Genomic DNA, 57,671 nt, shown 5'->3' on the forward strand with positions numbered 1-57,671 from the left:
TGTTTCCAAAAGGAATCCTTACCCCTCCAAAAAGAAGAGGCACGGGATCAAATTGGCATTTGACATAGTGCACGCTGTTGAGTTCTCAAGAATCGGACGCTTCTCGTTTCCGGCCTATTCGACCATCTCCCGAGAGCAACCTCTCTAACTTACATCAGGCTTGGAACCTTGTCAACTTGAGCTGTGCGAGATTCGCAATTGCTACTGGACGTTCTTGGTCCTGATGTTGAGTTATGTGCGCCTCTTCCTGGCCGGTTTCCCTGCCGCTCGGAAGCAACCTGTGTAACTTACCCGCGTTTCGATCCAGAGGTCAAACCACCCTTGAACCCGGGCGTGTCGCGCCCGTGGTCGGGCACGCGGACCGGGCGGCTCCGGGTGCCTGGGGGCGGCTCCGGGCGCTATTCCACCAGGCCGTGGCGGGCGAAGGCCGTGGAGATGCCGTCTTCCAGCACGGTGGTGGTGACCTCATCAGCAAGCTTCTGCAGTTCGGGGTCGGCGTTCCCCATCGCGATCCCGACGCCACACACGTCGAACATCTCGATGTCGTTCCAGCTGTCGCCGATGCCGATGGCATCAGCACGGTCCAGCCCGAGGTGCTCGAGCACCTTCTCTATGGCGGCGCCCTTCGTGGTGCCCGGAAGACCGACCTCCCCGTCGGAACCACCTGGCAGCGGCATGCTCCCGCGCACGATGTGGAAGCGCTCGCCGAACTCGGCCTTCGCCCGGTCGACGGCGCCAGGCTGCTCCGTGAAGAACACCGCCTTCGCGATCTCGGTGAGCGGTGCATCCTCGATGGGCTCGGCAGAGAACCCCTCTTGCGGCGACGTCTGCGGTTCGACCTTGCCGACCCGCGCGGCCTGCAGGTGCTGCATGAGCGCCGCCCGGGTGGCGGCAGGTGCGTAGACGCGCTTGTCGCTCTGCAGCAAGTAGTGAAGGTCGTGCTTCTCGAAGTGCGCGATGAGGGCGTCGAGCTCGGCCCGCGGCATCGTCTCCTCGTGCACGCGAACGTCTCCCGCGTCCGCGAAGGCCCCGCCGTTGGTGACAGCCCCGTCGAACCCGATATCGAGCACCGCCTGCGGGATGTGCCCGGCCGCTCGGCCGGTGCAGAGGTAGACGAGGTGCCCCGCGGCACGTGCCTCACGCACCGCTCGCACCGTCGAAGGAGCGATCCGACGCCCGTGGTCGAGGATCGTGCCGTCGACATCGAGGAAGGCGATCTTGGGACTGCTCGAGCGTTCTGGCATGTGACCTCACGTTGGTTCGGGAGTGCAGGGGCACTGACCAACCAACCCTATGCCGTGCGCGTCTCGCCAAGACCGGCGGGTGGTCGCACCACAGGTGCCGCCGCTGGAGACACGAAACCCCGGCTCCGAGCTGGGCTCGGACCGGGGCTTCATCTTGGTGTTCTCTGCAGAGCGGAGACGAGGGGATTTGAACCCCTGGTCCCCTCAAAGGGGACTCCACCTTAGCAGGGTGGTGCACTCGGCCGGACTATGCGACGTCTCCAAGACTCACCTATCGTAGCGGGTCGCGAGCCGAGTTCCGAACCGAGCGGCAAATTGGCCTGCGACTGCTCGTGGCACGCGCCGGCCAAGCCGAGTCGAGCGACTATCCGAAGAGCGTCGTCGGGTTGGAGCACGACTCCTGGTCGGCTGCCTGGCCTGCGAAGGTCGGCGCCGGGGTCGCGACCGGCGCGTTCGGGTCGACGGGCGCATCCGTCGCCGCGTCCTCACCGGTCGTGCCGTCGCCAGTCGTGCCGTCGCCAGTCGTGCCGTCACCGGCCGCGCCATCCTCACCGGTCGGCGCCCCGGCAACCGACAGAGGCTGGTCGGCAGCGAGCAGATCCCACATGGCGGTCGCGTCAGGCTCGAGCGGCATGACCCGAGCACCGTCGTAGTCGGCCGTCGGCAGCTGCACGAACGCGATCTTCGACAGATCGACCTGGTTGAGCGCTGACGCCATGCCCATGAGCGTCGGCACGTCGGCGAGCGATTTCGTCATCTTCATGTTCTGCGTGGCCGCGACCCCGAGGCCGTACAGCTTCGTCGGGTTCGCGAGGGTGCCAGCGCTCTTCACCTCACGGATGAGCGATGAGAGGAACACCTGCTGGTTCGCGATGCGCTGCAGGTCGCTACCGCCCACGCCGTGGCGGGTGCGGAGGAACTTCAGCGCATCCTCGCCCTGCAGCGTGTAGTTGCCGGGTTGCAGGTAGAGGCCCACGTAGTCGTCGCTGATCTCGTTCGCGACGCACACGTCGACACCGCCCACCGCGTTCGACATCTCGATGACCCCGAGGAACTGCACCATCGCCGCGTACGGAATGTCGAGGCCGCTCATCGCCTCGACCGTCTCGACGACGCAGCCCATGCCACCCTCGCCGAGGATGCTGTTCATGGGCACCTCGAAGCGCTCCTCCTGAGCAACACCCTGGTCATTGGTGCACGCCGGCTGGTCGACGATCGTGTCGCGGGGGATGCTGACGACGGATGCGTGCGTGCGGTCGGCAGAGACGTGCAGCAGCATGTTCACGTCGTTGAGCACGCCGGACGCGTCCTCGTCGCCCTCCCCGTACTCGGCGCCCTGACCCGTGCGGTCATCGCTGCCGACAAGGAGGATGTTGAAGCCGCCCTCGATCTCATCGAACGCCACGGTGTCCTCGTCGTCTCCGCCGGGATTCGGCAGCACGTCGAGCCGCCCCCAGAGGCCGGCGACAGCGATGCCGCCGATGGCGAGCACGCTCACGAGCGCCACCGACAACGCGATGAGCAGCCCCTTGCCAAGCGAGCGAGCCGCTGACGTCACGGGCAGCCGGCCGTGCTGGGCGACCCCGCCGCGCGCATCCGGGTGCAGGATGCCGTCGTCGCCGGCCCGGTCGAAGCACTGAGCGCTGCTCCCCCGTCGTCGAGAAGTCGTCACAGGTGCGGGCCTCCCCCGAAGCGTACGTGGAGTTCGTCAGCATAGGCCTCGCGAACGTGGATCACCTGACCACGCCCGAGCAGCGCTCGCCGCTGTTCACCGAGCTCAGAAGAGCGACGTGCTCGCGTTGGAGCACGACTCCTCATCGGCGCGCTGACCGGCGAGCGTCGGCTGCGGCACGGCCGTCGTTGGCGCCGTCTCAACCGGAAGGCCGGTTGCCGGGTCGACCGGGATGCCCGTGGCCGGGTCGACCGGGATGCCCGTGGCCGGGTCGATCGGGAAGCCCGTCGTCGGGTCGATCACCCAGCCCGTCTCCGGATCGATGTTGACCGTCGCGTTCGGGTCAGGTGTCTCCGTCGCCTCTGGAGCACCGGCGACCTCGAGCGACTGGTCGGTGCGCAGCAGCTCCCACATGGCCGTCGCGTCCGGTTCGAGCGGCTGCACTCGCGCCGAGTCGTACTCGCCCGTCGGCAGCTGCACGAACGTGATCTTGTCGAGCGGCACCTGCGAGAGCGCCATCGCCATGCTGACGAGCGTGTTCGGGTCGGTGAGCGAGCTCGACATGGTCATGTTCTGCGTCGCCGCGACACCCAGGCCGTAGAGCTTGACGGGGTTCGTGAGCGTGCCCGCGCTCTTCACCTCGCGGATGAGGGAGGACAGGAACACCTGCTGGTTCGCGATGCGGGTGAGGTCGCTGCCGTCACCGACGCCGTGGCGGGTGCGGAGGAACTTCAGCGCATCCTCGCCCTGCAGCGTGTAGTCACCCGGCTGGAGGTACAGGCCGACGTAGTCATCGTTGATCTCGTTCGCCACGCAGACGTCGACGCCGCCGACGGCGTTGGACATCTCGATGACGCCGCGGAACTTCACCATCGCCGCGTAGGGGATCTCGATGCCGCTCATCGCCTCGACCGTGGAGACGACGCAGTTCATGCCGCCCTCGCCGAGGATGCTGTTCATGGGGACCTCGTAGGCCTCTTCCATGGCGACGCCCTGGTCGTTGGTGCAAGCGGGCTTGTTGACGATCGTGTCTCGCGGGATGCTGACGACGGATGCGCTCGAGCGGTCCTCCGCGATGTGGAGGAGCATGTTGACGTCGTTGAGCACGCCGTCCGCGTCCGCTTCGCCCTCGCCGAACTCGGCACCCTGCCCCGTGCGGTCATCGCTGCCGACGAGCAGCACGTTGATGCCGCCCTCGATCTCGGCGAAGTTCGCGGGCTCCTCAGAACCTGACGGGTCGGCGATGTCGAAGGTCGTGACCTTCGACTGCAGGTTGATCCAGGCGAGCGCCCCGACGAACATGACGCTGACGAGCGCGACGCACAGGGCGATCGTCCCCGTCTTCACCACCGAGTTCGTCGGCGTCGTCACGTGCAGCTTGCCGTGGCGCGCCGAGGTGACCTTCGGCGCTTCGTCCTTGACGCCCTGGCCCGGGACGAAGCCGCGCCGTGCGCGGGAAGGTCCGGAGTGCGTCACAGGCGGGGTTCCTCACGTCAGGGGCTAGGTGGCGGAGGGCGTGGGATTCGAACCCACGAGACATTGCTGCCCACTGGTTTTCAAGACCAGCTCCATCGGCCGCTCGGACAGCCCTCCAGGATTGCTCACAACGATTCAGTATCGTTTTCGAGCTTGTCGCGTGTCCATGGTAACCGAAAGTGAAATGTCTGGTTACCCGGGGAGGACCCGCGACCTCACGGACGCTGCCGCGAGTACTGACGCGCCGGCTTCCCTGACAGAGCCAGCAGGGACAGGATATCCAGAGCCGTGAACGCGAGGGTAGTGCTGAACCTGATTTCCTCGTCGCCGGCCCACCAGCTGCCGAACTGCAGGGCGATCGACGCCGCCGCGTAGAGCAGCAGCGTGATGCGGGCCCAGTTGACGCCGCGCAGCACGAGCACACCAAGCAGCAGCGAGGTGAGGACGATGATGGCGCCCGCGATCATCGCCACGATCCAGGCGGGCTCCGCGAGCGTCGCCGCATCGGTGCCGGAGAGGTCGGCATCCGTGAGCACCTCACGCATGCCGTCGGGCCCGAGAAGGGCCAGCGCCCCGAAGAAGAGCAGGGCGAGCACCCCTCGCCCGAAGACGACGATGGCACCAAAGGTCGTCGTGATCGGCCGGCCGTGCCGTCGCACGGCCTCGCCGACGGAGGCCTCGACCGGATTCGACGAGCTGAGGGGCTCGAACGCCGCCCGCTTCTTCGCCGAGCGCTCCGGACGAGCGGGAGCGGATGCGGGGCCGGGGGTCACGGGGGCAAGGGCAGGGGCAGGGGCAGGGGCAGGGGCAGGGGCGACCGTGGGCTGGCGCTCGAACGCGGCGTTCGCCAGCGGCTCGAGCACCGGGGACGAGACGCCCGTCGCAGCATCCACGGCGCTCGGCAGCTGCAGCACCGGGAGGTTGCCGTCGGTGCGGATCGAGTCACCACCCCCGTTGCGCGAGTGGTACCCGGTGGAGAAGTCCTTCAGGATCGCGACCGACGCCCGCGGCGTGCCCTGGAGCACGGTCGCGACGATGTGGTCCCGCTCGACATCGGTGTCCGCATCGATCTTGTGCGTGACCTGCAGCGTGAAGAGCGAGAAGCCGACGGCACGATCGAAGGTGCCGGCCGCGAGCCAGTCGACGCGCGTGCCGCCTGGGAGGAGCCAGCCTTCCGGACACTTCCAGAACCGCACGTGGTGCCGCTTCGCGGGATTCCCGGCGACTTCCTGCTGGTAGGCAAAGTCCTGCTGCCGACCGAAGAGGAAGAGCGGGCTCACCGGCGCCTCGTCGTAGCTGCGCCGAGTGACGGTCGAGGAGATGATCCCGAGGCTCGTGCGCAGCGAGATGTCATCGGCCCGAGTCCAGCCCGCGGCCCGCATGGCCTCATGCAGCTCCGCCTCGTGACCGAGCAGCCCAAGGTTGATGGGGTCGCCAAGCAGGCCGTCGCTCGTGCGGGCCCTGCCGATGAAGTAGTCGGGCACGTACACGGTCGTCAGGATGCGGTGCATTCGCGGCAGCACCAGGTACGCGAGGAGCGCCCAGAAGATGACCAGGAGCAGGATCCCCCACCAGCCGACCTGCAGGGAGTCGTCGGCGACGAGGAACGCGAGCCAGATCGCGGCGAGCCCGGCGAACACGAAGAAGAAGCCGTCGAGCCCCTGCCCGATGGCGGCGAGCGGCCGCTTCCGCCTCCGTGGCACGTCGACGGTCACGCTCGTGCCTAGCTGAGCGTGCTCAGCGCCACGCCGAGGCCGTCGTGGGCGAAGTCCGGCGCCAGCACGTTGCCGGCGTCGATGACCTCCTGAGGCGCGTCGCCCATCGCGATGGCCGTTCCCCCGTTGGCCGCCCACTGCAGCATCTCGATGTCGTTGCGGCCGTCGCCGGCGACGACGACCCGCTCCATCGGGATGCCCAGCTCGCGACGCACACGCTCGAGCGCGGTGCCCTTGTTGACGCCGTCCGGCGCGATGTCGAGCCACGCCGTCCACCCAACCGAGTAGCTGACCTCGTGCAACCCGAGCCGTTCGATGACCGCCGTGAACTCCTCGATCGAATGGTCGGGCGAGATGACGACCAGACGCGTCGCCTCGGCGTTGAGCAGCTGCTCGAAGGGGACTTCCTGGCCCCGAGCCTCGAAGCTGCCGTCGGGGAAGTGCCCGCTGTACTTGAACACGCCGTGCGGGTCCTCGACCGCGAACATGGCGTTCTCGAGTGCGCCGCGCAGGCTCACGAGCACCTCGGTGGGGTCGAAGGTCTCGATCCACCGGGTCGCGTATCCGCCCTGGGCGACGGCATCCCGCTCGAGCGTCATGGCCCCGTTGGCGGAGACGTGGAACCGCGAGTCGAGGCCGAGCCGCTCCGCGATGGGGCGCGTGTCCGCCCAGCTGCGGCCCGTCGCGAGCATGACCTCGTGGCCTGCCGCCTGCAGGCGGCGAACCTGCTCGAACGTGGCGTCTGGGATCGCGCCGTCGATGCCGAGGATCGTTCCGTCGATGTCGAGCGCCACGAGCATCCGCTCGCCTGCGGCATCCGCCTCGTTCGAGGTGCCCAGGCCCGTCAGGCTCTCCGCGCTCACGCGACGGGCTCCATGACCTCGAGGCCACCGAGGTACGGGCGCAGGGGCTCGGGGATGAGCACCGAGCCGTCCGCGCGCTGATGCGTCTCGAACAGGGCGACGAGCCAGCGAGTCGTCGCGAGCGTTCCGTTGAGCGTCGCGACCGGCGTCGTCTTCCCCGACTCGGTGCGATGCCGCGTCGACAGGCGCCGCGCCTGGTAGGTCGTGCAGTTCGACGTCGAGGTGAGCTCGCGGTACGCGTCCTGCGTCGGCACCCACGCCTCCACGTCGAACTTGCGAGCAGCCGAAGAGCCGAGGTCTCCCGCGGCGGTGTCGATGACGCGGTAGCTCAAGCCGAGCGACTGCAGCACCTCCTCCTGCCAGCCGAGGAGCCGCTCATGCTCCGCCTCCGCCTCCTCCGGCTTCGCGTAGACGAACATCTCGAGCTTGTTGAACTGGTGCACGCGGATGATGCCGCGAGTGTCCTTGCCGTGCGAGCCGGCCTCGCGGCGGTAGCAGGTCGACCAGCCGGCGTAGCGAAGCGGGCCGGCCTCGAGGTCGAGGATCTCATCCGAGTGGTAGCCCGCGAGCGCGACCTCGCTGGTGCCCGTCAGGTACAGGTCGTCGTCCTGCAGGTGATAGACCTCGTCGGCGTGCTCGCCGAGGAACCCGGTGCCGCGCATGATCTCCGGCTTCACGAGCGTCGGCGTCGTGAGCATCACGAAGCCATTGCGGATCGCGACGTCGAGGGCGTACGACATGAGGGCCAGCTCCAGTCGCGCGCCGATGCCGCGGAGGAAGTAGAAGCGTGCACCGGAGACCTTCGCGCCGCGCTGCATGTCGATCGCGCCGAGCAGCTCGCCCAGCTCGAGGTGGTCGCGCGCCTCGAAGTCGAAGCTCGGCCGCTCCCCGACGGTCTTGAGCACCTCGAAGTTCTCCTCGCCACCCGCGGGGACCCCCTCGATGACGAGGTTCTGGATGCGCCCGATCGCAACGTCCGCGGCGGCGCTCGCCTCGTTGGCGGCCTGGCTCGCGGCCTTGACGCTCGCAGCGAGCTCCTTGACTGAGGCGAGGATCGCCGGCTTCTCCTCCTTGCTGGCCTTCGCGACCAGCTTGGACGCCGCGTTCTGCTCAGCACGCAGACGCTCGAACTCGGAGATCGCCGACCGGCGAGCCGCATCCGCCTCGAGGGCCGCGTCGACCGTCGCCGGGTCGTTGCCGCGCGAGAGCTGCGAGCGCTTGAGAAGGTCGGGCTGGTCACGGAGAAGCTGGGCGTCGATCACGGGCCAAGCCTAGCTGGCGCAGGTGACACGGGCACGAGCGGAGCTCGGCGCTGACGCACACCATGGCTGACTTAAGCTCACTGCATGCCGCATACCGCCCGACAGGGTTCAGACAAGCTCGCCGCCATCGTCGTCAACCCAGTGAAAGTCGACACGAAAGCGCTGCGCGCAGCTGCCGCCGAGAGCGCCGAGCGGTACGACTGGCCGGAGCCGCTCTGGTTCGAGACGACCGTCGAGGATCCTGGCGCCGGGCAGACGAAGGAGGCCATCGCCGCCGGCGCGACCATGGTCATCGCCGCCGGAGGCGACGGCACCGTCCGGCTCGTCGCCGAGACGCTCGCGGGCACCGATGTCGCCCTCGGCGTCGTGCCAGGCGGAACCGGCAACCTGCTCGCCCGCAACATCGGCATCGAGGTGGCCGGGGGTGTGACCGACACGGTCTCGGAGATGGTGCAGAGCGCCTCCACCATCCTGCCGGGCGCAAAGCCTTCCTCGCTGCCCATGACCACCGTCGCGCGCGCCGTGGAAGTAGCCTTCGGCGGAGTGGACGCTCGCATCGACCTCGGCTGGGCCGCCGTCGAACGCGAGGACAAGACCCGCGAGCGCATGGCCTTCACCGTCATGGGCGGCGTCGGGATCGACGCAGGCATGATCGCGAACACCTCAGAGGACCTCAAGAAGAAGGTCGGGTGGGTGGCGTACCTCGGGGGCATCATCCGCTCCGTGGCCAACGGGCCCAACTTCCACCTGCGGCTGCGGGTCGACGGCAAGTCGCACGCCAGCACGCTGCGGGCCGCCACCGTGATGGTCGGCAACTGCGGCCTGATGCCCGGCGGGCTCCACCTGCTCCCGGACGCCGAGATCGACGACGGGCGACTCGACCTCGCCATCATGCGCCCGAACGGGCTCCTCGGGTGGCTGCAGATCTACGGGCGCATCGTCGTGCAGTCCGGCATCATGCGTCGCACCGACGTCGGCCGGCGCATCCTGCTGGAAGGCCGCAAGCACGTGCGCGCGCTCACGTACGCCCAGGTCGAAGAAGTCACCTTCCGCCTCGACTCGGGCCCGGAGGAGTTCGAGGTCGACGGGGATGCGGCCGGCCGGATCACGGCTGCGCGCATCTGGATCGAGCCCGCGAGCCTCACCGTGCGCACCCCGAAGCCCATCCCCGAGAACGAGGGCCTGCGCACGCTCGCGCGACGGCTCGGCCTGGCTGCAGAAGAGAACTCGCCGAAGAAGCCTGCGCTCAGCTGAGGCGGCGCGCCCGGGAAGCACGCTCGATCCGGGCGTGCGCCGCGGTCGCGCGCCTCACTTCTCCGCCGACGCCGCCCGGAATGCTTGCATCCTCTCGGAATCAAGCGCGAGAATGCTACTTATAACTCTGTAGACTCATGAGTAGCATTCCTCCATCATTTGGGACATGGTCGGTGAACTCCAGCGAAGCGTGGGCAAGAACATCCGTCGAATCCGGCTCTCGCGCGGCATCAGCCAAGAGGCCCTCGGCGCGGTCGTGGGACTGCACCGCACCTACATCGGCTCCGTCGAACGAGGCGAGCGGAACATCACCCTCCAGACGCTCGAAGGCATGGCGGAGCTCCTCGGCGTGGCCCCCATGGAACTCCTCGACGACGACACCTCAGCGCGAACGGATGCGACCCCCAGCGCCTGACCTCGCAGCCTCACCTCACCAATGTCGGTGGCAAGCCGTAGCTTGTCGGTGCAGGGCAGCGAGAACAGACTGTGCCGGGTCCCCTCGCTTCCCTCCCGCTGATCCGCCGACACCTGGAGCGATCGATGACGCACACCACCGGCACGAACACCTGCCCGACCTGGTGCATCGCGTTGCACCTCGACGGCGACACCCTGCACCACGGAGCGAGCATCGAGCTCGCGGTCATGCGGCGCCCCAGCCCCGGCGAGCGCCTGTTCCGCCCAGAGCTGTCCGCGACGCCGATGACGCTCGAGCTCGTCGCCCACCAGGAGACGGGTGAGCCTGCGCCGTGGATCGCGGTTCTCCACGAGGGCGCAGCCGTCCTCGACCTCACGACGCTGAGCGCCGATCACCTCGCCGCCGCACTCCTCGACCTCGCAACCGACGCGCGTCGCTGAACGTCGCGAAGACACCCGAGGGTGTCAGTCGGAACGGGCCGCTCCCCTACCCGACTCATCGATCTCATCCCGCTCCGAGCGCGCACGCCGCCGCATCCACACGACGAAGGCCACGAGCAGCACGACGATCACCCCGGAGAGCACGGCGATCGTGACCACCGCAGCGCGGGGAACGGATTGCTCCGCAGCAGCCGAGGCGACCTCGACGGCCTGCGCCTGCATGGCCCCCCAGAGGAGCAGCGCTGCACCGAGGAGGACGGCGATGACGGCGAGTCCGACGCGACGAACGCGTTGACGTGGGGTCTGGCGAGGGCTGTGGCGAATAGCTGACGACACGTGTGTCTCTTCTCCGGGTACGACTGCGGACGCAAGGACACGCGCATCCGGAGACACAACTGCGTCCTTCCGCGCGCGAAAAAGGGCGACCCACCCCGTGTCGGGGTAGGCCGCCCAGTCTCTCAGACCGGCGTGCGCCGGACCTGGATCTGCTGGCGCTTAGGCGTCCTGCTTGCGCTTCTTCTGCGCGAGGAGGAGGACGGTACCGGCGAGCAGCACCGAACCGGCGATGCCGAACGCGAGCGCGGCGTCGAACTCTCCACCCGTGGTTGCGAGCGTGTCGTCGCTGCCAGCGGCCACCGCAGTCTCAGTCGGGGTGGCCGACGTCGACGCGGATGCCGAAGGCGTGACCGTGATGGTCGTGCCGGGCGTCGCGGTCGGCTCGGTCGTTGCCGTAGCCGTGGGCTCGGTCGTCGCGGTTGCCGTCGGCTCCGTCGTCGCCGTAGCCGTAGCCGTGGGCTCCGTCGTCGCGGTTGCCGTCGGCTCCGTGGTTGCCGTAGCCGTGGGCTCCGTCGTCGCGGTTGCCGTCGGCTCGGTCGTTGCCGTAGCCGTGGGCGTCGGAGTTGCCGTTGCGGTCGGCGTCGCCGTCGCCGTCGGGGTTGCCGTTGCGGTGGGCGTCGCCGTGACCGTCGGGGTAGCCGTCGGGGTCGGGGCCACGTCGAAGCCGAGGGCGATGCGGATGTTCTTGCGCAGCTCGAGCTGCTCTGCGTCGCTCCACAGGAATTCGAACTTGTCGGCGAGCACCGTGTCACCCGTGGGCTGGACGTCGGTGACGACGAACGCCGCCCAGGTCTCGGCGTAGTCCTCGACGATGTTCATCGCCGCATAGTTGCTGACGTAGTCCGACTCGTGGGTCGCGTACCAGGCGTTGGCAACGTTCCAGTCGTAGTTGTCCTGCGGCGGAGCCGCGTCGCCGTAGGGCTCCCAGAAGTTCTCGTAGAAACCGAGGATCTGCGAGTCGGGCTGCGGGCAGCCTTCCCAGAGCTCGAGCTTCTCGCAAGAGGCGTACGTGAGGTCGACCTCTTCCGTGTTGAGCGAGAGCACGTGAGCGAACTCGTGGATGAGGGTCTCGGTGAGGATGGCCTGGTCGTCCGCGTAGGCGAGGTTGACCTTCAGCTGCCACTTGGAGGGGTCGGCGCTGTCCTGGTTGACCGAAGCCGCGGTGTTGCTGCTCGGGTTGTTGTAGGTCTCGTACGTGGACATGTGCTCGTTGATGAACGACGGCGTCGCGATCTTGACGTAGATCTCCCAGATCGCGGCCTCGTCGGGCGTGACACCCGCTGGGAGCTCCGCTCCCGGCTGGATGACGTAGTTGCGCACGGGCTCCGTCGAGCGCGAGAGGTGCGAGCGGGTGTCGTCGCCGTGGCGCGACGGTGCCGCGACCGGCTCCGTCCGAGATCCGGTGAGGTCTTCGCTCGGGGTGTCTGCGAGCGCAGGGGCCGAGCCGAGACCGGCAGAGATGGCGACGATTCCGCCGATGAGTCCGATGGATGCGAGCGTCTTGCGGACGCCGCCGCGAGCCGACATCGAGCGCGAGCCCGTCTCCGACTCAAGCTGTTCGAGCTGCTTCTTCAAGCGTGGGCCCCTTCGTTGGTTGCGGGTCGTGTCGGTGCTGCGAGGCGCTGCTTCGCAAGAGGCGACCACCCGCGTGGTGATCGCACTCCGGCTCTGCGGCTCTGCGGCGCTGAGGCGGTGTCCCGCCAACCCACCGTCGCCGTCCCGAAACCGGGGTTGGGTAGCACGCGAAGATGGGAGTCAGCAAAGTGCTTGTCCAACGTAACAGGAACGTGACCTTTTTCAAGGGGCGAATTTCGGGTACTTCTCCCCCTGGCGCTGGGGTGTGCGGTGCGCTACGTGGTGCACGGTGGCGGCGTGTGAGACCGGCCGAGTGGCAGACGACACAGAATGTCGGCGGTCACTTCTACGTTGTCCGAACAGCCCAGCATCCGCTTCGCGCGGCAGCCGCCCCGGCTGTGCCGGACCGGGGTAGCCCCTCCGCGTGCACACCAGAGGAGAACGCGCATGATCACGCGATCCGGCACCCCGCTCTGCCCCGCATGGTGCATCGCCCTGCATCTCGATGCCGATGAGACCCTGCACTACGGCGCAAGCAGAGAGGTCTCCGTGGTGACGCGAGCGCCGGCGTCCCACCGCGAACGTCAGCATGCGTTCGCCATCGACACGCTGGTGCTCGTCCAGCATCAAGAACGCCACGAACGTGTTCCCTGGCTCGCGGTCCTCCTGCGAGGCGGCCCGGTGCTCGATCTCACGGTCGACAGCGCACGCCGTCTCGGCGCGAACCTCACCGAGGCCAGCGCGCGATGAACCTCAGCCGCGCAGCGAGCTCAGCCAGTCGACCGCTTCGCCGAAGTGCTCGTCGCCCCACTTGGGGTCGACGACGACCGGCTTGCGATCCGCCCGCGGGTACGAGCCGAGGAAGATGACGTGCGGGCTGAAGCGGCGAAGGCCGAGCAGCGCATCCGCAACCCTCGCGTCGTCGATGTGGCCATCGAGGTCGAGCACGAAGCGATACGAGCCGATGCGGTCAGGTAGAGGGCGAGACGTGATCATCGAGAGGTTCACGCCGCGAGTCGCGAACTGCTCGAGCATCACCATGAGGGACCCCGGGAACTCCTCAGGAAGCTCGACGATGAGGCTCGTCTTGTCGGCTCCCGTCCGAGCCGGAAGCTCACGACTGAGGCTCACGAGCGCGAACCGTGTGCGCGCCGTCTTGTTGTCCTGGATGCCCTCACCCAGCACCGACACGTCGAAGCGATCCTCGACCCCGCGCGGCGCTATCGCGGCGTCGATGTCGCCGCGCTCGTCGAACAGCGCGTTGACGCTCGAGATGTTCGAGTTCGCGACGACGTGCTCGTGCCCCGGGATGTTGCCGTGCAGCCACCTGCGGCACTGGCCGTACGCAACCGGATGCGCCGACACCGTGCGCACATCCTCGAGACGCGTTCCGGGCCGGACGACGAGGCTGAACGAGATCGCCACCTCATACTCGCCCGCGATACGAAGTCCCGGGATCGTCGCGAGCGCATCCTGAGACGCCGTGACGCCGCCCTCGATGCTGTTCTCGATCGCGATCATGGCTGCCACGCTGCGCCCGGAGGTGACATCGGCGAGCGCCTCGCCGACGTTGCTCACGGGACGCCAGATCTGACCCTCGGCGGCGGCGACCTGGCCGAGCGCCGCCTCCGTGAACGTGCCAGCCGGCCCGAGGTAGGAGTACGTCTCTCGCTCATCTGGCACGGTGCTGGCATCGGTCATGGGGTTCAGCCTATGCCGATGCATGAGTTCCTCCCCACGAGACACCGCGCGGTGCCAGACTGAGGGCATGCACGATCGCGCTGGCAGCCTCGCCCTTGAAACTGACCTCATCGATCTCGACGCACTCATCGCTGCGTACGCCGAGAAGATCCCCGACCCCGCCGTCTCGACGCAGCGCGTCGCGTTCGGCACGAGCGGCCACCGCGGCTCGAGCCTGAACTCCTCGTTCAACGAGACGCACATCCTCGCCATCACGCAGGCCATCGTCGAGTACCGAGCGGCTCAGGGCATCACCGGCCCGCTCTTCATCGGACGTGACACGCACGGACTCAGCGAGCCGGCCGAGCGCAGCGCCCTCGAGGTGCTCGTCGGCAACGGCGTCACCGTGCTCGCCGACCTCGACGACGAATGGGTACCGACCCCCGCGCTCTCGCACGCGATCATCCGCTACAACGCCGACCCGGGCAACACCGAGCAGGCAGACGGCATCGTCGTCACCCCGAGCCACAACCCGCCGCAGGACGGCGGCTTCAAGTACAACCCCCCTCACGGTGGCCCGGCTGACAGCGACGCGACCGGGTGGATCGCGAACCGCGCCAACGAGCTCATCGAGGCCGGCCTCGAGGGCGTGAAGCGCGGCACCCCAGATGCGAGCAACGTGGGCCGCCACGACTTCAAGGGCGACTACGTGCGCGACCTGAAGAACATCATCGACGTCGACGCCATCAAGCGCGAGGGCGTGCGCATCGGCGCCGACCCGCTCGGCGGCGCCAGCGTGCGGTACTGGCAGGCCATCGCCGACGAGTACGACCTCGACCTGACGGTCGTGAACCCGGACGTGGATGCGCGCTGGCCGTTCATGACGCTCGACTGGGACGGCAAGATCCGCATGGATCCGTCCTCGCAGTCCGCCATGGCCTCCGTGCTCGCGCGACGCCACGCCTACGACATCCTGACGGGCAACGACGCCGACGCCGACCGCCACGGCATCGTCACCCCTGACGCGGGGCTCATGAACCCCAACCACTACCTGGCCGTCGCCATCGACTACCTGTGCGCGAACCGCCCCGAGTGGTCCGCGTCGGCCGGCATCGGCAAGACGCTCGTGTCGAGCACCATGATCGACTTCGTCGCCGCCTCGCTCGGCCGCACGCTCGTCGAGGTGCCCGTCGGCTTCAAGTGGTTCGTCCCCGGCCTCATCGACGGCTCCATCGTGTTCGGCGGCGAAGAATCCGCCGGGGCGTCGTTCCTCCGCAAGGACGGCACCGTCTGGACCACCGACAAGGACGGCATCCTCCTCGCCCTCCTCGCGGCCGAGATCATCGCCGTCACCGGCAAGACGCCGTCGCAGCGGTACGAGGAGCTCGTCGCGGAGTTCGGTCGCCCGGCCTACGAGCGCGTCGACGCACCAGCCACCCCCGCCCAGAAGGCGGTGCTCGGCAAGCTCGACGGCGACGCGATCTCAGCGGTCGAGGTCGCCGGCGACCCCATCACCGCACGTCTCAGCCACGCCCCCGGCAACGGTGCGGCCATCGGCGGGGTGAAGGTCACCACCGACAACGCGTGGTTCGCCGCCCGCCCATCCGGCACCGAGGACGTCTACAAGATCTACGCCGAGTCGTTCAAGGGGCCTGAGCACCTGAAGCTCGTGCAGGCGGAGGCCAAGGCCATCGTCGACGCGGCGCTCAGTTCCTGACCGAGCGCACCGCACCACCCGCCGCTAGAACGCCGCCTGCGTTTCCCACCTCTGGACGTGCTCGAGAGGGTGGAAACGCAGGCGGCGTTCTGTGTCGGCGGGCGCCGGCGGGTTGCTACTGGCCTTCGGCGGGAGTCGGGTTGGTCGCGCTGAGGCGGCCAGCCTGTCCGACGCCAGCGGAGAACTCGACGCTCACGATGTCACCCGACGCGTTGAAGCAGGTCACGCCGGTCTCGAAGGTGATCTCGCACACGAACTCGCCGAGCACCACGGGCGAGTTGTAGGGCTGCACGACGGCACCCTCAAGCGGAATGTCGGCCGTGAGGCACGGGAACGTGTAGCCGTTGGAATCGAGCCCCACGACGACGCCCGTCGCGCCGGCCTGGCACGCCTGTTCCGGAACCGGGAAGTCGACGGTGTACTGCTGGCAGGTGACGCCCGTCTCCGGGGTGATCTGGCAGCGGATGTTGCCGGTCTCGCTCGTGAAGGTGACCGGAGCGAAGTTGGGGTCGGCGACGGCGGCCGGCCCGGCGGGCGGTGCCGGCTCCTCCGTGGCGGGCTGCTCCGCGGCGGTCTCGCTCGCGGAGGGGTCGCCGCCGGCGATGGGGTCGTCTCGGTTCGCTCCGACGACGTTGCCGATCATGATCGCCGAGATGATCAGCAGGATCGAGCCGACCACCGAGAGGGCGATGATGCCGAGGCGTCGACGGTTGCGGTTGTCGAGGCCACGCACGGCCGCACCGACGCGTCCACCGCCTCCGCCGCTCCCGCCGCCGAGCGCGGCACCCACTCGGTCGAACGGATTCCGATCGGACGGCTGGACGTCGGGCTCGTCACTGACCGGTCCCGAGGAAACGGGCCCCGTGGACCGCGGCGGGGCGGCAGCAGGCGCACCGGCCCCACGCGGCGCGGGCCCGGGACGGCGAGGCGCACGAGGCGCTCGCACGCCAGCGGACGCCGGGGCGGACGACGACTCGTCCGCGTCGTCCTCGTCGAACCAGCTGGAGAGCAGCTCCTTGGCAGGGTCCTGCTCGCGCTGGCCTCCCTGAGGCGTTTCAGGCGGAGCGAAGCGCGCATCCCGGTCGCTGTCACGATCCTGCGCGAAGTCACGACCCTGCGCGGAATCCTGATCCTGCGCGAAGCCCCGGCCGTGGCTGACACCCTGGCCCTGGTCGACGTCCTCGCCGAAGGCGGGCCCGGTGTGCTGCTTCGGCAGCGCGCGCGTCGGCGGCTCAGCCTCCGGCGCACTCGGTGCCTGCGCTGCACTCGGGACCTGGGCTGCGGGCTCTGGCATCTGCGGGGTCTGCGCTGCCGCGGCGCCGGAGGCACCGAACAGCTCGGCCGCATCCTGTCGCTCGGAGTCGCGCGCTTCACCGAAGCTCTCGCGCTTGCGAGACGGCAGCGGCACGATGCCGGTCTGCTCGAAGTCGCGAGACACGATCGGGCGATCGGAGTCATCGAGGACGCTGCCGTCGCTGCGCTCACCGGCAAGGAGCTCATCGAAGGCGCTCTTCCCGGCAGGTGCCGCGCGGGGCGGCTCGCCGGGAACGACCGCCGGCCCGCTCGGGAAGACGGGGGCAGCGGATGCGCCGCGGAACGGGTCTCCCGTGGCGGGCATCGGCGGCGGTGAGGGGACGACGCGCGGCGTCGGGAGCGCCGGCGGCTCGGCGCGGAACGAGGGGATACGCGGGGCCTCGTTGGTGGCGCCCGACTGCGCACCGACACCCTCGAGCCCCGTATCGGTCGAGGCCGGCGTCGCAGCGTCAGCTGATGAGCTGGGAGCGGCTGCCCGCTGGTCGGAGTCGGCGGTCGGCGCCGCTGCTGCCCGCTCGGGCGGCCTCCCGAACTGCGGTGCGGCGCTGGCTGGTGCAGCGCTCTCCGGAGCAGCGGTCTCCGATGGCGCCTCACGGCGCGGTGCGGGCGCGGACGGGGCGGGCGCGGCGGATGCCGCCTGCTCCACGGGTGCGGGGTCGCCCGTGCCCTCGAGGTCGGAGAACCAGCTCGGCACCTGTCCGCGCGGCTCGCTGTCGTCTCCACCGGGCACGCCGGGCTGGGAGGACGACCGCGCCGGCGGGGTGTTCATGGGGAGCACGTCGAACTCGGTTGTCGGCGGCTCGAACGCGAACGCATCCCGGACTGGACCCGTCGTGTTCGGCGTCGACGCTGCAGAAGCCTGCGGAGCCTCAGCGCTCGCAGCTTCTTCAGCGGTCGGCGCCTCGACGGGCGGCTCAGCTGGCGCGGGGGTGCGTGGGCGCGCCGGAGTGGGAGGGATGACCGTCTCGGGCGTGACGATGCCTCGCTCACCCGTCGCGCGCAGGTCGGGGTTGAAGCGGCGACGCGAGCGGAGGAACGACGGGGGCTCCGGAGCCGCGGGTTCCGGTTCGCTGCCGGCGTCGTCCGTCTCGGGCGCGCTCGGCGACGAGGCCTTCGGGCGGTACCGTGCGAAGAAGTCGTCACCGTCAGTGGGCGCCGTCTTCTGCTCTGCCTCTTCGCGAGCGCGGCCGACGACCTCCGAGGGCGGAGTGGGGGCCGAGGCGTTCCAGCGGAAGCCGCCCGCACCGATATCAGCCGGTCGGCGCGGAGCAGCGTTGCTGCCGTCGCTTTCGGCGGCGCGAGGGCGCACGGCCGTCAGCTTGGTACCGCACTCGGCGCAGAATCTCTGTCCGACCTGCGCTTCGGCACCACACGTGGGGCACGTTGCCATCTCGACCTCCTGGTCTTGGAGTGCTTCTGCTTCCAAAGCTCTGGCAGAACTCTACCGAGCCTGGCCTCTTCAGTAGCCTGGCGCCGCGGGAGCGCCCAGGAATTCCTCGTACGTGCTGGTGCCAGCCGCCTGCATCGCGGCGGACGTCTCCGTGCCGACGTAGCGGTAGTGCCAGGGTTCGAACTCGTACCCGGTGGTGGCGGTCGCCCCGTCCGGGAAGCGCAGGATGAAGCCGAAGCGGTGGGCGTTCGCGGCGAGCCACTGACCACCCGCCGTCGTCGAGAAGCACTGCTCCAGCACGCATCCCTCGCCCTGCGACGAGATGTCGGCGGCGAGCCCGGTCTGATGCTCGCTGTACCCGGGACGAGCCGACGTGAGGTCGGCTGCTTCCTGGCCGAGGTCGGCGACGTACCCGGTGTAGAGCTCGGTCTGCAGCCCGTAGTCGCGGTACCCGCTGGTCATGTCCAGGGTGAGCCCCGCCTCGGCGCTGGCCGCCGCGAACATCGTCTGCACCGCGGTCGCCGCCTCCGAGCGGAGCGAGTGGCCGTTGGCGGAGGGGACGCCGATCTCCGACATGGCGACGAGGTCGGCGGGCGCGTAGTCGGCGGGAACCAGCGGTGTCTGCTTGTTCACGAGCACCGTGATGCTGTTGGGGTCCGTGATGTCGAGCGCGGAGGCCGGTGGCTGCGTCTCGGTCGGAGTCGGTTCGGCCGTCGCGGTCGGCTCCGGGGTCGGTGTGGCGGTGGGAGTCGGGGTGGCCGTTGGCGTCGCGGGGGCCGAGGTGGATGCGATGGTCGGCACGCTCGCGTCACCGTTCGATGCGGCGGTCACGGCCCAGTAGATGAAGCCGCCTCCCAGGAGCACGACAACCGCGAGACCCGCCGCGGCGATCTTTCGGTTCCGGCGCACACGCGCTGAGGCCTTGCGCTTGGTCCGCCCGGCACGTTCGGCGCGCCGCCCCTGATCATCCGGCGCCTGAGCCTCCGACGCTCGGCCGTCCGGCGTATGGTCCTGCTGCTCCTCAGTCACCGGTCAACCCTCGCACAGGCGCTGGCGGGGTCGTCCGGGACTGGCCGAGGGTGCGGACACCGATGCTCGCATTCGGCATCGTCGGCGGAATCACTGAGTCTTCTGCCGGTGGGACGGCGTAGCCTCTGCGCATGTCAAATTCCGTCCAGCACCAGCAGGATCGTTCGCGCTTCGCCCTCAACGACGGCGACGGCACCGAGATCGGATTCCTGAGCTACGTCACGACGGCCGACGCGATCGTCATCGATCACACGGTCGTCGACCCCGCCTATCAGGGTCAGGGACTCGCCGCGGTCCTGACGGATGCGGCGCTGACGACGCTCGGCGAGCAGTCGGCGCTCACCATCGTCCCGCAGTGCCCGTACGTGGCGGCGTTCATCCGCAAGCATCCCGAGTACCAGCCGCTGACCACCCGCTGAGCGACGCAGCAGGCCAGACACCCACCGAGCAGCCGCCGACCCGTCAGGCGCGCTCGGGGAGGTTCGCGAGCTGCACGACCGCGGGAGCCTCTCCGCGTCGCACGTACTTGCCGCGGCCCGGGGGCATCCGCTCGGCGTAGAGGCGCGGCGCGATCTGCCCCTCGCTGCGATCGCCGGAGAGCAGCAGCAGCGCCCCGCCCGTGTCCCGCGTGCTCTGCAGGAACGGCGCGTACATGCCCCTCGTCGACCCGGCGACGGGCCTCGTGACGACGATGTGGATGCCGAGGTCGCGAGCCGCAGGCAGGTGAGGGACCAGCGCCCCGAGCGGGTCGGTGCCGCCGGCCGCGACGATGTCGTAGTCGTCGACGAGGAGCACGACTCTCGGCGTCTTCCTGAGCTCCTCGGCGGTGCGGCCTGGCCGCTCGGCGAGTTCGCTTGCGATGGACGCGGCGAGCCCGCTCGCCTGCGCCGCCGACTTGGCGTGGGCTGCGAGGTACTCCTCGGGGATCACGCCGGGCACCTTGCCGCGCGGGTCGACGACGGCGATCGCGAGCTCGTCTGGAGTGAACCGCTCGACGAGGCCCTTCGCGATGACGCGCAGCGCCGTCGACTTGCCGCTCTTCGCATCCCCGAGCACGACCAGGTGCTGGTCGGAGTCGAGGAAGTCCCACAGCGCGGTGTCCATGGTGTCCTGGCGGAGGCCGAGGGGCACGGCGGCGGGTTCGTCGGCCGCGTCGGGCAGGCTCGACGGGTCGACGACGTTCGGCAGGAGGCGGATGGGCGCTGCGGCGGGCCCGCTCCAGGATTCCGCCGCTCTGGCCGCGAGTTCCTCGAGGGCGTCGCCGACCTGGTCGGGGTCGACGGCTTCGAGCGTCGGGAGCGCGAACTGCGCCAGGGTCTTCGCGTCGGTGAGCGCGCGCCCCCTGGAGTCGGCTGGCACCGATTTGGCGAGCTTGCGGTCTATGGCCGAGTCGGACGGGTCGTTGAGGCGCAGCTCGATGCGCGTCCCGAACAGCGACTGGTGCGCCATGCGCAGCTCGCTCCAGCGGCCGAGCGTCACGATGAGGTGGATGCCGTAGCTCGATGCCTGCAGCATGAGCTTCGTGAACGGCCCGTCGAGGTGCTCGAAGTCCTGGCGGAGGGCGCCGTAGCCGTCGACGAGGAGGACGATGTCGGCGTTCGGCAGTCCGGGCAGCTTCCCCGCGGCGTGCATGGCGCGAAGCTGCGCCGTGCTGTCGATGCTGTGCCGTTTGAAGAGCTCCTCGCGCATCCGCAGCATCGCGGTGAGCTCCTCGACGAGGCGCACGAGTCTGGAGTCGTCTCCTCGCGTGGCGACGCCGCCGACGTGCGGGAACGCCTCCAGCCTGCGGAGGCCGCCCCCTGTCAGGTCCATGCCGTAGATGCCGACGGCGCCCGGTGCGCCGCTGAGGGCCAGCGATGCCGCGATCGTGCGCAGGGCCGTGCTCCGCCCAGACTGCGGGCCACCGATGATGGCGACGTGGCCACCCGATTTGGTGAGGTCGAGCACCCACGGCTCCTGCCGCTGGTTCCCGGGTTCGTCCTCGACCCCGATGACGAAGCGAAGCGGATGCGCTCCCCCGGGGTTGGCGGGGCCGTGGGGGTGTTCGCCGGAATCGCTGGGGTCTGCTGAACTGTCCGCGCCGGCCGCGAACGCCTCGCCGAGCGAGATGCGCTCGGCGAGCGGGGGCAGCCAGACCGGTCTGACCTTCTCCGGCCGGTCGAGCTGGGCGACGAGGTCGTCGATGAGGGTCCGGCGCGTCTCCGGGGCGCGCAGCACGAGCGGTGCGTCAGGGTCTCCCCCGCTGTCGATGCCGTTGAAAAGGGGCACCTCGACGATGCGCGGTTGCTCGTCGTCCGTGACTGGGCGCGCCTCAGCCACCTCGTCGATGGGACCGGAGACGTAGCCGGCGTGGAAGCGCTGGTAGACGCTCGTGTCGACCTTCAGGTAGCCGTAGCCGGGGATCGGCGGCAGGTGGAAGGCGTCGCCGGAGCCGAGCACAACCTGCGACTCCGCCTCGCTGAACGTGCGCAGACCGAGACGGTAGGACAGGTAGGTGTCGAGCCCGCGCAGCTTGCCGCCCTCGATGCGCTGGCTCGAGAGCAGCAGGTGCACGCCGATGGAGCGGCCGATGCGGCCGATCTGCAGGAACAGGTCGATGAAGTCGGGTTCCGCCGTGAGCAGCTCGCCGAACTCGTCGATGACGACGAAGAGGTGCGGCATGGGCGCGAGCTCGGGGCGAGTGCGGCGCAGCTCGCGGTAGTGCGAGATGGACGGTGACGAGTCCGCGGCCTTCAGGAGCTGCTGTCGGCGCACGACCTCGCCCTGGAGCGAGGCCTTCGCTCGCACCGTCAGCTGCGGGTCGTCGGCGAGGTTGTCGATGAGGCCCGCGAGATGCGGGAGTCCCTCGAACGGCGCGAAGGCCGCCCCGCCCTTGTAGTCGACGAGGATCATCGCGAGGTCTTCCGGCGGGTGGGAGACGGCGAGCGACAGGATGAGCGTGCGCAGCATCTCCGACTTCCCGGAGCCGGTCGCGCCGATGCAGATGCCGTGCGGGCCCATGCCCTGCTGCGCGCTCTCCTTGAGGTCGAGGTGCACCGGGCGGCCCTGATCGTTGACGCCGAACGCGACACGGAGGAACTCCGAGGGCTGTCGCGGCGCCCAGACGCGCTCGAGTGCGACTGGCTTGTCGAGGGGAACGCCGAGGATCTCGGCGATGTCGGCCGCGGGTCCCTCGTCGTCGCGGGCCCCCACGGTGGCGAAGGTGCGCCGCGCGGCCAGGGTGCGGGCGAGGCCCTCGAACGCGGTCGACGTCACCTCGTCGGCTTCGAATGAGAGCGTGCGCTGCTCGCTGCCGCCCGCGTTGTGCGTGAGCGCCGCACCGCCGTCGGCATCGAGCTCGATGCGCACGTCGACGTCGTCCGGCTCGTGGAGGCGATCGTCGACGAGGTGGACGATGGTCACGCCGATCTCGCTCGGCGTGTAGCTGCGGTCGGGGAGCTGCAGCGGGCGGGCGGGCTCGCCGTGGCGGTCGTCGACCACGACGAGACTGGTCAGCGTCGTCGCCGTGCCACCGCGGCGCCTCGCGGCGGCGGCCGTCTGGGTGCGGTCGAGGAGCTCGCTCCCGATCACGGCGGCGAGCTGGCGGAGGTCCGGCGCGACGCGACGCGCCGGCATCGGACCGTCGAAGAGGCGCGGGTTCTGCGCGTGCGGCAGCAGGTCGAAGCCACGCCAGTCGTCTCCGCGGTCCGGAGCGAAGGCGGCGGCGAGCTGCACGTCGTCCGGGAGCTGGTGGCTCGCCAGCTGGGCGACGAGCCCCCTCACGAGGGGCACGGTGCGCTCCCGCGGTCCGATGACCGCGACGACGGATGCGCCCCGAAGCTCCGCGACGGCGGGCATCCCCGGCACCTCGCTGTGCGTCTCGGCGAGCAGCTGCGCCTCGCGAAGCAGGATGGGGTCGGCGGGCTCGGTCGGCGAGTCCTCAGCGGAGACCCCGAGTTGGAACCACGGCACGGTCGCCGTGCCCACGCGGGCCTGCAGGTGGTCGGGGTCGCCGCGGCGCCTGTCCCAGAGGCGAGCGGGATCCTGCACCAGGGAGGCAAGGCCGCTGCGGTCGGGATGCACGAGCCTCGCGGCCCGCGCCGCCCCGGCCGCCTCGTCGCGCAGCTCGGTGCGCTGCCGCTCGAGGTAATCGAGGTAGCGCTTGCGGCGGATGCGCAGCGCCCGGCCGGCGCGACCCCTGGCCGAGATCGCGAAGCCGACACCAGAGACGATGGCGACGACGAACACGATGCCGGCGATGAAGAGGAACAGCGGCTGCCCGTTGCGCATGACGACCATCATCGTGACGGACGTGAGCGCGCCGACGACCGGCAGCAGGAACTGGAATGGCGTCGCGCTGGCCTCGTCGCTCAGCGTGGGCGGCGAGGCGAGCTGGCGGGGCTCGGGCCTCTGGGCCGGGAAGACGGTCCGGGTGGGCCTGTGTGCGTCGCGGATGCTCACGGTCGCCTCCCTGATCGGTCGGAGGTGGATGCTGGTCGGTTGGGCGCTGGGGGGAACACGGGCGCCTGCGCGGGCGGCGCGACGGGTGCCCGCGGCGCGTGCGGGACCGGAGCCGAGGGCGCGACCGGGGTGGGCACCGGGGGTGCCGCCACCCCCGCGGCCGCATCGATGACCCTGGCGCCGAGGCGCAGCATCCGCACGCCGTCGAGGCCCCGTCCCGCGCCATCGCGCAGCTTCCGGTCGTGTCGCAGCAGCACAGACGGGAAGGGAAGGTTATCGACGAGCATCTCGGTCGCGAGACCAGCGACACGCTGCACGTCGACCGCGACGAGCACGACCCTGGTGTGCGCGCCGATGGCGGCGGCGACGTCGAGCGCCTGCTGGACGCTCGACCGGTCCGCCGGGGTCACGAGGCAGAGCACGTGCGAGTGCTCCGCGAGGTCGCGGATGCGCTCCAGCGGAGTCGCGCCCCAGTCCGTGACCGTGAGGTCGTAGGCGTCGCTGGACGCGCGGTGCAGCCGCCACCAGGCGTCGACGTCGGCGGGCCACTCGGCCGGCGACAGCTCGAGCGCTTCGACGGCCGTGCCATCGAGGCCGCGTTCCGGGCGAGCGCTCCCGCCCTGCGCGCTGACGAAGCGCACTCGGTCGCGCCGCACCGACGACAGGAACCGGGCGAGCTCCACGGCGACCGTCGTGCATCCGGCGCCGACCGCGAGCGAGGCGACGCCGACACGACGGCGGAGCGCCAGCGGCACGGCGGCACGCTCTCGGAGGTCCCGCAGCTCGGCCGCCCCGCGCGCCGTGAACGCGTGCGGCCAGGCCAGGTGCAAGGCGCTCGGTCGGTTCAACGGAACGCCTCGAGGAGGTCGGCGAAGATCCCGAACGAGCCGAGCGCGAGCGGGACGACCGTGAGCACCACGAGCAGCTCCACGACGTCGGCCCAGCGCCGGAGCTTGGCGGCGACGACCCCGCTCGGGCTCCACGCGGCGGTGGCGACCGCGAGCAGCGCCACGACGCCCGCGGCGAGAGCCTTCTCACCGTCGCCGAGGAGCGGCGTCGACAGCAGCCACAGGATGCCGGGCACGACAGCGGCGGCCAGCAGTGCGAGACGAGGAGGCGCGAGCGGGAACGTGCGCATGCGGAGGAGCGCGACGATGGCGAGGGCCGCGGCGAGCCCCTGCCGCCACGGGTCGCCCGAGAGCAGCAGCTCGGTGAGCGACAGCGCGGCCACGACCGACACGGCGATGACCGTCCAGGTGAGCTGCGCGAACGATTCCGCGATCGCAGCGCGCACGTCAACCGTCGAGGCGCGATCGCCGCGCATGATGCGGTCGTCGTAGGACGTGAGGCCGCTGAGGGAGAGGGCGGCGCCAGGAAGCACGCCGAGGGCCGCGACGCTCAGCACGGACACGATGACAGCGACGCCACCGCGATCGAAACCAGCCAGGCTCAGGAAGAAGAGGATGCTGCCGGCGATCAGGCCGACTGCGGCGCCGTACCTCGCCGAGCCCCGCTGGAACCCGATGCCCCACACGAGTCCGAGCACGAACCAGGCGGACATGGCGGCGACGAGCACCGTGTTCGGCAGCAGCCCCGCGGCGCCGCCGGCGCCACCGTCCCTGCCGACCTCCGCGGCGAGCCCGAACGCGGCGGGCAGCGAGAACCCGATCGCTGCGCTCGCGACGGCGACCGCCGCGAACCGCTGGTCTGAGCGAGCGAGTCCCGCTCCAGCGGCAGCGAGCAGTGCCGCGGCGGCGAGCATCCACTGCGCCGGAAGCGCGAACGCGCCCATGGCCCACATGGCGGCACCCGCGGCCGCGACCCCGGCGGCGACGGCCAGCGTCGTGCGCGCGTGCGCCTCCCCCCAAGCGTCCCGCCTCGCGGCCCCGGCCTCCGTGATGGCGTCGGTGATGTCGATGACCTCTGGCGCCTGCGGGGCGTCGTCGGCTGTCGTCACGCGCAGCATCGCGCCCGGCCGCACCCCCTGCTCCTCGAGGGTCGCGTCGAAGTCGAGGGATGCGCCGGTGAGTGTCGTCAGGATCAGCACGTCACCGCCGTGCGGGTGCTCGTCGAGCAGCTCGAGGACGTGAGGGAGGAGCACTCCGACGGGCTCGGTGCTCGGCAGCGCAAGCTCTGCCTTCCGCTCGCTGCCGATGACGGTGAGTCGCGTGTACGACACTCAGTGCTCCTCAGGGTTCGGGCGCCGGACGTCGGAGTTCGCTTGCCGGATGCCAGGGCTGCCGCTGCTCACTCGACCACCGTCAGCGTCTGCGGGTCGATCGTGATGCCGCTCGTCGGGTTGGTGTAGTACCCGGTAGCCGGGTCGATGTACCAGCCGATCCTCGTGTCGATGAGCTTGCCTGCCGGGTCCGTCGCGTAGCCGGTGGCGGGGTCGACGACGAAACCCGTGCGCGGGTCGGTGTACTGGCCCGTCGCCTGGTCGAGCAGGAAGCCGGTCGCCTCGTCCTGCACGACCGTGCCGCCTGGCTGGACGGGATTCGCCGCGGCCGCCGCCTGGAACGCGGAGATCGCCTCCTGCTGCTTGCGATCCTCGAGCAGGTTCACGACGAAGCTCGTGCCGAGGCACGCGCAGCAGATGACGGCGCCGAGGATCACCGAGCCGAGCAGACGACCCACGTTCGTGTTGACGGTGCGCCTCGTCGCCTGCGGTCCGTGCGCGAGCGCGCCGAGCATCCGCTCGCGGTGCGCGCGGGTCGTGTCGATGAGCGTGCGGTCCGTCTCACTCACGCGGCCACCCCCGTTCCTGACACGCCGGGCCGGCCGAGGCGCACGCGCCTCGAGCCGAGGGCCAGCACCGTGCCGAACGGAACGGTGACAGCCGTCTCCGCCTGCAACCGCTGCGGGTCGCCACCCGCGAACGCCCACGTGCCGGAGACGCTGCCGAGGTCGGTGACGAGCACGCCCTCGAAGTTCGGCTCGAGGCGCACGTGGGTCGGGGCAAGGCTCCGTGAGAAGTCGGGCACGGCGACCGGCCGCTGGCTCCTCGACGAGACCTGCGGGGCGCGGCCCACGACGATCACGCCGCGGACGACGTGACGCGACCCGTCATCGAAGTGCAGCTCGAGGTCTGGACTCGAGAATCGCTGGGGCACGCGAGTCGGCGGGGCGAGCTCGATCGCGGCCGGCACCAGATGCAGCGGATCACGCCCCGTGCGGACGTCCATCGTCGCGCGTGCGCCCGTGAGCGGATGCGCGGGCATGCCCGTCGACCGGGCGACGGTCCGGAGCCCCAGCAGGACGTGGCCCGCGCTCGTGCCGAGCGCAGCGCGCATCCACCACCAGAGCGCGAGCAGGACGAGCGACACGACCACTCCGACGAGCACCGCGAACGCGAGGCTGTGGCCCGCGGCAAGCAGCGAGAGACCAGCGACCACCACGAGCCCGAGCGCCACGTCGAGCGCGATCGACCAGGCGAGCTGGGCGGTCGCCGCTGGGAGATCGGCCGTTTTCCACACGAGTCGCAAGGCTAGTCGGCCAAACCTGACGCCGGGAGGGGAGAACTCCCCGGTGAAAAGTTGGACGACGGCGGGCAACCCGTGCTGGACTGACGTCTCCCGATAAGAACGCGCGCCGATCGCGGTGCTGGAGAGGATGCCATGAAGTTCGCAATGGAAGACCAGACCCTGGTCACGCTCGGCAACAAGTCGCAGACCGAATCGGACGACCTCGGCGAGCTCGTGAAGCAGCTCTTCGACGCGGCCGAGCCGCTCTCCTCGACCTTCAATGGGCCCGCGAAGGCCAGCTTCAACAACTTCAAGTCGAAGACCGACGAGATCTCGAACGCCCTCAACTCGGCGCTCGTCGGCATCGTCACCTCCATCAGCGGCCAGAACAAGGCCTTCGTCGCCGCCGCCGACGACGGAGCCGCGACGCACGAGGCCGCGGCCGGATCGACCGACTTCAGCTCCGAGTCCTTCCTGACGCGCATCCGCCCGCAGGCCTAGCGCTCAGACACCGACGCGACGAGAACGAGGAGAACACGCATGTTCACGAACCAGATGGATCGCAACGACTACAACATCGGCTCGTCCGAGGCGACGCAGGCGAACTTCGAGCAGGTCGCAGCCCGTCTCGAGTCGGCGCTCGACCGCCGCGACGCCGACGTCAAGTCGGCCATGGCCGATTACCAGGCCGACGGCGTCTCGGAAGAGTACGCGCACCTCGAGCAGCAGTGGAACTCAGCCGGACAGCAGGTGCGCGACGTCATCGCCGCCATCCGCAACTCGCTGGTCGAGAACGACGACGTCGCCCGCCGCGCCCTGTCCGCGGCACGCGCGTCGATCCCGAGCTAGGCAGCGACTCAACGCACCGACATGAGCGGCGGCGAGCATCCGGCACTGGATGCTCGCCGTTGGCGTTCTCAAAGACGCGGTGGCCGCGAACGGTGCTGTGCCTCGGATCAGATGGCCTCGCCCGGCACTCGGTCAGGGCCGATGCCCGACCGCTCCTCGCGGCGCTCGATCTCAGCGTATGCCGGCTGGAGCGCGATGAGCGCCACGCTCGTGTCGAGCGACTTCAGCCACAGGCGCCCGCCGTTGTCGAGGTCCCAAGCGATGTCGCTGCCCTGACGTGCGGATCCCCCACCGAGGATCTCCGCGAGCTCCGCGCCGAGGTGGCGCCGGGCACCTGCGACATCGACTGCACCACTGGCGTCCGCACCGCTGAGCTTCACCTGGATCTCGGTGACCGACTCGTCCTTGACGGACGCTGAGGCGTTCGAGACGCGTTCGGGCGACTCGATGTATCCGGTCCGGTAGCGAGCGCTGCGGCTTGTCGACCGAGCTTCCGACCATCCCAGCTCTGCAGCTACCCCGGTCAGCTCTTGCTTCGAGACCGGCCAGCTGAGCCCCGTCAGCACCTCACTCAGGCGGGCAACGGTGCTTCGGTCGGCGATGTTCTGCGTCGTCATGGCGTCGTCTGCTTCCCAAGCCCGAGGTCGAGGTCATTCGGGTGCGCGCCCCCGACCCGGAGCGTCACGGGTGACGCGCGGCGCGCGCTTCCTCAAGCTTGGCTTTCAGCCATGCGGGCTGGTTGACCTCGTCTCGCGGGAACTGCTCGAGGTCCGTCAGGTACGCAATGGCATCGACTGGCGCATCCCACTCTGGCTCGTCGTCGTAGTTGTACTCCGCCGAGACTGCCCCTTGGGCTGTCACTGAGACCTTCGCGCTGAACCAGGTGCCAGCCCCTTCGCGGTAGGTCGCCGACCGCAGGTCTCGGACGGCGTCACGCAGGGTTTCCGTGAACGGGAGCGCATTGAACTGCCCGTCGCTCATCTTGTACTTCCCGTTCGGGTTCGCGGCCCGCACGCGCTCCGACGTAACCGGGGCGAGCACCGTTCCGAGATACTCGGCGCGTTCGTCTCCCGGACCGAGCAGGCCGTGCAGCTCTTTCGCGACCCGCGTGAGGGCTTCCTGCTCAGCGATGAGTCCGCGTTCATCTGACATTCGAAAACTCCTTGTTGATCGGCATCTCGCCGTTGACCGAGTACGTTACCTGCACGCGATCCGGCACCGTGCTCCCGTCCGGGTAGTGCGGCTTGATCGAAACCTCGATCATCGTCGAGGGGTCTCTCTGCAGGAGCTCACGCCACGAGTTCTCCAGGTTGAAGTAGCTGTCGCCACCACCCCTGTTGATCTCTTTCAACATGGCGATGAGGTTGGCGTCCTCTGGGCCGCCACCGAAGCCGTTCCCGAACAGGTGCCCGCCATCGTACCCATCGCCGCCTTCGTCTCCGATGCGCGACTGCACGCTTGGCGACCGGTCCGCGTCTCCGAGGGCCAGCTGCTCCGTGTGCGCACCGACGGTGCGGCCGGCGTGATCCGTTTCGAAGACGTGGGCGGCGCTCGCCCCTTCAGAGACTTCGCCGACGTTCGGATGCACCACGTACGTCGCGTTCGGCTGAGGGTTGATCAAGTCGGCGTTCAGGTTGCCCGTCGTCCCGTAGTTCGCCTCGACGTAGACGACCTTGCCGTCAGCGTCCGTGTAGAAGTCGCCACGGCCCTCGACCCGGTACAGGCTGTTCGGCGCCAGGTCGCTGCTTGCCGCGAACGGCGTGCGGGGCCCGGGTGCGTCCGCCTTCGGCACCTCGACTGTCTGGGTCGGCTCGGGACGCGGGTACTCCGTGGGTGGCTCCGGGTAGGACGCAGCGGCGGCCGGTCCGGGCGGCGTGTCCTCTGCGTGAGGCGCCACCTGCCCACCGTTCGCGTCTGGAGCTGGCGTCGTGCCCGGCGCATCTTGCTGGCCATTGCCATTCTGCTGGTCAGGCGCGTTCTGCTGGCCGCCTGCATCCTGCGTGCCGTTCCCTGATGGATGCTCGGCGTCACCCTCAGGGGTCCGAGTGGGAGCCACCTCAGGGTCGCGCACCCCGTTCGGGCCATCAGGTGTGCCAGTCGTGGCATTGGTGCCGCTCGGAGAGGTGCCGGAGCTCGACGGTGCGCCGGTCGCACCAGAACCCGGCGAGTTCTGCCCGGTTGACGCAGACCCGGCGCCCGACGGCGACGCGCCGTTGGTCGACGGCCCCTCGACCGAGGATGTCGGTGTCGGCGCACCGGGCGCGGACGAAGGCGAAGCAGCACCGGGCGCGGACGAAGGCGAAGCAGCACCAGGCGCGGGCGCGCCGGCCGCTGGGTTCGGCGTGGCTACGGGGCCCGCGGGCCCAGACGGGGCCGCCGGAGCTTCAGGCGCGTCCAGTCCGAAGTGAGAGGAGACCGGAGGCACTCCACCGGACGGCGAGAGCGCATCCACGACCCCCGTCGCGCCCACGTACGGCGTGATCTTCAGGCCGTCTGGCGAGAACTTGATGCCCTTCGTCACGAGGCCGACCGCGAGCGAGCCGCCGGGAATCGCGAAGTCGGCGGCGACCCCGCCGACACGGGTCACGATCGAGCCGACCTTCCCGGCCGTCGACACGCCCTTCGCGACGTTCGCACCTGGGATGAAGAAGGTGCCGATGTTCGCGATCGTCTCGGTGCCCGTCGCGACCGCGTCCTCCTCCCACGCGTGGAAGCCGTTCTCGCCCGCGAGCGCGGCCTGGTGGTCGTAGCCGATGAGGCTGCCCCATCCGGTCGCGGCGACGTTGACGCGGTCGTCGAACCACTGGTCTGCCTCTGAACCGGGCGCCACGAGTTTCACGGCCCACGTCGTCGGGGACAGCACGACGGCCGTCGAGAGGGCGAAGTTGCCGAGCCCGCCCCACGCGGCGCCTGCCTTGTCCCAGCCCCAGTCGCCGGTGACGGGGTCGCGGCCGATGAGCGACGCCGCCCCCGTCCAGGTGCCGTGCCAGAAGTTGCCGGCGCCATGCGCGACCGACTCCGAGCAGTTGCGGTCCTCCTCAGCCGGGTACCCCCACGGCAGCTCGGTGGAGGCCATGATCGCCTCAGCGGTGATCGCCTCGTCCTCCGTGACGTAGCTTCCGGTGCTGAGCGTCTCGAGGCCAGCCGCGCACGTCGTCGCGGCGGCCGAGACCGTCTCGATGATCGCCGCGTACTCGGCGAGCAGCGCGTCGTTCTTCTCGATCGCGGGCCCGTGCTCGGTCCACGGGATGTGCTCCGACTTGTCGCCGAGCTTGGTGACGTCGGTCGTCCAGAACTCCGAGGAGAACAGACCGTGCGCATCCCAGATCGTCACGTCGTAGCCCTGCAGGGCCTCCTGCCGGAAGGCGGCGGCGCGGTCCTCGAGGTCCTTGAGCGTCGTCTTGACGCCCTCCAGCTCCTCCGCGTACGTACGCAGGTAGCCCGCCGCGCTGGAGAAGCTCGTCTCGACCTCGCTGGCCGCGTTCGTTGCGGGCGTGATCGCCGCGTAGACCGACTCCTGCTCCGGCGCCTGGTAAGAGGCGCCGATGCCGGTCCACGTGGTACTGATGGTCGACACCTTCTCGACGAGGCCGGACCCCATCCCTTCCAGCGACGTCGCAGACCCCTCGATGAGCGACGTGTCGAGGTCGGCGCTCTTGCAGACGAACGCCGACGGGTCGATGAGACCGTCTCCCGTGCAGACTTCGATGGTCATGCGTCCCCCCGGTAGCCGTGCTGCTCGAAGAAGCTGAAGTCGCCGTCGGAGCCGTCCGCGATGGCGCCCTGGAACTCCAGCGCCATCTGCTCCTGCCCGTTGTTGTAGGCGTAGACGGCGTTGGCGACGCCCGTGACGCTCGCGTTGACGGTGTTGCCGACGGCCGTGACGTTCGACTGCTGCTCGGTGAGCAGGCCGGCGAGGGCCTCGGAGACGCCGGCCGTGATGCCGCCTCCCCACGCGACGCCCGCCATGACGCCGTTCATCCCCGCTTCCGTGATGACGGTCGCGAGCTCGCCCTGCGTGGTCTGCACGCTCGTGAGCACCGTCTGCACCCCGGTGGGGTCGATCTTCCAATCCGACACGTCACACCCTCTCTGTCACGGTTCCGCCGACAGCGGCGGCGATCTGCTCGGCCAAGGCTCGGCCGCGCTGCGGCTCGCTCCTCGGCACGGTCACGTCTGTCCACAACCCGAACGCTGTGGGCGGATGCGCGATGCCCGCGACCGCACTCGTCGGGTCGACGATCGGCTGGCTCTCGAACACCGTCAGCAGGGAGGCTCCCGCCCCGTCGACCGCGTGGCGCACGGCGCCGTCCTCGAAGGAGACGAGCTGCCCCTCCGGGTGGGTTTCGGCGATGGCGCGGGCGATGGCCTCGTCGCTCGGTGCGACCTCGCTCAGCAGGACCAGTTCGATGGGCACGGTCAGCTCCTTCCGACGTTCGCGTCACCGGTGGCGAACTCCACGGCGAGGGCGGATGCGAGGCGCTCCTGGTCGAGGTCCGTCGCGAACGCGCGCAGCTGGTACCAGAGCGGGTCGGCGCCGGAGAGCCGGACGATGAGGGCCGGGGCGCGGCGGAGTCCGACGGTGGTGACGTCGTGCTGCTTGGCCAGCGCGTCCACGTCGATCGCCAGGTCGCGCACCGCGCGCGCACCGAGCAGCACGGCGAGCGGCTGTTCGGGGCGGCGCACGCCGGGCAGGCGCCCGAACGAGCCACCCCGCTCTTCGACTTCGCCGCACGAGAGCAGGGCGACGTTGACGCGGCTCGTCTCGGCGAGCTCGCGCAGCGTGTCGATGACGCGCGGGTGCGCGGCGAGGGAACCGCGGGGGTCGCGGGCCAGCGCCGTGAGCTCGGCGCCGCGGATGGGCATGGCGCCTCGCACGTGCTCGAGGATCCCCGACTTCGTGCGCGAGACCGCGAAGCTGACGGCCGAGCCGTCGCCGCCCGCCGCGTAGTGGCGTTCGGTGACGGGCATCTGCCGGCGCATGGACTCGGTGACAGCGGTGTGCGACCAGCGCTGCGCGAGCGGCTCGACGAGGCCCCAGCGCTCGAGTGCGCCCCCGCCCAGGCCCGCTACGAGGAGGTCGGCCGTGCCGCCGATGAGCGTGCGGTCGTCCGCGCGGTCGCGCACGTACACGTCGAAGACGAACGACGGCGTCGTCTGCTCGCGCAGGCGCGACAGCGTCGGGTGCGGTTCGGTCTCTGCGTCGGGCTTCGGCGCCCAGAAGTCGCCGAAGCTGCGGATGCGCGTCCCCCGGAACGCGTCGAACATCGCGCCGCCATGCGACACGGCCCAGTACCCGCCTGCCGCCTGGAAGGCATCCGCCACGAAGCTCGACACGTGCGCCTGGTCGGTCGTCACGAGGATCGGGCGGAGGCGCGAGAACTGCGCGTCGATGAGGAACCGCTGCAGCGGCCTCGAGAGCGTGACCCGCTCAGCGGATGCCCAGTAGACGGTGTAGCCGCCGCCCGCGCCATCAGGGCCGCGCTCGTCGGAGAGCGGGTCGATGAACGCGGTCACGAAGTCGCCTCCTGGGAGACGAGGGCACGACGACGAATGTGAGGCACGGGAATCCTCCGGGGAGTTCTCGGATGAATCGCCAGCGTAACCACGCATCCCGCGTCACGCGATGGGTACTTCTCCCCTGTCTCCGTGTCCCCCGAACACTCGTGCCCGCGGCCTACCTCGTGCCCGCGGCCTACGGAACCCGGTGCGTCCACTCCCTCGACGCGAACTTCGACTGCGCCAGCTCGCGGGCCCGCGCCATCTCTTCGTCCGACACCTCGCCTGGCGTGCCGCCGTAATGGTCGACGAACGTCTTCTTGAAGTGATCGATGATCGCCGAGCGCTCCATGCCCGTCTGCGACCGCAGGGGGCTCACGCGCTTGTTTGCGGACTGCGTGCCCTTGTCGCTCAGCTTCTCGCGGCCGATGCGAAGCACCTCCGTCATGCGGTCGCCGTCGATGTCGTAGCTGAGCGTCGCGTGGTGCAGCACCGCCCCCGAGCCGAGGCGCTTCTGCGCGGCCCCGCCGATCTTGCCAGACGGGCTCGCGATGTCGTTGAGCGGCTCGTACCGCGCGTTGATGCCGAGCCCGTGCAGCGCATCCAGTACCCACGAGTCGAGGAACGCGTACGACTCCGCGAACGACATGCCGTGCACGAGGTCGCTCGGCACGTACAGCGAGTACGTCACCACCGAACCGGCCTCCATGAACATCGCGCCGCCACCCGTGATGCGCCGCACGAGCTGCACCCCGTACTTGTCGAGGTTCTCCTGGTCGACCTCGTTCTTCACCGACTGGAACGAGCCGAGCACCACGGCCGTCTCGTCCCACTCCCAAAGGCGCAGCGTCGCGGGGCGGCGTCCAGCGCCGACCTCCTCGGTCAGCACCTGGTCGAGCGCGACGTGCTCGCGAGGCGTCAGGGGGCCGGGATGCAGGATCTGCCAGTCGTACGCGCGCCAGTCGCGGGCGCCGAGCACGGCCCGGCGGACCACCACGCCGACCGCCTCCGGCGTGACGCCGAGCAGCTGCGCATCCTCCCGAAGCCCATCGCGCACGGCGCCCGTGATCTCCTCAGCGCTCGCATCCGCCGGCAGCCCGGTCAGCGCGCCGTTGATGTCGTCGAGCGCCTCATCGGGCTCGAGGAAAAAATCACCGGCGAGGTGCGCGTCGACGATCCGGCCGCCCTCCACCTCGAGGTCAACTGTGACGAGCTTCCCGCCAGGAACCTTGTACTCACCGTGCATGAAAGCACTCTACGCGCGACGACTACACGGGCAGCGGGATGCGCGTATCCAGCCACGCGACGATGTCGGCGATGACCTCGTCGCGGTTCAGCTCGTTGAGCAGCTCGTGCCGCGCCTCCGGGTAGATCTTGAGGGTCACGTCGCTGAGCTTCGAGCGCTTCCGGTACAGCCGCGCGAGGGCACGGGGCCCACGCTCGCCGTAGCCGACCGAGTCCTCCGAGCCGGCGAGGATCAGCACGGGCACGTCGTCGAGCTTCCCGGAGACGGCGCGCGGTGGGACGTGGATGAGCTGAAGCGCGCCTCGAGTGGACCACACGGGCGTCTTCGCGATGTCGAAGCACAGCTCGTCGTACGCGAACGCGCGCCGCGCCTCCGGGTTGCGGCTCAGCCACATGAGGCCGGTCTCGTCGGGCTCGAACCGCCTGTTGAGGTTGCCCGGGTTCGTGAAGCCGGGCAGCGCGAGGGCGGTGCCGGTCAGGATGCACGCCGAGAAGAACGCCGAATCGCGCACCAGGAGCTGCTGCGCGAGCAACGAGCCCCACGAGTGCCCCTGCAGGATCAGCGGGAGCTGCGGGTAGCGGTCCCGAACCCAGGCGGAGATGTCCTCGAGCGCCTCGAGCGCGGCCCGATTCTCGGTCGCCGGCAGCGCTGAGAGCCCAAGAGAGCCGAGGCCCGTCTGCCCGTGCCCGAGCTGGTCGTGCGCGACGACCGCGTAACCCGCAGCTACCAGGTCGCGCGCATACGCGTCGTAGCGCTTCGCGTGCTCACCCGAGCCGTGCGACAGGTGGACCACGCCGCGCGGCGACACGCAGGCCCACTCGTAGACGTGCACGTCCACGCCATGACCCGTCGGGACCACGAACGTCGCCGGCGCACCGGTCGGGTCGGGCTTCGGTGCAGCCGGACCGCGCGCATCCGCACGCCCCTGCGAGCCGCCGTGCGAACCGCCGGCAGATCCGCCCTGGGGGCCGGTGCCCGAGCCCGGCATGACTAGGCCTCCCGCGTGATGTCGACCTTCACGAACAGCTGCGAGGAGAACGGTCCCGCGTACACGCCGCGCAGCGGAGGCACGTCGTTGTAGTCGCGGCCGCGGCCGACGAGCACGTGGCGCTCGCCGATCGGGATGTCGTTCGTCGGGTCCCAGCCGCGCCACTCGCCGTCCCAGTACTCGATCCACGCGTGCGACTCGCCGCTGACGGTCTCGCCGATCTCGGCGTTCGGCCGGGGGTGCAGGTAGCCGGAGACGTAGATCGCGGGGATGCCGGCAGCTCGAAGCGCTCCGAGCGCGATGTGCGAGATGTCCTGGCAGACGCCGCGCTTGTGCTCCCACGCCTCGGCGGCCGTCGTGCGGACGCCCGTCACTCCGCCCTCGTAGGCGACGGCCTCGTAGACGAGGTGCAGGATCTCCATCGCCGTGGATGCCGGTCCGGTGTTCGCGCCCTTGACCTCAGCCGCGAGCGCCTTGACATCCTCCGGCGGCATCGTCAGGCGCGTCTGCGCCGTCTGCTCGACGAGCTCGACGCTGCGGAGCCGCTCGCGCGCGAGCTCATCCCAGCTCAGCGACAGCTGCCCGGCCTCGGGACGCTGCCGCACCTCGACGAGGCTCGACGCCGTCAGCGACAGCTCCGAGTGCGGGTTCAGCACCTCGAACGCCGTCACCTTCGTACCCCAGTAGTCGGAGTAGTTGTGCGTCGACGAGTGCGGCGTGACATCGAGGTGCCCGAACAGCACGAACTGGCCGTTGTTGGCCATCGGCAGCATGCGGGCCTCGTTGTACGAGGTCGTGACGTCGCCCTCGTACCGGAAGCCGGTGGAGTGGCGGATGCGGATGCGGCTCATGAGTTGTCTCCCACCCAGCTCGGGGCTGTGATCGACGGGAAGTAGCGCTGGCGGATGGCCTCGGAGGCCCGAGACACCGCGTCCTGCACGCCATCCATGTAGCGGGGCAGGTCGGCCAGGGTGTCGTGGATGGGCCGGTACTCGAGGTCGGACGAGATCTGGCCGAGCAGGCGCTGTGCCTGGTCGGTGACTCCGACGCGGCCGCCGCGCTCGTGGCGGGGCTGGATGTCGTAGAGGCAGGAGAGCGCCGTCGACACCGAGTACTGGATCGACCGTGGGAAGAGACGGTCGAGGAGCAGGAACTCCGCCGCGTTCGCCGCGGAGGGCATGCCGTGATAGGTGCGCAGGTACGACTCATACGCGCCGCACGAGCGGAGGATCGTCGTCCAGGAAGCGCCGGACGCCTCCGTGAGCGAACGCGTCGCGAGCAGGCGTGCCGTCATGTCGGCGCGCTCGAGCGAGCGGCCGAGCATCATGAACTGGTACGCGTCGTCGCGGCTCGCCGCCGAGTTGACGACACCCACCGCGAGCGCCGAGCGCTCGCGAACCCACGCGAACAGGTCGTGCACCTTCTCCTGGCGCACGCTGAACGGCATGCGCGAGTAGGTGGCGTTGAGGCACTCCCACAGCTCCGTCGACACGATCTCACGGGCGCGGCGAGCGTTCTCGCGGGCCGCGTTCACCGAGTAGGCGATCGAGGCGGGCTGCGAGCGGTCGACGGCCATGAGGTTCAGCACGTCAGAGCGGGTCAGCTCGGCATCCGGCTGCACATCCGCAGCGCCCATGACGCTCAGGAGCGAGCGGCAGGCCGTAGCCTCGTCGACCCACGGGTCCTCGAGCAGCAGCTGCAGGTGCACGTCCAGGATGCGCGCGGTGCCGTCGGCCCGCTCGACATAGCGGCCGATCCAGAAGAGCGACTCGGCGATACGGCTCAGCATGCGTCCGTTCCCTTCTGGTTCGTGTCGGCAGGCCCAGCCGCGACGGGCGCTTCCGAGCGCGCCTGCTGCTGTTGCTGGATCTGCTCTGACTGAGCGTGCGAATGCGACTGAGCCTGGGAGGCCCGCCCCTGCGTCTGCTGCTGCGTCTGCTGCTGGTCGCCGCGCTTGGGGGCGTCCTGCGGCATGTGGTCCTGGCGGTGCGGGATGACGCGAAGCACACCCGTCACGGGGTGCGGCGTCTCCGACATGTCGGCCTGGTCGTCGAGCAGCTCCTCGACGCCGTGAGGCTGGGGCTTGGAGAAGCTGCGCTCGGCGCCGACCACCCACGTGTCCTTGGAGCCGCCGCCCTGGCTCGAGTTCACGACGAGCTGCCCCTCCGGCAGCGCGACGCGGGTGAGGCCGCCGGGCAGCACCCACACGTCGTGGCCGTCGTTGATGGCGAACGGGCGCAGGTCGGCGTGACGCGGCCGCATCCCGTCTTCCACGAGCGTCGGGATGGTCGAGAGCTGCACCACGGGCTGCGCGATCCAGCCGCGCGGATCGGCGAGCAAGCGCACGCGCATCTCGTCGAGCTCCTGCTTGCTGGCGCTCGGGCCGATCATGAGGCCCTTGCCGCCCGAGCCGTCGACCGGTTTCACGACGAGCTCGTCGAGGCGATCGAGCACCTCCTCGAGCGCGTCCGGCTCCTCCAGACGCCACGTGTCGACGTTCGGCAGGATCGCCTCCTCCGACAGGTAGTAGCGGATGAGGTCGGGCATGTACGTGTAGACGAGCTTGTCGTCGGCGACGCCGTTGCCGACCGCGTTCGCGATCGTCACGTTGCCGAGCCGCGCCGCCATCATGAGGCCGGGCGAGCCGAGCATCGAGTCGCGGCGGAACTGGAGCGGGTCGAGGTAGTCGTCGTCGACGCGGCGGTAGATGACGTCCACGCGCTGGGGGCCGGCCGTCGTGCGCATCCACACCCTGCCGCCGGAGCAGAACAGGTCGCGGCCCTCGACGAGCTCGACGCCCATGAGGCGGGCGAGCAGCGTGTGCTCGAAGTACGCGGAGTTGTAGACGCCGGGCGTGAGGACGACCACGGTCGGGTCCTCGATGCCGTCCGGCGCGGATGCACGCAGCGCGCCGAGCAGGCGGTTCGGGTAGTCGCCGACAGGGCGGACGCGCATGCGGGAGAAGAGCTCCGGGAGCGTCTGCGCCATGGCGCGGCGGTTCGAGATGACGTACGAGACGCCCGACGGGACACGCACGTTGTCTTCCAGCACGCGCATTTCGCCGTGCTCATCCCGGATCAGGTCGATGCCCGAGACGTGGATGCGCACCCCGTTCGCCGTGCGGATGCCCTTCGCAACGCGGTGGTAGTGCACCGAGGAGGCGATGAGGCTCGCCGGGATCACGCCGTCGGCGATGGCCCGCTGGTCGCCGTACACGTCGTCAAGGAACGCCTCGAGCGCGCGCACGCGCTGCTTGATGCCGGCTTCCGTCTTCTGCCACTCGGCGCGCTCGATGACGCGGGGGACCACGTCGAGCGGGAACGGACGCTCCTCGCCGGCGAAGTCGAACGTGACGCCCTGCGCGAGGTACGAGTCGGCGAGCGAATCGGAGCGGTGCCGGATCTGCTCCTGCGTCATCCCCGAGAGGACGTCGTAGAGATCTCGGTACGTGCGCCGCGGATCCAGCTCGCCCTCGGGCGCCTCCCCCATGAACATCTCGTCGAATGGCGGCGACAGCGCCGCTTGGGATTGCCTGGTCAGAGCCTGGCTGTAGCCGTCGAAGAGGTCACCCATGTCCCGAGACTAGTGGACGGAATGTGACGCCCTTGTTTCGCGGACGATCCTCCTGGACGGCACGCCCGAGGTCCCGCAAAATTTCCCGTCAATTGGGAGGCTGCCGGGGTGGCGCGCGGCCAACTTGCGTGATCGATCCGGCCGAAACGGCCCCCGAGAGGCGGCGCAGCGGGCAGCCATCCCGGGAGTCGGCCAGGCGGGGCCTACTCGGCGAAGACCTTGCCAGGGTTGAGCAGCCCCTGCGGGTCGAAGAGACGCTTGATGCCGCGCTGCAGCTCGTACTGGCGCTCGCCGAGCTCCTCACCCAGCCACTGGCGCTTGAGGAGACCGACCCCGTGCTCCCCCGTGAGCGTGCCTCCGATCGAGATGGCGTACGTGAAGAGCTCGTCGGCCGCATCCCACACCGCCTGCGGGACGACAGCCTCCGCCCGGTCGTAGATGAACGTCGGATGCAGGTTGCCGTCGCCGGCGTGCGCGACCGTGACGATCGTCGTGCCGGTGCGCGCCGCGACCTCGTCGATCTTCGCGAACATGTCCGGCAGCCGGTCGCGGGGCACGGACACGTCCTCGACCAGCACCTTCCCGAGCGCCTCCTTCGCCGCATACGCCTGGCGCCGCACATCCACGAGCGTCAGCGCCGACTGCGCATCCGTGGTCATCTCGACCGTGCCGCCGTTGGCTCGCAGCACCTCGACGATGCCCTCGGCCTCGGCGACCGCGTTCGCGCCGTCGGTCTGGATCAGCAGGTACGAGTCACCGTGCGAGGCGAGATCGACACCCGTGTAGGCGGACACGGCGGCCAGCACGCCCCTGTCCATGAGCTCCATGATGGCCGGCTGGATGCCGGACGCGGTGACGGCGGCGGATGCACGAGCCGCGCTCCCCACGTCGGTGAAGTACGCGCCGATCGTCGGCACGACCCCGGGCACGAGCGGACGCAGCTTGAGCGTGCACTCGACGATCACGCCGAGCGTGCCCTCCGAACCGACCATGAGCGCGCACAGATCGAGGCCCGTGACGCCCTTGACCGTTCGGTGGCCGACCTCGATGACCGAGCCGTCGATGAGCACGACCTTGAGCCCGAGCACGGCCTCCCGCGTCACCCCGTACTTCGCGCACAGCAGGCCACCCGCGTTCGTCGCGATGTTGCCGCCCACCGTCGAGATGTGCTTGGAAGCCGGGTCGGGCGCCCACCAGAAGCCGTGCCCCTCGAGCTGCTCGTTGAGCGCGCCGTTCAGGATGCCCGGCTGCACGACCGCAAGCTGGTTGGCGGGCGAGACCTCGAGGATCCGGTTCATGCGCAGGGTCGAGAGCACGATCTCCCCCTCGCCGCCAGCCCCACCTCCCGCGAGGCCCGTGCCGGCTCCGCGCGTGACGATGGGGACGCCGAGCTCGCTCGCGATGCGGCACGCCGCCTGCACATCCTCAACCGACTCCGCCTCGACCAGCGCGAGCGGGACTCCGGCCGCGACCACGCCGGAGCGGTCGACGCGCAGAAGCTCAAGCGCCGCCAGGTCAGTCACCACTCGGCCAGGCAGCTCGCGGGACAAGGCCTCCAAGGCTCGCGCAGGGTCAGGCGTTCGCGGGGAGTCGGGGGTTCCGTCGGCGTCGACAGTCATGCGTTCGATCGTAGGCGACCGGCATGGAGGACACCCGTATCCGCTCGCTCAGTCCTTTGATGAGCGAGGTCGTGGCGACCCTCCCACGCGCGGTCTGCCGCCGCGTGCGGGATTTCTCCGACTGTGATGGGTTCTACGGATGCGCGTGCGGGGTTTCTCCGACCGATGATGGGCAAAAACCCATCACGCTCGCAAAAAGTCCGCACGGTCCTCGGATGGACGCGCTCGGCACATCCCAGCTGATCGGCGTGCCCTCATCACACGAAGCGCTGCCTCGGCGCGGCTTCTGCGACATCCGCCCCACACCTGACCAACATCAGTGCGAAATCCTCGACTGAAACCTTCCAACCGCGATTTCAGCTCGAAATCGCACTGATGTTGGACAGCGCTCCCGGGACACCTGAGCGCATCACCCGCGGGACTTGATGGGGCCCTGCGTGATGGGCGCGTCCGGGTCGATGGTCTGCTCGTACGGGAACAGCTGCTGCATGCGCGGGTCGGGGTGCCCGTTCCGGTGCGCGGTGATGGAGATCGCCTGCTCGCGGAGGAACGGGAGCGCCTCGATGCGGCCGGCGGGCGTGACCGCGTCCGACCAGATGGAGATGTCCGGGTCGCCTTGGAGGGCGTCGCAGAACTCTCGCCGCCTGCCGCCGATGAGGCGCACGCGCAGCGTCTCGATGCCACCGGTGCGGGCGCGCTCGGCGAACTCGGCGTCGGTCTCGCGCTGCACGGTCAGGCCCTGCGCGTGCAGCTCTGCGAGCACCGCATCCGGCACCTCGATGCCCGACGTGATGACGGGCTTCGAGCGCACGATGCGGGCGGCGACGATGACGCGGATGAGGTCGGCGAGCGTCGCGTCCTCGGCCGCGCGGATCGTGGCGCGCGCCGGGATGTATCGCATGAGGTTGCGCTCGAACTTCAGGTTCGAGACGTCGGAGACCTCGCCGAACTCCTCGTTGAACGCGATCTGGTCGCTGAGGGAGGCGCGGCGGAGGCGGTCGAAGGTCTCGTAGTCCATGAACGGGGCCGCCGACTCGATGAGGGCCGTCGCCTGCTCATCGATGCCGCGCAGGTGGAGGGTCTGGGACTGCTCGCCGTGGTTCGGGCGCCACGCGCCGAGGGAGAGCAGCGAGTTGGGGCCCCCGAACTTGGTGGCCGTGCCGACCATGGAGCGGAGCCAGCCGCCGAACGGCTGACGCTGGGGCGTGTTGCCGAGGATGTCGCGGTTCACGTACAGGTTGCCGGCCTCGACCCGGCGCAGCCATTCGGCGATCTCGGTGCGGTCGAGCGAGTGGATGCCCGCCGTCAGCCCGTACTGGGTCGAGTTCTGCAGGCGGATGGCCTCATCCAGGGTGTGCGTGTGCATGACGCTCAGCACGGGGCCGAAGAACTCGGTGACGTGCTGATAGCTGCCCGGCTTGACGCCGACGCGGATGCCGGGCGACCAGAGTCGGCCGGTGTCGTCGAGCTGCCGCGGCTCGACGAGCCACGATTCGCCCTCGCCGAGGGACGTGAGCGCGAAGCGCAGCTGCGAGTCGGGCGGGGAGACGAGGGGCCCGACGACGGCGCCGGGGTCGCTCGGGTAGCCGATGCGCAGCGACGCGACGGCGTCGGCGAGCTGCTCATGGAAGCGCTTCGAGCGGGCCACGGAGCCGACGAGGATGACCGTGCCGGCGTGGCCGGGCCGCTGCCCCGCGCTGAGGAACGCGCTGCGCGCGACATCGAGGGCGGCCCGGTCGAGGTCGGCGCTCGGCGTGATGATCATGGAGTTCTTGCCGCTTGTCGCCGCGATGAGCGGCAGGTCGGGGCGCCAGCGCAGGAACGAGCGCGCCGTCTCCCAGTTGCCGCTGAGCAGCACCCGCTGCACGCGGTCGTCGGTGATGAGCATCTGTCCGAGCTGCTCGTCCGAGAGGAGGCTCTCGTCGCAGATCGCGAGCTGCACGAGGTCGCGTGGGATGTCCGCATCCCACAGCACCTCGGCGAAGACGGCCGCCGTGCGGCGCGTGCGAGGCGATGGCTTCAGGACAACCGCGCTGCCGGCCGCGAGCGCCTGCGCCGTGTGCCCCGCGCTGCCTGCGACGGCGGGCACCCAGGACGGCGTGACGACGGTCACGGCGACGGGTTCGAAGTCGGCGCCCTGCATGCGGTCGAGCTGGCGGGCGAGATGCGCGTAGTAGTTGGCGAGGTCGATGCAGCGGCTCACGTCGGCATCGACGTCGGGGAGTGGGGTCCCCGTCTCTGAGACGGCCACCTCGATGAGACGCGCTCGGTTCGCTTCGAGCGCCTTCGCCACCTTCTCGAGCACGGCTGCCCGCTCCCAGCCCGGCTTCTGGGCCCAGGGTTCGGCTGCGCGCTCTGCGCGCGAGAGCAGCGCATCCACGTCGCCAGGCTCGTGCAGCAGGTGCCGCTCGACCTCGTCGATGCCGAGCTCGCTGCGAGGCACTCGACGCTGGATGGAGAGGAGCCAGTCGCGGTTGCTGGCAAGCGACGGGTCGGTGCCGGGCGAGTTGCGGAACGTGTTGCGCAGCAGTCGGCCGCGCTTCAGCCCGAGCACGACTTCGGTGAGGCGAGGGCTGGGGCCCGTGTCAGCCGGGTTCTCGGTGACTTCTTCGTCGTCGTCGATGACGGGCTTCGAGGCCGGCTTCAGCTTCTTCACGCGCGCCGGCCGTTCGGCCGCGGGCTCCTCGTCCTCGAAGAGGCCATCTGGGAACAGCTCGAGCTGGATGCTCGCCGTCACGGTGGCGGCGTCGTCGGCGAGCACGCGGTCCTGTTCGCGGTTCGGGCCTGAGTCGATCTGCCGCATCCGGGCAGTCGCGCTGAGGAGTCGCTCGTCATCGGGATGCACGGCGTCGGCACCCGCACCGGCCGTGACGGCGGCGGTCGCGGATGCTGCGTCGGCCGGCTCCGCGCCGAGCTGCCTGGCCCGCACGTCGACCCGGTGCTGCAGGTAGCTGGCCGCGTGGCGCTGCGTGGTTCCGTCGACGACTGGGGTGCGCTCGACGAGTTCGACACCGGCCGAGCGGATGCGAGCGAGGGTCGCGTCGTCTGCCGAGCGAGGAACGACGACCCTCACCGGCTTCGGCAGCCCTCGTGCGTTCGCGATCGCGGCGGCGAGTGCCACGTCGCGGCGCGCATCCGCTTCGACCTCGACCCGGAACGCTGCGACGTGGTCGATCGCGAGCGCCTCGTCGAGGAGGCGCGCGAAGTTGGCGTCGACGTCGGCGTCCGACGCGTAGGTTGCGAGGCGCCAGCCGTTGATGACGGCGTCGGCGCGCTCGAGGTCGTGGTTCGCGTCTCGCGTGATGGCGACCGTGATGTCGGAGCCGAGGTCCTCGCGGCGCATGTGCGCCCATCCGCCGATGCGGCGGAGCAGGCCGGGCGTCTCGGGGAACTGGGCGGGCAGGGAGATGCCCACGTGCAGGCCGCGCAGCTCCTCCTGCTCGAAGGCGCGCATGAACGCCTGCACGGTCAGCTCGAGATCGGTCGACGACTGAGCTCGCAGCATGAGCAGCGGAGGCGTCGGCGCGGTGAGAGCCGCCCGGCCGAGCGCGGACAGCTTGAAGACGACGCGCTCGAGCGTTCCGTCGAAGTCCCAGAGGGCTGGCTGCGCTTCGATGTCGACGACACGAAGTTCGAGCTCGCGAATCTGGCCGGCTGCGAGGAGCTGCGTGTAGGTCTCGAGGCGCGCGTTCGAGGCGCGCTCGCCGAGCACCTCGTCGCCGAGCAGGCGGATGCGGGAGACGGCCCCTCGAGACGCGGCTCGTTCGACGGCGGCCGAGAGGTCGGCTGGTGCGTTCCGGACGGTGTCCTCTCCGAAGAACGCCGCTGTCGCCCGACGCATGAGCGGCACCGCGAGCCATGGGACTCCGGGGCCGGCGAAGGCACCGAGCTGGAACACGCGCTTCGTGCCGGTCGAGAGGCTCGCGGGGAGCTTCGGGGCGAGGTCGCCGAGGCCGTTGCCGGCCGCGATCGCGTCGTCCGGGCGGATGACCTCGTCGATGAGGGAGCGGAGGAACACCTCGCCGTCCGGCCCGCTGAGCACACGGTCGAGCTCGGAGGTCGTGTCGGCTCGCCGCTTCGCTCGAGTGCTCGAAGCGGCCTCGACCGCGGCGGCCCGCTTCGCGTCAGCGTCGGCCACCTGCTCGCGCCAGCCGCGGAGCAGGGCGAGCGCAGCCGGCAGCGCTTCGGAGACGGGGACGTCCCGCAGCTGCGTCACGACCGGCATGGCGGCGGTCGGCGGGGCCGCGTCGGCGGGCGGCCGAGCCGTCGCCTGACCGGGCTGGGTGCCCGTGGCCGGGCCCTGCGCTGCGACGCCGGCATGACCGGTGTCGCGGTCCCCCGTCGCCGTGCGGCCTTCCGCCCGGAGCGCCGCGACGATCGAGTCGTCGACGGCGACGGTCTGGTCTGGACGCGGTGCGGCGCCCCGTCCAGCGTCTCGATCGCCCGTCGCGGTTCGCCCCTCGGCACGGAGCGCGCTCACGATCGAGTCGTCGACGGCGACGGTCTCATTCGAGGAGGGCTGAGCGACCGCATCCGCTCCCCTGGGTTCGCGGGTCGTCTCCCCGTCTGCCGGCATCTCCCCGTCTGCCGGCGTCTCCACGTCGCCCGCGTTCGCATCCGCGTGGGCGTTGGTGACTGGCTCGCCGGGAGTCGAAGCGCCGGTGGCTGCAGCATGAGGGGCGGCAGCGCCATCGGCTGAGCCATCGCCGCCGGCTGCAGGGCCATCGGCTGCAGAGCCGTCAGCCGTCGCATCGGCGGGATCCTGAGTGGCGTCGCCATCATCCGCGCCACCGTCGCGCTTCGCGAGCACCTGCTTCACGAAATCTGCGCGCTGCACCCGCCTGGCGTCGACCTCCTCGAGTCCGCGCGCGCGTCGGTCGGTGCCACCGCGGCCGACCGCGCCGCCACCATCCTTCGAACTGGCACCGCCAGCCGATCCGCTCGGTGGAGGAGTCGCGCCGTCGTGCCGTGATCCTTCACTTGATTCCGACGGGATGCGCATGCGAACGAGCGTAACCAGCGCACCTTCAGCGCAACCCGAGCCGCGCCGCGACACGCCGCAGCGATCAGGCCAGCGCCCATACGATCAGAGGGTTGCTGATCTTCCCGAAAGGAAGCACCATGCCCGTGCAGAAGCAGTCGAAGGTCGCGATCGTGGGGGCTGGCAGCGTCGGCACCTCGCTTGCGTACGCGTGCCTCATCCGTGGCGTCGCCCGCGAGATCACCCTCTACGACATCGACACGAAGAAGGTCGAAGCGGAGGTGCTCGACCTCGCGCACGGCACCCAGTTCACGGGTTCGAGCGTCATGACCGGCTCCAGCGACATCACGACCGTCGCGGGAGCCGACGTCGTCATCATCACGGCGGGCGCCAAGCAGAAGCCCGGGCAGACGCGCCTCGACCTGGTCGGCGTGAACGTCGGCATCCTCGAGTCGCTCATGCCGCAGCTCGTGGAGCTCGCACCCAACGCCGTGTTCGTGCTCGTCACGAACCCGTGCGACGTGCTCACGGTCGTCGCCCAGCGCATCTCCGGCCTGCCGCCCGGCCGGGTCATCTCGTCGGGAACGGTGCTCGACACCTCCCGCCTGCGCTGGATCATCGCGAAGCTCGCGGGCGGTCTCGCGCCCACGAGCGTGCACGCCACCATCGTCGGCGAGCACGGTGACAGCGAGTTCGCGCTGTGGTCGCAGGCCACGATCGGCCCCATCCCCATCCTCGACTGGGAGCGCGACGGCGAACGCCCCTTCACCGAGGACACCCTCGAGAGCATCACCCACGATGTGCGGACGGCCGCGTACAAGGTCATCGAGGGCAAGGGCGCCACGAACTACGCGATCGGCCTGTCCGGCGCCCGCATCGCCGAGGCCATCGTCAACGACGAGCACGCCATCATGCCCGTCTCCACGCTGCTGCAGGGGCAGTGGGGCATCGACGACGTCGCCATCTCGACCCCCGTGATCGTGGGCGCCAACGGCGTCGAGCGCATCCTCGACACCCCCATGTCGCCGAGCGAGCTCGAGAAGTTCCTCGCGTCCGCCGAGGAGATCCGCTCCACGGTGCGCTCCGTCAGCTAAGCCCGCCAGCCCGGCGCCCGCACCCATCCACTGTTCCCGAGTGGACCGCGATGCCGCCGCGCGCGAGGGGCTTAGATAAGCGGATGCGCTCCATCGTCCGCCTGCCCCGTCGCGCCACGCAGCTCGTCATCGGCATCGTCCTCTACGGCCTCGCCATCGCGATGATCGTGCGGGGTGAGCTCGGCGTCTCCCCGTGGGATGTGCTGACGCTCGGCATCCAGGTGCAGTCGGGGCTGCCGTTCGGGCTCATCACGGTGCTCATCAGCGTCGTCGTGCTCCTCATCTGGATCCCCCTCCGGCAGCGGCCGGGGTTCGGGACGCTCTTCAATGCGCTCTTCGTCGGGCCCTGCGCCGACCTGGGGCTCTGGCTCATCCCCGAGGGCCTCGATCTCTGGTGGCGCATCCTCCTGCTGGCCGGGGGCATCCTCACCCTCGGGCTCGCGACGGGCCTCTACATCGGCGCGCTCTTCGGGCCGGGGCCGCGCGACGGGCTCATGACGGGCCTGCACCGCGTCACCGGCTGGCGCATCTGGATCGTGCGCACGAGCCTCGAGGTCATCGTGCTCGCCATCGGGTGGATGCTCGGCGGCGACGTCGGCATCGGCACCGTCGCGTTCGCCCTGCTGATCGGCCCCATCTGCGGCGTAACGATCCGCTGGTTCACGGTCGACATCGGCGGCGCCACCGAAGCGCAGACGACCGCGGAGCGGGACGCACGCGGCAGCGTCGAACCCAGCGACCCCGAGACCCTGCCAGGCGATTCCCCGGCGAGCTGACGGGATCACCCACGTCACTTATGAACACAAGGTGAACGGGACGTGTGACGCCCCCTACCCTTGCTCAGTACCGACCTCGAGGCGCCCAGCGCGCTCCTCCCTCATGTGCTGACTCTTCAGCGAACGCGCGACGCCCGGGGTTCCCTTCACCAGGAGAAACGTGATCCATGACGTCCCCAAGCGCTGACGGCCAGATTCCAGAGGGTGCCGCAGCACCCCACACCGAGGCCGTCTTCACGGAGAAGGGCCGCGACCTGAGCGAGCGTGGCCACCAGTCGCGCCGCGGCCCGGCCGTCGAGCAGGGCGAGGCCCTCGCCAACACGCTCAAGCCGCGCCACCTGTCGATGATCGCCCTCGGCGGCGTCATCGGCGCGGGCCTCCTCGTCGCCTCCAGCACCGCGATCCTCGCGGCCGGCCCCGCCGTCATCCTCGCCTACGCCCTCGCGGGCGTCGTCGTCGTGCTCGTCATGCGGATGCTCGGCGAGATGGCCTCCATCTCCCCTGAGACCGGATCGTTCTCGGCCTACGCGACGCGATTCATCGGGCCGTGGGCCGGCCTCTCCATCGGCTGGCTCTACTGGTGGTTCTGGGTGGTCGTCGTGGGCATCGAGGCCACGGCCGCCGCCGTCATCATCAGCGGCTGGCTGCCTGAGGTTCCCCAGTGGATCCCGGCGCTCATCATCACCCTCGTGTTCCTCATCGCGAACCTCATCAGCGTGAAGTCGTTCGGCGAGTTCGAGTTCTGGTTCGCGTCGATCAAGATCGTCTCCATCATCATCTTCATCATCGTCGGCGCGCTCCTCATCGCGCACGTCATCCCGAACAACACGGCCACGTTCGGGAACCTCGCGCCGGCCGACGGCGGCTTCGCCCCGTTCGGCGTCGCTGGCATCCTCGCCGCGCTCCTCCCCGTCATCTTCTCCATGTTCGGCGCCGAGGTCGCCACCATCGCGGCCGGCGAGTCCGAGCAGCCAGCCCAGGCGGTACGCAAGGCCGTGAACTCGGTCGTGTGGCGCATCCTGCTCTTCTACATCGGCTCGATCCTCGTGGTCCTCATCGTGCTGCCCTGGGACCAGATCACGGCAGGCGTGAGCCCGTTCGTCACGATGCTGAACGCCGCCGGAATCGGTTGGGCAGCCCTCGCGATGGACATCATCGTGCTCTCCGCGCTGCTCTCGACCCTCAACGCGTCGCTCTACACCGCGTCCCGCATGGCGTTCTCGCTGTCGCGTCGCGGCGAGGCGCCGAAGGCGTTCCGCAAGGTCTCGAAGCGCGGCACCCCGTACGTCGCGATCCTCGCATCCGCCGTCGTCGGCCTGCTCTCGGTCGTGCTCAACTACACGACCCCCGAGTACGTGTTCTCGTTCCTCGTGAACTCGACGGGCGCCGTCGCGATCTTCGTGTGGATCGTCATCGCCGTCTCCCAGCTGCGCTCGCGCCGCATCCTCGCGGAAGACGCCGTCGCCGCCGGCGAGGACCCGAACGCGATCACCAAGGGCGCCATCCGCATGTGGGGCTTCCCGTGGCTCACCTGGGTGGTCATCGTCGCGCTCTCCGCGCTGCTCATCTACATGTTCTTCGCGGGCGAGACGCGCCTCATCGAGGTCACGACGAGCTTCATCATCGCTGGCATCTCGATCGTCGCGGGCGTCTCCGTGCAGCGCAAGCAGAAGCGCGAGCGCGCGGCGGCGGCAGTGGCGCCTGCGTCGAGCTCGGCTTCGGGCCCGGCGTCAGCGGCCGCGTCGGAGTAGTTGCCCCACCGGCCCACGGTTTCGGGATGGGGAAATCACCTCGTTGCGGGAAGTTCCCCAGCACGAAGCGACTTCTCCATCCCGAGACCGCCGGGAGGTCGCGGCCTACGCGTCGGCGGCGGGCGGCAGGTCGTCGTCCGCGGCGAGGAAGCTGCCCGTGACCCGCACCGTGGCGGCCGCGACGGTCATCGCTCGCTGCAGCACTCGGCGCGCATCCGCCGCCTCGTGCGGCACCCCGCCTTGCGCGATGGAGGCGACCGCGGTCGCGAAGACCGCGTCGCCGGCCCCCATCGTGTCGACGATCTCACCTGGCAGCTCGACGATCGGCTCGGCCACATCGATGCCGGCCCGGTTGACCCAGCGCCCGCCGCGCGTGCCCTCCGTGGCGAGCACGTGGGTGGCGCCGAGGTCGAGCATGTCGCTGGTCGCCTCGTCGAGGGGGGCTTCGAAGAGCAGGTCGGCGTCGTTGTCGGACAGGTGCGCGAACAGGGCGCTGGACACGTGCCGCTCGAAGTTGTCGAGGAACGCGCCTGGGTCCTCGACGAGCCCCAGGCGCGGGTTCGGGTCGAGGAGCAGACGCTCCTGCGGGCGGATCACGGCCTCGAGGAGCCGCCTGTGCTGCTTCTTGTCGTCGAACGCGAAGCCGGAGATCGCGACGAACGGCGCCGCGCGGATGAGCGCCACCTGCTCGTCGTCGAAGCGGATGCGGCGGGCCCGGGCCGCGTCGTCGAACGTGTACAGGGGCTCCCCGTCGGCTGGTTCGCCGAGGGCCCGCCCGGTGCCCGCGAGCGACACCGACGGCGCGAACTGGATGCCCCGCTTCCGCAGGTGGTCGCGGATGCGGAGCCCGTCCGGGTCGTCGCCGATGCTCGCGATGAGGGCGACGGGCACCCCCAGGCGCGCGAGCGCCATGGTGACGTTGAGGGCTGAGCCGCTCACGTAGCTGCGGCGGGTGAGTCCCCCACGCGCCTCGGTCTCCTGCAGTTCCGTGACGATGGCGTCCCCGATGACCACGACAGGCGCGTCTGGAGTGGGGCGGGCCTTCGCTGTGGGTTTGCTGCTCATGTCCCCGATTGTGCCTTGCATGGATGGACCCTGACTGTCTGTTCGAAGTGCGCGCTTATCCTCGTTGCATGTCCACTCCAGCTACCAGCCGAGAGGCAGCGCACGTGCTGCTCGACGCCGTCTCCGTCACGGAGGTGTCGCCAGATGCCGCGGCGCTCGCCTATGAGCGACTCGTCGAGGTCGGCGCTTTTGTCGTGCAGGTCGAGCAGGGGCAGGGGCTGGACTCCGACGGCGACCCGGATGCCGAGCTGCCGGCTGACGGCGGCCCCAACCAGGTCAAGGTCAACATCGAGCTGTCGAACCTGCTGCACGCCAACTACATGACGCTCGACTGGCTCATCGAGGAGCTCGCCCACGCCCGCAACACGACGCGCGACGACATCATCATCGCGCTGCGAGAGCATCTCGACAGCGTCGCCGCGAAGTAGCGTCTACCCGGTTCGACGGCGAAGGGTGAGCGCGCCCAGGATGAGCGCGCCGACCGCGAACGCGAAGATGACAAGGACGGGCGCCCACAGGTCCCATGCCGAGTTCCCCGCCGTGACCGCGTTGATGGCGTCGATGCCGTAGCTCAGCGGCAGCCAGTCGGAGATCGCCTGCAGCGCGTCCGGCATCTGGTCGCGGGGCATGAGGATGCCGCCGAGCAGGATCTGCGGGATGACGAGCACGGGCATGAACTGCACTGCCTGGAACTCGGTGCGCGCGAACGCGCTCGCGAGCAGCCCCAGCGCGGTGCCGAGCAGCGCATCCGCCACCGCGACGAGGCCAAGCTGCCACAGCGGGCCCCCCACGCTCAGGCCGCACACGATCACGGCGAACGCCACGGTGACGATGGCCTGCGCCACCGCGGCGACGGCGAACGCGAGCGCGTAGCCGACGATGAAGTCGCCCTTCGCGAGCGGCGTCGTCATGAGCCGCTCGAGCGTGCCCGAGCGGCGTTCCCTGAGGGTCGTGATGCTCGTGATGAGGAACATGATGATGAACGGGAACAACGCCAGGATCGCCGGGCCCAGCCGCTGGAACACACCGTCCTGCTCGGAGAACAGCCAGGCGAAGAGGCCGACGAGCAGGCTCGGGGCGACGACCATGAGCGCGATGGAGCGCGGGTCGTGGCGGAGCTGCCTGAGCACGCGCCCGGCCGTGGCGAGCGTGCGCCGGGGGCTCACGATGCGCCCCCCTTCTGCGGATCCCGCGTGCCGCCCGTGTCGCGTATCACCGCGTTCGATGAGGGCGAGGAAAGCCGCATCCGCGTCGCTGGCGCCTGTCTCACGGAGGAGCTCCGGCGGGGTGGTGTCGGCGATGAGGTGGCCATCCCGCATCAGGATGAGGCGGTCGCAGCGCATGGCCTCATCCATGACGTGGCTGCTGACGAACAGGGTCGCGCCATCGTCGGCGAGTGAGCGGAACAGCGCCCACAGGTCCTGGCGCAGCACGGGGTCGAGACCGACGGTGGGTTCGTCGAGCACGAGCACCTCCGGGCCCCCGAGCATCGCCACCGCGAGGGAGACGCGGTTCTTCTGCCCGCCGCTCAGCGACTCGACCTTCTGCCTGGCCTGCCCGGTGAGCCCGACGCGGTCGATGAGCGCGCCGAGGTCAGCCCGCCTGCTTCCGAGCAGGCTCGCGAAGTAGCTGAGGTTCTGCGCCACGGTCAGGTCGTCGTAGACGGATGCGGCCTGCGTCGCGTAGGAGACGCGGGAGCGGAGCTGCCGCGATCCGGCGGGCTCGCCGAGCACGGTCACGGTGCCACCCGCCGTCTTCTGCACGCCGACGATGGCGCGCATGAGGGTCGTCTTCCCACATCCGGATGGCCCGAGGAGACCGGTGATCTGCCCGCGGGGAATAGAGAGGTCCAGCCCGTCGAACACCGCCTTGCCGCCGCGTCTGACACGCAGCGCGCTCACGACGACGGCCGCCTCGCGGCTCGCAACGTCATCGTTCGCGCTCATGCTCGAATCCTACGAGCGAGCACCGACATCGGGGCCGTATCGCGGGCCTAAACTTGCTCAGCCATGGCCGAGTCCCCCGCGTCCCGCGTCGCCCCACTCATCGCCACCGCCGTGCTCGTCGTCGCGGCGGTCGTCGTCGCGGCCACCGGTGTGCTGCCAGCTCCCGAGCTGCTGGAGCTGGGCGAGCGGGTGATACCCGTGCTGGCGTTCGTCGTGGGCATCACGATCGTCGCGGAGCTGGCGAGCGAGGCCGGCGTCTTCTCGGCGCTCGCCGACCGGCTCGCGAAGCTCGGCCGGGGCCGCCTGTGGCTGCTGTGGATGCTCGTGCTCCTGCTCGCTGTCGTGAGCACCGCCTTCCTCTCTCTCGACACGACGGCCGTGCTCGTCACCCCGGTGGTCGTGCTGCTCGCCGTGCACGTCGGCGTCTCACCCATCCCGTTCGCGCTCGCGACCGTCTGGCTCGCGAACACCGCATCCCTCTTCCTCCCGGTCTCGAACCTCACGAGCCTGCTCGCGGCTCGGTCGTTCGAGGGCGGGCCGCTCCAGTTCCTCGCGCTGACGTGGGCACCGGCGCTCGTGGGCGTGGTCGCGAGCGCCGCCATCCTGTCGTTCGTCTTCCGCCGCCAGCTCGACCGTCGGTACCGCATGCCGACGCCCACGAGCATTCCGGACCGGCCGCTGCTGATCTTCTCGTCGGTCGTCACTGCCCTGCTGCTGCCACTGCTGGTCTCCGGCGTCGAAGTGGCGGTTCCGGCGGGCGCCGCCGCGCTCCTGCTCGTCGGCGCGTTCGCCGCGCGTCGGCGGGATGCGCTGCGCTTCGGCCTCGTGCCCTGGCAGGCGCTCGGCATCGCCGGGTCGCTGTTCGTGCTCGTCGAGGCCGCCCACGCGCACGGGCTGAGCGAGCTGCTCGCCGCCGTCTCGGGACGTGGCGACGACCCGCTCGGCCTACTGCAGCTGGCGGCGATCGGCGCCGCGAGCGCCAACGGCATCAACAACCTGCCCGCCTACCTCGCCCTCGAACCCGTCGCCGACAGCCCCGCCCGATTGGTCGCGTTGCTCATCGGCGTCAACCTCGGACCGCTCGTCACGCCGTGGGCCTCGCTCGCGACGCTGCTCTGGCATGAGCGTCTCGTGTCACTGGGCGTGACGATCTCGTGGTTGCGCTTCGTCGCGCTCGGGCTCGTGGGAGTCGCGATCATCGTGCCCCTCGCGACGCTGGCGCTCGCCGCGACGGTGTGACTGCTACTTCTTCTTGCTCGCCATGTCGTCGAAGGCGGCCTGCAGGGCGATCGCGAAGCCGACGCCCAAAGCGATGCCCGTCATCATGAACGCGACCGTGAAGGCCGGGCTCATCGCCAGGATGACGGAGATCACGATCCCGATCGCGACGCCGATGGCGATGCCTAGGGCCCAGGGCACCAGCCGGGGGCGGTAGCTGCTGACGGGGTCCCTGTCTTGCTTCGGTGCGGTCACGGTCTTCTCCGGTCCTCGTCGAAACGCTGTGCGCCAAGTCTGGCCCGACCGTCGGCGCGGTTGATCCTCGCGGGTGAACGATCAGCTTCTGTGCGGGTGACGCCCAGGTGCGGGATCGGCGTGCTCCCGGCCAGCGTCGACGAGGGCGGCTCTTCGCAGAGCACCCACGAGAACCACCAGTGGATGCTCGACGGACCGCTCGGGTAGGTTCGCGTCATGCAGAAGACCAGGTGGGCCATCCTCGGGCCGGGTGCGATCGCGGAGTCGTTCGCGACGTGGCTGCCGAGCTCCGAACATGGCGAGCTGCGCGCGGTCGCCAGCCGCGACGCCGAACGGGCATCGGCCTTCGCCGCCCGTTACGGGGCAGGGGTCTCCGGGACCTACGCCGAGGTCCTGGCGCGCGATGACATCGACGCCGTCTACGTCGCTACCGTGCACACGACGCACGCGGAGCTCGCGATCGCAGCGCTCGAGGCCGGGAAGGCAGTGCTGTGCGAGAAGCCTCTGGCCCCGAGCGCCGCCGAGACGGAGCGGGTCCTCGAGGCTGCCGAACGCGCCGGCCTGCCCGCCGTGGAGGCCTACAAGCACCGCTTCAGCCCGCTTGCCCGTGCCGTCGACCGTCGCCTCAAGTGGGGCCAGGTCGCCGCGCCCCTGCACGTGCACGCCCAGTTCGGCTTCGCGGCCGGCAGCAGGGACGGACGCCTGTTCGACCCGCAGCTCGCGGGCGGAGCGATCTTCGATGTCGGCGGCTACCCTGTCTCCTTCGCCGTCAGCGCCGCGGCCTCGGCCGGCATCGCGCTTCCGGAGCTGCACCTCGCGAACCCGCACGGACGCATCGAGGCTGGAGTCGACGTCTACTCCTCCGCCAGCGTCGAGGCGGACGGCTTCACCGCCTTCGTCGAGTGCTCCATCGACACCCAGCTCACGAAGCGCGCCGACATCGTCGGAGATGGCGGCTGGATCACTCTCGAGAACGCCTTCGGCGACCGCGACCTGTCGCCGAACGTGCTCAGCCACATCCACGAGGGGCAGAGGCGTCGCATCGAGGTGGCGCAGGTGCACCCGTTCGCGGCCGAGGCGGATGCGGTGTCGCGCGCGCTGAGGGACGGTCGCCTCGAGTCACGCGCCATGCCGTGGGAGCAGACGCGCACGGTCTCGCGCCTCCTCGACGCCTGGCACGCTGGCGTGATGGAGGCGCAGGCTTGATGGCGTCCGGGACGTCCGCCTGATCAGGCCCAGATAGCAATGACGCGAGACATCTGGTGGATGTCTCGCGTCATGGCGTTCGTGGCGAGTGAGGGATTCGAACCCCCGAATGCTGAGCAGTCTGATTTACAGTCAGATCCCTTTGGCCGCTTGGGTAACTCGCCAGTGCACAGCGCGAAGCGCAAACGTGCAGGCTAGAGACTACCGACTTCCACCCGGTTTGTCGAAACGACGCGGACGCACCCCCGCTCACGAGATTGTCGGCGGTCCTCGCTACCATGGTGGGCATGGCAGATTCCTCGTTTGATGTCGTTAACAAGGTCGACAAGATGGAGGCGGACAACGCCGTCAACCAAGCGCAGAAGGAGCTCGAGACGCGCTATGACTTCAAGGGCGTCGGCGCCTCGGTCGATTGGTCTGGCGAGAAGCTCCTCCTCAAGGCCTCCAGCGAAGAGCGCGTGAAGGCGGTGCTCGATGTCTTGCAGACCAAGTTCATCAAGCGCGGCTTCTCGCTGAAGACGCTCGACGTCGGTGAGCCGTACGCCTCCGGCAAGGAGTACCGCATCGAAGCCTCCCTGAAGGAGGGCATCGACCAGCCGAGCGCGAAGAAGCTCACGAAGCTCATCCGCGACGAAGGCCCCAAGAGCGTGAAGGCGCAGATCCAGGGCGACGAGCTCCGTGTCTCGTCGAAGAGCCGTGACGATCTGCAGGCGACGATGGCGCTGCTCAAGGGCGCCGACGTCGACGTCGACCTCCAGTTCGTCAACCGCCGCTAGTGCCCCCGGGGGCGCCGATGGCCGCGCTCGACCCGAGCACGGCCATCGGCGCGCTCATGCCCTGGTACCCGGAACTCGGCCTCACCGGATTCTGGCTCGGCGCGGTCGCCACGGTCTACGTGCTCATCATCGTCACGTCGGTCGTCGTGATCCCCCGAAACCGGCGACCCACGACGGCGCTCGCCTGGATCATCACGATCATTCTCATCCCCTACCTCGGCGTCGTCCTCTTCTTCCTGTTCGGCACGAACCAGCTGCCAACTCGCCGCCGACGCATGCAGGCTCAGGTCGACGGCATCATCCGCGACGCCACCGACCAGATCGCCCCGGCCGAGCAGGTCATCACGAGCCCCTCGTGGTTCGCCCAGGTCACCAAGCTCGGCGAGCACCTCACCGCGATCCCCCTCGCCGAGGGCAACCGACTCGAGCTGCACGGCACCTACAACCGGGCCATCCGTCGAATGGCCGACGAGATCGACGAGGCCGAGAGCTACGTCAACGTGCTCTTCTACGCCATGAGCCACGACGACGCCACCGCCCCGTTCTTCGACGCGCTCGAACGCGCCGTGCAGCGCGGCGTGACCGTCCGCGTCCTCTTCGACCATGTCGGCTCGATGCGCTACAGCGGCTACAAGAAGATGAAGCACCGCCTCACCCAGATCGGCGCCGACTGGCACCGGATGCTCTCGCTCTACCCGTGGCAGGGCGGCATGCAGCGCGTCGACCTGCGCAACCATCGCAAGCTGCTCGTCGTGGACGGCCGCACGGCCTACCTCGGCTCACAGAACCTCATCTCCCGCGACTACCACCGCGGCCCCAAGCCGGGCGGCGACGACCTCAAGTGGAAAGACCTCATGCTCCGCATGGAGGGGCCCATGGTCACCGGCGTCAACGCCGTCTTCATCTCCGACTGGTACGCCGAGACAGAAGAGCTCCTCACCGACGTCTTCGAGAACGACCCGGTCACCCCGGAACCCGACGAGGCGGAAGCCGAGATCGAATCCGGCGACCAGCACGACGTGTTCCCCTGCCAGCTCGTCCCAAGCGGCCCCGGCTACGAGAACGAGAACAACCTGCGCCTCTTCAACCAGCTGCTCTACGCAGCGCGGGAGCGAATCGTCATCGTCAGCCCCTACTTCGTGCCAGACGATTCACTCATGTACGCCATCACGACGGCCGTGCAGCGAGGCGTTAGCGTCGAACTCTTCGTGGGCGAGATCGCCGACCAGTTCTTCGTCTTCCACGCCCAGCGCTCCTACTACGAGGCGCTCCTCCGCGCCGGCGTCAGGATCATGCTGTACCGGCGCCCCTACATCCTGCACTCGAAGCACATCACCTTCGACGACTCCGTCACCCTCATCGGCTCCAGCAACATGGACATGCGCTCGTTCACCCTCAACGCAGAGCTCATGCTCATGGTGCACGGCGAAGAGTTCGTGAACCGGATGCGCGAAGTCGAGAACGGCTACAGGCAGCGCAGCTTCGAACTGACCCTCGACGAGTGGCGGCAGCGGCCCATCCTGACCCGCGCGCTCGACAACGT

49 protein-coding genes, 3 tRNA genes and 1 pseudogene (1 of these 53 running past the window's edge) are annotated in these 57,671 nt (G+C 69.8%); 17 read left to right on the forward strand and 36 right to left on the reverse strand.

Going from position 1 to position 57,671, the window contains the following annotated elements:
- Positions 1-398: 398 nt before the first annotated feature.
- From HDC34_RS00005 to serS, 8 genes are all read right to left on the reverse strand, one after another.
- On the reverse strand, positions 399-1,244 hold the full coding sequence (locus HDC34_RS00005; RefSeq protein ID WP_179555368.1) for a Cof-type HAD-IIB family hydrolase: 846 nt from the start codon (positions 1,242-1,244) through the stop codon (positions 399-401).
- A 172-nt stretch (positions 1,245-1,416) separates the two neighbouring features.
- Positions 1,417-1,506, reverse strand: a tRNA-Ser gene (locus tag HDC34_RS00010).
- Positions 1,507-1,608: 102 nt separating this feature from the next.
- Entirely contained in the window at positions 1,609-2,916 is a 1,308-nt protein-coding gene (locus HDC34_RS00015) for an LCP family protein (RefSeq protein WP_179555369.1), read from the reverse strand.
- Between the two features lie 105 nt (positions 2,917-3,021).
- Positions 3,022-4,392, reverse strand: coding sequence for an LCP family protein (locus HDC34_RS00020; protein WP_179555370.1), 1,371 nt, complete (start codon positions 4,390-4,392; stop codon positions 3,022-3,024).
- Between the two features lie 29 nt (positions 4,393-4,421).
- Positions 4,422-4,509: transfer RNA gene (locus tag HDC34_RS00025), tRNA-Ser, on the reverse strand.
- Positions 4,510-4,607: 98 nt separating this feature from the next.
- A complete protein-coding gene (locus HDC34_RS17500; RefSeq protein WP_308807197.1) occupies positions 4,608-6,107 on the reverse strand; it encodes an LssY C-terminal domain-containing protein in 1,500 nt (499 codons plus the stop codon).
- A gap of 8 nt (positions 6,108-6,115) precedes the next feature.
- Entirely contained in the window at positions 6,116-6,970 is an 855-nt protein-coding gene (locus tag HDC34_RS00035) for an HAD family hydrolase (protein ID WP_308807198.1), read from the reverse strand.
- Positions 6,967-8,232, reverse strand: coding sequence for a serine--tRNA ligase (gene serS, locus HDC34_RS00040; RefSeq protein WP_104310947.1), 1,266 nt, complete (start codon positions 8,230-8,232; stop codon positions 6,967-6,969). Before serS ends, HDC34_RS00035 begins: the two co-directional genes overlap by 4 nt.
- A gap of 84 nt (positions 8,233-8,316) precedes the next feature.
- Here serS and HDC34_RS00045 point away from each other — a divergent pair, with 84 nt between their 5' ends.
- The 3 genes from HDC34_RS00045 (at position 8,317) to HDC34_RS00055 (ending at position 10,341) form a co-directional block, all read left to right on the forward strand.
- Positions 8,317-9,486, forward strand: a complete 1,170-nt coding sequence (locus HDC34_RS00045) for a diacylglycerol kinase family protein (protein ID WP_104310946.1) — start codon at positions 8,317-8,319, stop codon at positions 9,484-9,486.
- Between the two features lie 166 nt (positions 9,487-9,652).
- Entirely contained in the window at positions 9,653-9,901 is a 249-nt protein-coding gene (locus HDC34_RS00050; RefSeq protein WP_179555371.1) for a helix-turn-helix domain-containing protein, read from the forward strand.
- A 125-nt stretch (positions 9,902-10,026) separates the two neighbouring features.
- Complete coding sequence (locus HDC34_RS00055) at positions 10,027-10,341, forward strand: hypothetical protein (RefSeq protein ID WP_179555372.1); 315 nt, start codon at positions 10,027-10,029, stop codon at positions 10,339-10,341.
- A 24-nt stretch (positions 10,342-10,365) separates the two neighbouring features.
- Here the strand turns inward: HDC34_RS00055 and HDC34_RS00060 are convergent, their stop codons facing one another.
- Both HDC34_RS00060 and HDC34_RS00065 read right to left on the reverse strand, forming a co-directional pair.
- Entirely contained in the window at positions 10,366-10,677 is a 312-nt protein-coding gene (locus HDC34_RS00060) for a hypothetical protein (protein ID WP_179555373.1), read from the reverse strand.
- 159 nt (positions 10,678-10,836) lie between these two features.
- Positions 10,837-12,252: a hypothetical protein gene (locus tag HDC34_RS00065; RefSeq protein WP_179555374.1), complete on the reverse strand. Its 1,416-nt coding sequence runs from the start codon at positions 12,250-12,252 to the stop codon at positions 10,837-10,839.
- Positions 12,253-12,699: 447 nt separating this feature from the next.
- On the opposite strand from HDC34_RS00065, the gene HDC34_RS00070 reads away from it, so the two are divergent.
- Positions 12,700-13,002: a hypothetical protein gene (locus tag HDC34_RS00070; protein WP_179555375.1), complete on the forward strand. Its 303-nt coding sequence runs from the start codon at positions 12,700-12,702 to the stop codon at positions 13,000-13,002.
- A 3-nt stretch (positions 13,003-13,005) separates the two neighbouring features.
- Here HDC34_RS00070 and pheA read toward each other — a convergent pair whose 3' ends face one another.
- Entirely contained in the window at positions 13,006-13,953 is a 948-nt protein-coding gene (gene pheA, locus HDC34_RS00075; RefSeq protein WP_179555376.1) for a prephenate dehydratase, read from the reverse strand.
- Between the two features lie 67 nt (positions 13,954-14,020).
- Here pheA and pgm point away from each other — a divergent pair, with 67 nt between their 5' ends.
- Positions 14,021-15,649, forward strand: coding sequence for a phosphoglucomutase (alpha-D-glucose-1,6-bisphosphate-dependent) (gene pgm / locus HDC34_RS00080; protein WP_179555377.1), 1,629 nt, complete (start codon positions 14,021-14,023; stop codon positions 15,647-15,649).
- Between the two features lie 115 nt (positions 15,650-15,764).
- Here pgm and HDC34_RS00085 read toward each other — a convergent pair whose 3' ends face one another.
- Together HDC34_RS00085 and HDC34_RS18100 are read right to left on the reverse strand one after the other, a co-directional pair.
- Positions 15,765-18,272: a hypothetical protein gene (locus HDC34_RS00085; protein ID WP_257023034.1), complete on the reverse strand. Its 2,508-nt coding sequence runs from the start codon at positions 18,270-18,272 to the stop codon at positions 15,765-15,767.
- A 150-nt stretch (positions 18,273-18,422) separates the two neighbouring features.
- On the reverse strand, positions 18,423-19,382 hold the full coding sequence (locus HDC34_RS18100) for a M15 family metallopeptidase (protein WP_179555379.1): 960 nt from the start codon (positions 19,380-19,382) through the stop codon (positions 18,423-18,425).
- 131 nt (positions 19,383-19,513) lie between these two features.
- On the opposite strand from HDC34_RS18100, the gene HDC34_RS00095 reads away from it, so the two are divergent.
- On the forward strand, positions 19,514-19,801 hold the full coding sequence (locus HDC34_RS00095; protein ID WP_179555380.1) for a GNAT family N-acetyltransferase: 288 nt from the start codon (positions 19,514-19,516) through the stop codon (positions 19,799-19,801).
- Positions 19,802-19,844: 43 nt separating this feature from the next.
- Here the strand turns inward: HDC34_RS00095 and eccCa are convergent, their stop codons facing one another.
- The 5 genes from eccCa to HDC34_RS00120 form a co-directional block, all read right to left on the reverse strand.
- Positions 19,845-23,822, reverse strand: coding sequence for a type VII secretion protein EccCa (eccCa, locus tag HDC34_RS18105; RefSeq protein ID WP_179555381.1), 3,978 nt, complete (start codon positions 23,820-23,822; stop codon positions 19,845-19,847).
- Positions 23,819-24,670: a hypothetical protein gene (locus HDC34_RS00105; protein ID WP_179555382.1), complete on the reverse strand. Its 852-nt coding sequence runs from the start codon at positions 24,668-24,670 to the stop codon at positions 23,819-23,821. The genes eccCa and HDC34_RS00105 overlap by 4 nt, the downstream gene beginning before the upstream one ends.
- A complete protein-coding gene (locus HDC34_RS00110; RefSeq protein ID WP_179555383.1) occupies positions 24,667-26,001 on the reverse strand; it encodes an EsaB/YukD family protein in 1,335 nt (444 codons plus the stop codon). Before HDC34_RS00110 ends, HDC34_RS00105 begins: the two co-directional genes overlap by 4 nt.
- 68 nt (positions 26,002-26,069) lie before the next feature.
- Positions 26,070-26,570, reverse strand: a complete 501-nt coding sequence (locus tag HDC34_RS00115; protein ID WP_104310931.1) for an OCRE domain-containing protein — start codon at positions 26,568-26,570, stop codon at positions 26,070-26,072.
- On the reverse strand, positions 26,567-27,298 hold the full coding sequence (locus HDC34_RS00120) for a hypothetical protein (protein WP_179555384.1): 732 nt from the start codon (positions 27,296-27,298) through the stop codon (positions 26,567-26,569). The genes HDC34_RS00115 and HDC34_RS00120 overlap by 4 nt, the downstream gene beginning before the upstream one ends.
- Before the next feature lie 141 nt (positions 27,299-27,439).
- On the opposite strand from HDC34_RS00120, the gene HDC34_RS00125 reads away from it, so the two are divergent.
- Positions 27,440-27,787 (forward strand): hypothetical protein, encoded by a 348-nt coding sequence (locus HDC34_RS00125; protein ID WP_104254576.1) that lies wholly within the window; start codon positions 27,440-27,442, stop codon positions 27,785-27,787.
- Between the two features lie 39 nt (positions 27,788-27,826).
- Positions 27,827-28,135: a hypothetical protein gene (locus HDC34_RS00130; RefSeq protein ID WP_104254575.1), complete on the forward strand. Its 309-nt coding sequence runs from the start codon at positions 27,827-27,829 to the stop codon at positions 28,133-28,135.
- Positions 28,136-28,242: 107 nt separating this feature from the next.
- Here the strand turns inward: HDC34_RS00130 and HDC34_RS00135 are convergent, their stop codons facing one another.
- The 12 genes from HDC34_RS00135 to HDC34_RS00190 form a co-directional block, all read right to left on the reverse strand.
- Positions 28,243-28,752 carry a DUF6301 family protein gene (locus tag HDC34_RS00135; RefSeq protein WP_179555385.1) on the reverse strand — a complete coding sequence of 170 codons (510 nt, stop codon included), beginning with the start codon at positions 28,750-28,752 and terminating at the stop codon, positions 28,243-28,245.
- Between the two features lie 64 nt (positions 28,753-28,816).
- Positions 28,817-29,287 (reverse strand): hypothetical protein, encoded by a 471-nt coding sequence (locus tag HDC34_RS00140; RefSeq protein WP_179555386.1) that lies wholly within the window; start codon positions 29,285-29,287, stop codon positions 28,817-28,819.
- Positions 29,277-31,850, reverse strand: coding sequence for a DNA/RNA non-specific endonuclease (locus HDC34_RS00145; RefSeq protein WP_179555387.1), 2,574 nt, complete (start codon positions 31,848-31,850; stop codon positions 29,277-29,279). Before HDC34_RS00145 ends, HDC34_RS00140 begins: the two co-directional genes overlap by 11 nt.
- Positions 31,847-32,215: a DUF6507 family protein gene (locus HDC34_RS00150; protein WP_104254572.1), complete on the reverse strand. Its 369-nt coding sequence runs from the start codon at positions 32,213-32,215 to the stop codon at positions 31,847-31,849. The genes HDC34_RS00145 and HDC34_RS00150 overlap by 4 nt, the downstream gene beginning before the upstream one ends.
- Before the next feature lies 1 nt (position 32,216).
- The gene (locus tag HDC34_RS00155) at positions 32,217-32,552 is read right to left on the reverse strand and encodes a hypothetical protein (protein ID WP_179555388.1); all 336 of its coding nucleotides are present in this window, start codon (positions 32,550-32,552) and stop codon (positions 32,217-32,219) included.
- A gap of 2 nt (positions 32,553-32,554) precedes the next feature.
- The gene (locus tag HDC34_RS00160) at positions 32,555-33,652 is read right to left on the reverse strand and encodes a DUF6177 family protein (protein WP_179555389.1); all 1,098 of its coding nucleotides are present in this window, start codon (positions 33,650-33,652) and stop codon (positions 32,555-32,557) included.
- Between the two features lie 178 nt (positions 33,653-33,830).
- Positions 33,831-34,880 (reverse strand): lipoate--protein ligase family protein, encoded by a 1,050-nt coding sequence (locus tag HDC34_RS00165; protein ID WP_179555390.1) that lies wholly within the window; start codon positions 34,878-34,880, stop codon positions 33,831-33,833.
- 22 nt (positions 34,881-34,902) lie between these two features.
- Positions 34,903-35,868: an alpha/beta fold hydrolase gene (locus tag HDC34_RS00170; protein ID WP_179555391.1), complete on the reverse strand. Its 966-nt coding sequence runs from the start codon at positions 35,866-35,868 to the stop codon at positions 34,903-34,905.
- 2 nt (positions 35,869-35,870) lie between these two features.
- On the reverse strand, positions 35,871-36,719 hold the full coding sequence (locus tag HDC34_RS00175; RefSeq protein ID WP_104254567.1) for a transglutaminase family protein: 849 nt from the start codon (positions 36,717-36,719) through the stop codon (positions 35,871-35,873).
- The gene (locus tag HDC34_RS00180; RefSeq protein ID WP_068478330.1) at positions 36,716-37,657 is read right to left on the reverse strand and encodes an alpha-E domain-containing protein; all 942 of its coding nucleotides are present in this window, start codon (positions 37,655-37,657) and stop codon (positions 36,716-36,718) included. Before HDC34_RS00180 ends, HDC34_RS00175 begins: the two co-directional genes overlap by 4 nt.
- A complete protein-coding gene (locus tag HDC34_RS00185) occupies positions 37,651-39,441 on the reverse strand; it encodes a circularly permuted type 2 ATP-grasp protein (protein ID WP_104310912.1) in 1,791 nt (596 codons plus the stop codon). The genes HDC34_RS00180 and HDC34_RS00185 overlap by 7 nt, the downstream gene beginning before the upstream one ends.
- A 203-nt stretch (positions 39,442-39,644) precedes the next feature.
- Positions 39,645-41,060 (reverse strand): FAD-binding oxidoreductase, encoded by a 1,416-nt coding sequence (locus HDC34_RS00190; RefSeq protein WP_179555392.1) that lies wholly within the window; start codon positions 41,058-41,060, stop codon positions 39,645-39,647.
- A gap of 23 nt (positions 41,061-41,083) precedes the next feature.
- Between HDC34_RS00190 and HDC34_RS00195 the strand changes: the two genes are divergently transcribed.
- A complete protein-coding gene (locus tag HDC34_RS00195) occupies positions 41,084-41,398 on the forward strand; it encodes a hypothetical protein (protein ID WP_179555393.1) in 315 nt (104 codons plus the stop codon).
- 71 nt (positions 41,399-41,469) lie between these two features.
- Here the strand turns inward: HDC34_RS00195 and HDC34_RS00200 are convergent, their stop codons facing one another.
- Positions 41,470-46,062: a proline dehydrogenase family protein gene (locus tag HDC34_RS00200; protein WP_179555394.1), complete on the reverse strand. Its 4,593-nt coding sequence runs from the start codon at positions 46,060-46,062 to the stop codon at positions 41,470-41,472.
- A gap of 119 nt (positions 46,063-46,181) precedes the next feature.
- Between HDC34_RS00200 and HDC34_RS00205 the strand changes: the two genes are divergently transcribed.
- The 3 genes from HDC34_RS00205 to HDC34_RS00215 all read left to right on the forward strand — a co-directional run bounded on the left by HDC34_RS00205 (position 46,182) and on the right by HDC34_RS00215 (position 49,662).
- The gene (locus HDC34_RS00205) at positions 46,182-47,135 is read left to right on the forward strand and encodes an L-lactate dehydrogenase (protein ID WP_104310909.1); all 954 of its coding nucleotides are present in this window, start codon (positions 46,182-46,184) and stop codon (positions 47,133-47,135) included.
- An 83-nt stretch (positions 47,136-47,218) separates the two neighbouring features.
- Entirely contained in the window at positions 47,219-47,911 is a 693-nt protein-coding gene (locus HDC34_RS00210) for a YitT family protein (protein WP_211891172.1), read from the forward strand.
- A 167-nt stretch (positions 47,912-48,078) separates the two neighbouring features.
- A complete protein-coding gene (locus HDC34_RS00215) occupies positions 48,079-49,662 on the forward strand; it encodes an amino acid permease (protein ID WP_179555395.1) in 1,584 nt (527 codons plus the stop codon).
- Positions 49,663-49,767: 105 nt separating this feature from the next.
- Here the strand turns inward: HDC34_RS00215 and HDC34_RS00220 are convergent, their stop codons facing one another.
- Positions 49,768-50,727, reverse strand: coding sequence for a carbohydrate kinase family protein (locus HDC34_RS00220; protein WP_179555396.1), 960 nt, complete (start codon positions 50,725-50,727; stop codon positions 49,768-49,770).
- A 68-nt stretch (positions 50,728-50,795) separates the two neighbouring features.
- On the opposite strand from HDC34_RS00220, the gene HDC34_RS00225 reads away from it, so the two are divergent.
- Positions 50,796-51,155 carry a hypothetical protein gene (locus HDC34_RS00225; RefSeq protein WP_146080713.1) on the forward strand — a complete coding sequence of 120 codons (360 nt, stop codon included), beginning with the start codon at positions 50,796-50,798 and terminating at the stop codon, positions 51,153-51,155.
- Between the two features lie 3 nt (positions 51,156-51,158).
- Here the strand turns inward: HDC34_RS00225 and HDC34_RS00230 are convergent, their stop codons facing one another.
- Positions 51,159-51,893: an ABC transporter permease gene (locus HDC34_RS00230; RefSeq protein WP_179557030.1), complete on the reverse strand. Its 735-nt coding sequence runs from the start codon at positions 51,891-51,893 to the stop codon at positions 51,159-51,161.
- Positions 51,894-52,235: 342 nt separating this feature from the next.
- A pseudogene (locus tag HDC34_RS17560) lies at positions 52,236-52,673 on the reverse strand (ATP-binding cassette domain-containing protein); the annotation flags it as partial.
- A gap of 63 nt (positions 52,674-52,736) precedes the next feature.
- Between HDC34_RS17560 and HDC34_RS00240 the strand changes: the two are divergent.
- Positions 52,737-53,912: an SLC13 family permease gene (locus tag HDC34_RS00240; protein WP_179555397.1), complete on the forward strand. Its 1,176-nt coding sequence runs from the start codon at positions 52,737-52,739 to the stop codon at positions 53,910-53,912.
- Between the two features lie 3 nt (positions 53,913-53,915).
- On the opposite strand, the gene HDC34_RS00245 is transcribed toward HDC34_RS00240, so the two are convergent.
- The gene (locus tag HDC34_RS00245) at positions 53,916-54,146 is read right to left on the reverse strand and encodes a hypothetical protein (RefSeq protein ID WP_179555398.1); all 231 of its coding nucleotides are present in this window, start codon (positions 54,144-54,146) and stop codon (positions 53,916-53,918) included.
- Positions 54,147-54,362: 216 nt separating this feature from the next.
- On the opposite strand from HDC34_RS00245, the gene HDC34_RS00250 reads away from it, so the two are divergent.
- Complete coding sequence (locus tag HDC34_RS00250) at positions 54,363-55,352, forward strand: Gfo/Idh/MocA family protein (RefSeq protein ID WP_179555399.1); 990 nt, start codon at positions 54,363-54,365, stop codon at positions 55,350-55,352.
- 82 nt (positions 55,353-55,434) lie between these two features.
- Here HDC34_RS00250 and HDC34_RS00255 read toward each other — a convergent pair.
- Positions 55,435-55,516 (reverse strand) — tRNA-Tyr (locus tag HDC34_RS00255).
- Positions 55,517-55,639: 123 nt separating this feature from the next.
- Here HDC34_RS00255 and HDC34_RS00260 point away from each other — a divergent pair.
- Together HDC34_RS00260 and cls are read left to right on the forward strand one after the other, a co-directional pair.
- On the forward strand, positions 55,640-56,128 hold the full coding sequence (locus tag HDC34_RS00260; protein WP_104310980.1) for a YajQ family cyclic di-GMP-binding protein: 489 nt from the start codon (positions 55,640-55,642) through the stop codon (positions 56,126-56,128).
- A gap of 56 nt (positions 56,129-56,184) precedes the next feature.
- On the forward strand, positions 56,185-57,671 hold the 5' portion of the coding sequence (gene cls, locus HDC34_RS00265; RefSeq protein ID WP_179557031.1) for a cardiolipin synthase. The gene runs 28 nt beyond the window's last position; only the first 1,487 of its 1,515 coding nucleotides appear in the window; the start codon lies at positions 56,185-56,187; its stop codon lies beyond the right edge, outside the window.

This window comes from Pseudoclavibacter sp. JAI123 (assembly GCF_013409665.1).
Classification (GTDB): domain Bacteria; phylum Actinomycetota; class Actinomycetes; order Actinomycetales; family Microbacteriaceae; genus Pseudoclavibacter.

What these genes read in the sequence shown, in the direction of transcription:
- HDC34_RS00185 (WP_104310912.1), bottom strand. Translation starts at nt 39,441, where the DNA reads ATGGGTGACCTCTTCGACGGCTACAGCCAGGCTCTGACCAGGCAATCC.
- HDC34_RS00045 (WP_104310946.1), top strand. Translation starts at nt 8,317, where the DNA reads ATGCCGCATACCGCCCGACAGGGTTCAGACAAGCTCGCCGCCATCGTC.
- HDC34_RS00225 (WP_146080713.1), top strand. Translation starts at nt 50,796, where the DNA reads ATGTCCACTCCAGCTACCAGCCGAGAGGCAGCGCACGTGCTGCTCGAC.
- HDC34_RS00215 (WP_179555395.1), top strand. Translation starts at nt 48,079, where the DNA reads ATGACGTCCCCAAGCGCTGACGGCCAGATTCCAGAGGGTGCCGCAGCA.
- HDC34_RS00050 (WP_179555371.1), top strand. Translation starts at nt 9,653, where the DNA reads ATGGTCGGTGAACTCCAGCGAAGCGTGGGCAAGAACATCCGTCGAATC.
- HDC34_RS00070 (WP_179555375.1), top strand. Translation starts at nt 12,700, where the DNA reads ATGATCACGCGATCCGGCACCCCGCTCTGCCCCGCATGGTGCATCGCC.
- HDC34_RS00140 (WP_179555386.1), bottom strand. Translation starts at nt 29,287, where the DNA reads ATGTCAGATGAACGCGGACTCATCGCTGAGCAGGAAGCCCTCACGCGG.
- HDC34_RS00210 (WP_211891172.1), top strand. Translation starts at nt 47,219, where the DNA reads ATGCGCTCCATCGTCCGCCTGCCCCGTCGCGCCACGCAGCTCGTCATC.
- HDC34_RS00170 (WP_179555391.1), bottom strand. Translation starts at nt 35,868, where the DNA reads ATGCCGGGCTCGGGCACCGGCCCCCAGGGCGGATCTGCCGGCGGTTCG.
- HDC34_RS00130 (WP_104254575.1), top strand. Translation starts at nt 27,827, where the DNA reads ATGTTCACGAACCAGATGGATCGCAACGACTACAACATCGGCTCGTCC.
- HDC34_RS00220 (WP_179555396.1), bottom strand. Translation starts at nt 50,727, where the DNA reads ATGAGCAGCAAACCCACAGCGAAGGCCCGCCCCACTCCAGACGCGCCT.
- HDC34_RS00200 (WP_179555394.1), bottom strand. Translation starts at nt 46,062, where the DNA reads ATGCGCATCCCGTCGGAATCAAGTGAAGGATCACGGCACGACGGCGCG.
- HDC34_RS00055 (WP_179555372.1), top strand. Translation starts at nt 10,027, where the DNA reads ATGACGCACACCACCGGCACGAACACCTGCCCGACCTGGTGCATCGCG.
- pgm (WP_179555377.1), top strand. Translation starts at nt 14,021, where the DNA reads ATGCACGATCGCGCTGGCAGCCTCGCCCTTGAAACTGACCTCATCGAT.
- HDC34_RS00005 (WP_179555368.1), bottom strand. Translation starts at nt 1,244, where the DNA reads ATGCCAGAACGCTCGAGCAGTCCCAAGATCGCCTTCCTCGATGTCGAC.
- HDC34_RS00135 (WP_179555385.1), bottom strand. Translation starts at nt 28,752, where the DNA reads ATGACGACGCAGAACATCGCCGACCGAAGCACCGTTGCCCGCCTGAGT.
- HDC34_RS00095 (WP_179555380.1), top strand. Translation starts at nt 19,514, where the DNA reads ATGTCAAATTCCGTCCAGCACCAGCAGGATCGTTCGCGCTTCGCCCTC.
- HDC34_RS00250 (WP_179555399.1), top strand. Translation starts at nt 54,363, where the DNA reads ATGCAGAAGACCAGGTGGGCCATCCTCGGGCCGGGTGCGATCGCGGAG.
- HDC34_RS00190 (WP_179555392.1), bottom strand. Translation starts at nt 41,060, where the DNA reads ATGACTGTCGACGCCGACGGAACCCCCGACTCCCCGCGAACGCCTGAC.
- HDC34_RS00195 (WP_179555393.1), top strand. Translation starts at nt 41,084, where the DNA reads ATGGAGGACACCCGTATCCGCTCGCTCAGTCCTTTGATGAGCGAGGTC.
- HDC34_RS00180 (WP_068478330.1), bottom strand. Translation starts at nt 37,657, where the DNA reads ATGCTGAGCCGTATCGCCGAGTCGCTCTTCTGGATCGGCCGCTATGTC.
- HDC34_RS00125 (WP_104254576.1), top strand. Translation starts at nt 27,440, where the DNA reads ATGAAGTTCGCAATGGAAGACCAGACCCTGGTCACGCTCGGCAACAAG.
- HDC34_RS00205 (WP_104310909.1), top strand. Translation starts at nt 46,182, where the DNA reads ATGCCCGTGCAGAAGCAGTCGAAGGTCGCGATCGTGGGGGCTGGCAGC.
- pheA (WP_179555376.1), bottom strand. Translation starts at nt 13,953, where the DNA reads ATGACCGATGCCAGCACCGTGCCAGATGAGCGAGAGACGTACTCCTAC.
- HDC34_RS00240 (WP_179555397.1), top strand. Translation starts at nt 52,737, where the DNA reads ATGGCCGAGTCCCCCGCGTCCCGCGTCGCCCCACTCATCGCCACCGCC.
- HDC34_RS00145 (WP_179555387.1), bottom strand. Translation starts at nt 31,850, where the DNA reads ATGACCATCGAAGTCTGCACGGGAGACGGTCTCATCGACCCGTCGGCG.
- HDC34_RS00260 (WP_104310980.1), top strand. Translation starts at nt 55,640, where the DNA reads ATGGCAGATTCCTCGTTTGATGTCGTTAACAAGGTCGACAAGATGGAG.
- HDC34_RS00175 (WP_104254567.1), bottom strand. Translation starts at nt 36,719, where the DNA reads ATGAGCCGCATCCGCATCCGCCACTCCACCGGCTTCCGGTACGAGGGC.
- HDC34_RS00165 (WP_179555390.1), bottom strand. Translation starts at nt 34,880, where the DNA reads ATGCACGGTGAGTACAAGGTTCCTGGCGGGAAGCTCGTCACAGTTGAC.